This is a genomic window from Pararhizobium capsulatum DSM 1112 (assembly GCF_030814475.1).
Classification (GTDB): Bacteria; Pseudomonadota; Alphaproteobacteria; order Rhizobiales; family Rhizobiaceae; genus Pararhizobium; species Pararhizobium capsulatum.
This window is the reverse complement of the sequence record NZ_JAUSVF010000006.1, coordinates 57672-115019: the sequence shown is the minus strand read 5'-3', so window position 1 is coordinate 115019 and position 57348 is coordinate 57672. Positions and strand designations below refer to the sequence as shown.

Below are 57348 nucleotides of genomic sequence, written 5' to 3'. Positions count from 1 at the left end.
CTCCGGCCTCAAATCCCATGGCGATAATTGCGTCGACGCCGTTGACCTCAAGCCACAACGCTTCCTCGACAGTGGTTGCTGACGAAATGACCTTTGCGCCGGTCGCCTTGACTCGATTAACGAGCGAAATCTCAGGGAGGCCGAAGTGGAAGCTCACCACATTCGGTTTGAACTCCTCGACAACCTCGCAAAATAATTCGTCGAACGGCGCGCGCGCCCTTCCAGACGTCGGAGTGGAAGGATCTAGTCCCATTTCGAAGAAGTAAGGGGCGAGTATTGCCCGCCAGCGAAGCTGCACGGCTGCGTCATCGTGGGGGGGTACGTGCGAGAAGAAGTTCACGTTTATCGGTTTATACGTAGCGGTCCTAATCAGATGCAAAGCATCTCGGAGCTGCTCGACGCTTAGCTGGGCGCTGGGCAAAGATCCGAGACCCCCGGCATTCGATGCTGCGACAACCATGTCGACTGTTGTCGCGCCTGCCATCGGTGCCTGGACAATCGGCAATTCGATGCCAAAAAGGTCAAGTATGCGGCGGTCGGTCCAACGCGTCATTGACGTCTCCTGATATCTTGAAGCTTGTCCAAACGTCTTATCGCTGGCCCTCGGAGGGGTCTATTGGACCATGGTGTCCTAGCGTTTCCGGAGTGCGCCTAAAGTATCGGGGACACCATCGTACAATAGCGTGGTCCTGCCAATTGGCGCCAAGTTCCCCTCAGAGCGGTCGGGAAAACATGGCCACCGCTCCCCGGTCGACGATCGGCTTCAAAGAGTTCGCGAACGATAAGGGCGCTGCCTAGGATTCGGTGGCGTGCCTCGGCTTTGCAACGGAGGTTTCTAGGATGAGCGTGCACAAGACAGTAGTGATCACTGGGGCTTCACAGGGTATTGGCGCCGGACTCGTGAAGTCCTTTCTCGATAAAGGGTGGAACGTAGTAGGCACTTCCAGACGCATCACTGAAACCAGCCTGTTCAACCGTGCGCGTAGAATTGAGTTGATCGACGGAGACGTCGCAGATCCGGATACGGCAGAACGTGTCACCCAGCGGGCCCTCGAACAGTTTGGATCGGTCGACGCGCTCGTAAACAACGCCGGAATTTTCGTCACGAAGCCTTTCCTCGAGTACACAGTGGACGACTTCCGGCGGCTGTCCGCAACGAACGTGGAAGGATTCATCCACTTTACCAAGCACGCCATCCAGCAAATGCTTCGACAGAGGTCCGGCGGCAGTATAGTGACAATTACATCCTCCCTGACGGATCACCCGATCAAGCAAGTTACTGCATCCGTCCCAATGATCACAAAGGGCGGCCTCAACGCCATCACAAAGAGCTTGGCGCTAGAGTTCGCCGCGGACAACATCAGGGTGAACGCGGTCTCGCCTGGCGTCGTCGACACTCCTCTCCATGCGAAGAACCCGAAGGATTTTCTGAAGACATTGTCACCGATGGGCACGATCACCGCCGTGCAAGAGATTGTGGACGGCGTCGTGTATCTGACCGAGTCCTCCAATATTACTGGGGAGGTGCTCCATGTTGACAACGGGGCGCATCTGGGAAAATGGTAGCCCTGAACGCGGAGACACGCCTAGCGGAGCTGGCGATCACCCTTCCGTCGCCGCCGACGCCATTCGGCGCGTACGTCGAGGCCGTGCAGAGCGGAACGCTGCTATTCCTAAGTGGCATGTTACCGGTGGTCGACCATGTACCTCTTTGCACTGGACTGGTTGGTCGCGACCTCTCCGTGGCCGAAGGGTACGACGCCGCCCGTGCAGCATGCTTGAGCGGCTTGGCTGCAGCACGTTCACACTTGGGCTCGCTGAATAGCATTCGGACGATCGTAAAGCTCGGCGTCTATATCGCCGCACCAGTTGACTTCCTTGAGCACCCCAAGGTCGCAGATGGTGCGTCTGAATTGCTGCTGTCGATTTTTGGCCCTGACCGTCTCGCCCCCCGAATCGTTCTTGGCGTTTCCAGTATTCCGCTTGGAATGCCTGTCGAAATCGAACTCGTCCTCGAGATCGAACCCTAGTGAATCCTTTCAATTGCGAACTCAATATGGAGGCAGTTATGAACTTCAGACTCCCGAATTTGGCCGACACCGTCGGCAAGTCTGTAAAGTTGCTCACCGCTGTGGTTTTACTCTTGGTGCCGGCACTCGCCGTTTCCACTGAAATAAAGGCTGCCGGAAAGGTAGGTGGCTCGCGGGCGGCAGAAGCCCAGCCTGGCCACGAGCAGACCCTGATCAAAGTGGAGAAGCGGACGCCTTCTTATTGGCGTGTCACCTTCGACAATCCGCCGTTCAACATTTTCGGACCGGAAACGATCCCCCAGATGGAAAAGGTGGTCGCAGCGATCGAAGCCGATCCCGATCTCAGAGTTGTCGTCTTCGATAGCGCTGTACCGGGCTTCTTTCTCACTCACTACAACTTTACGCCGCCACTTGCCGAATCTACCGGGCTTCCCTCGGGTCCGACCGGGCTTCACCCACTCCCCGACATGCTGGTTCGCATCAGCAAATCCCCCGTGGTCTCAATCGCGCTTATCCGCGGGCGGGCGACAGGGGTCGGTAGCGAACTCGCTCTCGCCAGCGACATGCGCTTCGCAAGTCGCCAGCATGCCATTCTGTCCCAGTGGGAAGTAGGCGCCGCGCTTGTCCCAGGCGGCGGACCAATGGCGCGTCTGCCGAGGCTCATGGGGCGCGGCCGCGCGCTCGAAGTCCTTCTCGGCTCGGACGACATCAATGGCGATCTCGCGGAGGAGTACGGTTACGTCAATCGCTCTTTCGACGACGACAAGCTTGATCCGTTCGTAGACGCTCTCGCGACGCGGATCTCCGGCTTCGACCGCCAGGCAATCGCTGACACGAAACGCTTGGTCGACTTCGCGAGCCTTCCGAGCGATCCCGAGATCGCGGCTGGCTGGGATGCCTTCATCACGTCGGTGCAACGTCCGGCCGCGCAGAAGAACATCGGGCGCCTGATGGAGATGGGCCTGCAGAAGGATCCCGACATCGAAGCCAGGCTCGGACACTACACGGAGACTCTGGCCGAGGACTAGGCCGAGATGGTGCCCGCCCAATGACACGGTAGATCGGGCAGGCATCAAACATTCTTCCACGCACCCAACCCACGATGGAGAAATTCCATGCACACTCTCGAAAACCAAATCGTCGATTCCAGCTTTTCGGCCATCATCAACGCGCCGATCGAGAAGATCGATATTCCGACATGGTGCTTTACTCTCTCCGAAAAGGAATACCAGGGATGCTCGCCCGCCCACATAGCCGCGGGCTTTACTACAGCGGCCGATGGCACGCGGATGTCGATCAACGTCGAGACAATCGGCGGCAGCCTGATGGTCCAGCATTACCACGAGACCCTCGGCGAAAAGAATCACCTCATCCTCGACTCCGATTCCGACGTCTTCACGCCGAACGGCCGGATCACTATCCACGTCACTTGGGAACTGAGCGTGAAAAAGCTCGATACGAACCGCTGCGAATTCACGAACCGCGTCCAATCCTACGCGACGGACGAGATGATGGCCTTTCTCGATCGCCAGGGCATCCCGTTTGAACTCTTCCGCACGCAGCGACAGCCGATGTCCATCGCCCACAACAAGGGCGAGACGCCGCTGTTCGCGGCGAGCATCGAGCGCGCAGCGCTCAGGAACTCCGCCACGAAGGCGGCCTGAACCGTCGAAGGAGAGCATCATGACAGAACTATCCTTCGATCGGAGCAACACCGGCCTGCTGGTAGTCGACCCCTACAACGACTTCATCTCAGAGGGCGGCAAGATCTGGCCCCGGATCAAGGAGGTTGCCGAGGCCAACAACTGCGTTCCTCACATGCTCGAAGTGCTGACCGCCGCACGCAAAGCCAAGCTCCGGGTCTTCTTTGCGATGCACCACCGCTATCGTGCGGGCGACTACGAAAACTGGAAGTTCGTGGCGCCGATCCAGCGCGCGGCCTGGCACCGCAAGAGCTTCGAATTCGGGACATGGGGCGGCGAGTTCCGCGCCGAATTCGTGCCCGTGGCTGGCGAGGTTGTCGCATCGGAGCACTGGTGCTCGAGCGGCTTCGCCAACACCGATCTCGATCTCGAGCTCAAGCGGCACGGCATCCAGCGTGTGATCGTGATCGGGCTAGTGGCCCACACCTGCATAGAAGCCACCGTCCGGTACGCCGCCGAACTCGGTTACGATGTCACAGTCGTGAAGGATGCGGTCGCCGACTACTCCCCGGAAATGATGCATGCGGCGCTGGAGGTCAATCTGCCAAGCTATGCCAGCGCTATCGTAGATACCAGGGAAACCGTGGAGGCGATCGCCCTCACTCAGGCGGCGTAAGCTTCCATCTTGCGGGCCACGTACATCCGGCGGGCATTAAGCTCGCCGGATGTACCCCATTTCAAAAGTAATACTATTTGCATGCCGAGGGTTGGCATGCGCCTCGCCCGCACCTATTTGAGTTCAACAGCCAACGCCGACGGTTCGCCTCGCGCCTCCCCCACGACTGAAGGACGGTATCGGCTCTTCGTTTCGAAAGGATTCATGATGACACTCTCCGGCGACCTCCTTATCGGCGGCTCGAACGTGCGCGGCGCGGCCGCAACATTTTCTGCGATCAATCCCGCCAACGGCAGTCCCATGAAACCGAGCTTCGCGGGCGCCACCAGGGAGCAGGTTGAAAAAGCCACGATATTGGCTTGGCACGCCTTCCTGGTCTTCAAGGAAACCTCGCTCGAGGATAGAGCCCAGTTCCTAGAAGCTATCGCGGAAGGAATACTGGCTCTTGGCGACGAACTCGTCCTGCGAGCGATCGACGAGACGGGGTTACCCCGCGGTCGCATCGAAGGAGAGCGTGCCAGAACCGTCGGGCAGCTTAGACTCTTCGCGAAGGAAGTCCGCGACGGGAATTTCCGGGAACTTCGTTTCGACCCGGCCGACCCAGACCGCAAGCCCGCCGCGAAGCCTGACCTTCGGCTCCGAAACGTAGCTCTCGGCCCTGTTGCGGTATTCGGAGCGTCAAACTTTCCATTGGCCTTCTCCGTCGCTGGCGGCGACACTGCCTCCGCCCTTGCCGCCGGCTGCCCGGTCATCGTCAAGGCGCACTCGGCCCATCCCGGAACCTCTGCACTGGTTGGCAGGGCCGTCGTCGACGCGGTCGCCGCATGCGGGCTCCCGCCAGGGATTTTTGCGCTTTTGTTCGACGCAGGGTTCGAGGTCGGCCAGACTCTGGTGGCCGACCACCGGGTACGCGCGGTCGGCTTCACCGGCTCGCGCCGTGGCGGCACGGCGTTGATGAAGATCGCATCCGAGCGGAAGCAGCCGATACCCGTCTATGCCGAAATGAGCAGCATCAACCCCGTCATCCTCTACCCAAATGCACTGCTGGACCGGGGAGCGGAGATCGGGAAATCTTTCGCGGCTTCGCTGACCCTCGGGGCTGGCCAGTTCTGCACCAATCCGGGTCTGATCATCGCTATCGACGATGCGGGCCTCGACGCCTTCATCGAGGGCGCGGCAACAGCGTTAGCGGAAGCGCCCGCCCAGACCATGCTGACTGGCGGCATCTGCGAGGCCTATCGCAAGGGCGTGGCAAGGTTGTCGGCGGCATCGGCGGTCTCGCAGGTCTCTGCGGGCAAGGGAGGAACGCCCCATCAGGCCGCGGCAGCGCTTTTCGAAACAACGGCGGCTGCATTCCTTGCGAACCCCGAGCTTCAGGAAGAGGTCTTCGGCGCGGCTGGGCTGATCGTTCGCTGCGAAAACAGCGAGGAGTTGCGCAGGGTCGTCGAATCCTTGGAAGGTCAGTTGACTATCGGGCTGCACGCGGACGCCAAGGACTTCGTTGCCGCCTCGCAGATGATCCCGCAGTTGGAGCTTCTCGCCGGCCGGCTTCTAGTCAACGGTTTCGGAACGGGCGTGGAGGTCTCCCCGGCGATGGTCCATGGCGGCCCCTATCCGGCCACATCGGACGGAAGGTCGACGTCTGTCGGCACATTGGCGATCTATCGCTTCCTCCGTCCCGTATCTTACCAGGACTTCCCGGCAGATCTACTGCCGGAGGCGCTTAGAAGGTCATAACGTTGAGGCATCGTGGCGGCGAAAGCCGCCACGACGCCGTCTTATTGTCGGCTCACACTTCGGCGGCCTTGGCGGCCATCGTCGCCTTCGCCCACCAGACGAGTTCGTCGAGCGCGGTCTTTGCCGACGGGAGCAATCCCGCTTCGATGTCCTCGATCGGCTTGTTGCCGCCCATCGAAAACACAGTGAAGAAATCGCTGCCGCCGATATGGACGGCCGCGTGCGTCGAAACCATCTGTAGTTCGACGCCGATTCCGCGGAGGTGTTCCAGTGCGCGCGATCCTCCGGCGCTTCCGTAGGCGATCGCCGTGAATGGCTTGCGGCCCCATTCGGTGTAGGCTTGGTCGAGCGCGTTCTTCAGGACGCCCGTGATCGAGCGATTGTATTCCGCGACGACGAAAATGTAGCCGTCATACTTGCCAACGGTCGTCTGCCACCGCACGGCTTCGGCGCTCTGGCTGGGTGCGTACGCATTGGAGGCCACTTCGTCGAAGAACGGCAGGGGATGGTCACGAAGATCTACCACCTCGACCTCGATGTCGGTGCGCGCCTGTGCCTGCTTAAGTATCCACTGTGCTGGCTTGTCGGCAAAGCGAGTGGGTCGGGTCGAGCCTATGATAATAGCGATTTTCGGTTTCGAAGCCATGATTGTCCTCATTGGGTTGGTGACTGTTGGCGGCCCCCTTGCCGGGGGTCAGTTACTGTTCAGGGCGTCCGCGTACGCATAGAGCCCAGGTGAACCTCCGGTCATCAGAAACAGGACATTTGATCCTGGCGTGATGACTTCGCTTTCGATGTCGGAAAGCAGACCGGCGAATGCCTTTCCTCCGTAGACCGGATCGAGAAGAAGGCCCTCCGATCGGCCGACGATCTTGACCGCCTCGACCATCTCCGGAGTCGGGATTCCGTAACCGCCACCGAGCTGGCCACCGCTGATCGTTAAGTCCTTCGGCTCGACCCGTTCGCCGCTCGACAGGAGATGGAGCACGGAGTTGACCTTGTCGACAGTGGCGACGACGCATGCGTCAGCCGGCGACAGAACGGTGTGCGCTCTAATCCCGGACAGGTCCCTACCGCCGACAACCATGCCAGCCACGAGACCGGCGTGCATTCCGCCGCTTCCGTTGGGAAGGACCAGGTGGTCGAACTCCAAACCCATTTCGGTCGACTGCGCCGAGATCTCGAAGGCGCAGTCGACGTAGCCTAAACATCCGACAGGGGTCGACCCGCCGAGAACCGCGACGAACGCCTTTCCCCCGGACATCGCGATCTCGGACGCCCGGCGGGCCGCGAACCCGGCCGCATCGTCACCCTTCGAGAGCACGTGGAGATGTGCGCCGAACAACTGATCAAGGAGAACGTTGCCGTTTCCCTGGTAGATCTCGCTTTCCCGCGGGACCATTTGCGCAAGAACCAGTTCGCAGGCAAGCCCGGTCCTGGCGCAGGCAGCGGCTGCGAGGCGAGCGAAGTTGGACTGAACTCCGCCTATCGCTATGACAGTATCGCACCCTTCGGATTTGGCATACCCGATCAGGAACTCGAGCTTGCGGAGCTTATTGCCGCCGCCGCCTAGTTCCATGAGATCGTCTCGTTTCGCCCAGATCGAGACGCTCTTTAGTCTAGGCCCGAACACTTCCTCCAGGCGGCTCAACCGCTGGATCGGTGTCGGCCCATTCATCAGGCGGACGCGCGGAAACCGGGTCAGTAGATCACTGTCGAGCACCCTTGACCTCTCTTTCGAAAATCTGGCCATGACGACCATCAAGATGCCAGCGCCGCGGTTCGATACCTAGGCGCTGGGGCATTGCGTGATAGATTCGGCATCAGCTTCTGCCGTGCCGCTTCGTAAGCGTTCCAGTCATCAATGTCGGGTACGGAAGGAAGTGTAATTAGCTCGCCCATGTCGAGACCGGCGAGCGCCGCCTCGACCGCATCCTCCGCCTTCATGACGATCTGATCCGGCAAGCGAGCGAGAGACCCGCCGGACGCTTCCCAGAACGGGGTCTCAACGGCCCCTGGAAGCACGGCTTGGATGCGAATGTTCTTTTCTGCCAGCTCTTTCTGTAGAGAGAACGTCAAGGCGATGACGAACGCCTTTGTAGCGCCGTAGACGCCGTTCAGGATCTCGGGCGCGATGCCCAGTGCCGACGCCATGTTGACGATCGTGCCGTGCTCGCGTGCTACGAACGAGGGCGCGACGGCATATACGAGACGGGTCAGGGCCGTGACGTTCAACTTGATCATTCGCTCCATCGCCTCGACGTCGGACATCAAAAGAGGCTCGACCGCTCCGACGCCGGCATTGTTAACCAGCATCGTGATCGACGAGTCGCTGCGAAGGATTCCCTCGACCTTCAACAGGTCGTCTCTTTCGCCGAGATCCGCCCGAACGGTTTTCACGATGCGACCCGTCGCTTGCGCGATGTCCTTCGCCACCCTTGTTAGCGAATCCTGGCTTCTCGCAACGAGTATGAGGTCGTAGCCGCGTCGCGCCAGCTTGTCTGCGTAGAGTGCTCCGATGCCGGACGAAGCGCCGGTGATGAGGGCCGTGCCCTTAGGAAAGTTCGTCATGGAAGTTGTCCTTGCTGGAGTGAAAAAGAGCGGGTCGTTAGCGTAGCGTCCTGAATGCCGCCCGCAGTTCGGATGTGAAGAGGTCCGGCTGTTCCCACGCGGCGAAGTGGCCGCCCTTGTCGACTTTGTTGTAGTAGACGAGGTTGTGGTAGGCCTTCTCGGCCCAGCTCCTGGGCGCCTGATAGATCTCGCCGGGGAACACGGTGATCGCCGCGGGAATCTTGATGTCGACGGCGTTGAAGTTGTTGGCGTTGTTTTCCCAGTAGAGGCGTGCCCCGGAAGTGGCTGTTCCCGTGAACCAGTACAGGGAGATGTCGTCGAGCATCTCGTCCTTGGTCAGGGACATCTCCGGATCGCCTCCGCTGTATGTCCAGTCAGCGAATTTGTCGTAGTACCAAGCGGCAAGACCCACGGGCGAGTCCGTCAACGCATACCCAAGAGTCTGAGGCCTTGTGACCATCATCAACGCATAGCCAGCGCCCTTGGTATAGAGTGCGTTCATCTGCTCGTAGGCGGCCCTCTCGTCCGCAGAAAGTCCCGCCGGAGCAGGTTCGCCGTCGGCAAGCGCCCTCGCGATCTCCGGAGGAACAGTCGCCGGCATGTTCGTATGAATGCCAAGCAGACCATCGGGCGCCTGAGCCGCCATCTTGTCGGATACGACGGCGCCCCAGTCACCGCCCTGCGCGACATAGCGGCCGTAGCCGAGCCGTTTCATCGGGGCGTGCCAGGCCCGGCCGATGCGGTCCGGCCCCCACCCCACCTCGCTTGGAACTTCAGAAAACCCGTAGCCCGGCATTGACGGGATGACGACGTGAAACGCGTCATCGGCGGAACCGCCATGTGCGGTCGGATCAGTGAGCGGTCCGATCGTTTTGACGAGCTCAAGCACCGACCCCGGCCAACCATGAGTCATGATCAGCGGTAGGGCGCCTTCATGCTTGGATTTCACATGAATGAAATGGATGTCGAGACCATCGATCCGGGTCAGAAACTGCGCGTGCGCATTCAGCTTCTTCTCTCCCCTCCTCCAGTCATATTCCCTGCCCCAGTACTCGACGAGCGGTTTCAGCTTTTGAAGCTGAGCGCCTTGCGAGCGGTCGGCAACCGTCTCCTTGCCGGGCCACCGGGTGGCTCGAACGCGTCGTCGAAGCTCATCGACCTCCTTCTGCGGGATCGCGCACTTGAACGGACGGATTGCATCGCCTCCCGTCGCCGCTCTGACGAGCTTGGGGAGAATGCTGAGGGCGGCGGTTGCCACGGTGGCTGCAACCAACTCGCGCCTTGTTGGCGAAAGTGCTGGTCTCGTTTCAACTTCTGCTGACATGACATCCTCCGTTAAATGAGGTGGTTGGGATGTCGAAGGGTCGTCCGGCAACGGCCGCGACGCTATTGTCCGAAGGTATTGGCGATACCTATGGATTGGTGAGCCGCTTGCTGACGATGCGATACTTCGTACGATGCACGGCAACGTACACAACGGATGATCGTCCGAACGTGGCGGGTTGCCCGGGCTCATACAAAAAAAGATATCGGAAACGACTACCCACGACTGCAAAACGCCGACGCCTGCATACCGCAGTCATTTCGACATGAAGCCTGAGATCGTAGTCACGTCCGACGCCTATCTCCGAAGCGCCTGTCCCTTTGGTTAGACGTCTTCGGCAGAAGTGAGAATTGTCATTTTTCGGCATTCACTCAACCGCACTTCGGGATAGTCAGATTAGAGTACCCGCCTCCGCAGCTATGCGACCAAGTTCGGATCGAAGACGCGGAACTGCAAAGTCTATGAATGCCCGGACCTTCGGAACGGATGCACGACCGTGAGGTGTGAGAATATGGACGGGCAGAGCAGGTGGCTCCGCGTGCGAAAGGACGATCTTCAAGCGACCATCGCGAACATAATTAGCCACGTGATAGGAATACAATCTGGTCACGCCCATCCCCTCTGCGGCCGAAGCCGCGGCAGCGCGCACGCTATTGACGAGATACCTAGGCGAAAAATGGACGGTTCGAGGAATGGAGGCATCTTTGACAGGTGCAAAGCTCCAAGATTCCAAACCGAAATTCGAGAAGGCGATGAGATCGTGTCGAGAAAGATCCGAAGGCTCGTTAATTGCAGAGTGATGTTCGAGATACTGCGGCGCAGCTACCACGACGCGGCGCACATCGCCGCCTATACGCATGGAGATGTGCGTCGAGTCCGTAAGATTGCCAATGCGAAGGGCGACGTCGACGCCCTCGTCCACCAGATTAACGAAGCGATCTAGCATCAGTAGCCGCACGGAGACGTTGGCATGCTCGCGGAGGAAGCTGTCGAGGATCGGCCGCAGCACCTCTTCGCCCAAAATGGGTGGTGCTGAGATCGTCAGCGTCCCTTTAGGAGACGATTGTTCGGAACCGGCGATCATGTCGGCCTCCTCCAGATCGATGAGCACTCTCCGGCATGCTCCGACATACCGCTGCCCTGCTTCACTTAGCTTCAGACTCCGGGTTGTCCGGTGGAGCAGTTCGACGCCAACATGCTGCTCAAGCAGGCCGAGGGCTCGGCTGATCGCCGTGGGTGACCGTTTCAGCCTGCGCGCTGCGCCGGCGAGGCTACCTTCCTCGACGGCTGTGACGAAGACTTTCATTGCATCGATACGATCCATCATCCACTCCTTATGCTGCGCGAATATCTTCACAGCATTGGACATGGCGCAATAGAACATTGAGGTTGCGACCGAGACCAATATGCAGGGAGGCAGACGACCGCGACGCCACCGCCCCGCAGCGTCTCCAACGGGCGCGGCGGAACAGACCGCTCACTCTGTAGGGTGCAATTGCATAATCGTATCCCCAAAAGCGAAGCGATACCTTTGCACAATGGACACTTGTCTGACCACAGGGCACCGTTGCCTTGCCGCAGTGACAGCCGGACGAATTTGAGCGAAGGAGAGCCCGATGACCTTTCAAGAGCCAGTAAGACGAACCGCCAATTCGTTGCACGAAATCGACACGAAGCTTGAAGTCGTGGTCATTCCCGTATCCGATGTGGATCGCGCCAAGTCCTTCTACACAGGGTTGGGATGGCGGTTGGACGCGGACGTTCCCGGACAGGACGGCTTTCGAGTCGTGCAGGTGACCCCGCCAGGATCCCACTGCTCGGTGATTTTTGGTTCAAAGGTCACTGTCGCGGAACCCGGTTCGGCACAGGGACTTCATCTCATCGTGTCCGATATCGACCTGGCTCATGCGGCGCTTGGCTCGCGAGGCGCCGAAATTAGCGGGGTTTTCCATGACTCAGGTGGTCTCTTTCACCGTGGAGGCACCGAAGGCAGGCTGGCCGGTCCCCATCCATCGCGCACGAGCTATGGGTCGTTCGCTTCGTTCAGCGATCCGGACGGAAATGGGTGGCTCCTTCAGGAAGTGACGACTAGACTGCCGGGACGGATCGATCAGAACGGTGTGACATTCGCTTCAATGCGAGATCTCGCCAGCGCACTTCGACGCGTCGCCGCAGCTCATGGAGAGCATGAAAAACGAACCGGCGGAAACCATGATGAGAATTGGCCAGACTGGTATGCGGAGTACCTTACTGCGGAACAGTCAGGCGGAAGACTTCCAACCTGACGGTCAGTTGACGCGTTTGCCCCTCCCTTCACATTGGTGACAAGACCCACCCAATACCATTGGATAATATACGGGAAGTTCCTTAAATCTCAGGATGCCCCTTGGGGAGTCTGCGAAAGGGAAACTATGGACGTGGAACTCGTTCGGGTTCTGGAAACAATACCGGGAATGGTGTTTACTGCCGTCCCCAGCGGCAGCATCGCTTTCATGAACAAGGGCATGGTCGAGTTTCTTGGCCTTTCCGAACCGGCCACGAGTTGGCCGATTGCCGCCTCGTCGGCAGACACGCGAGCCCTGATACAACGCTGGAACTCGCTTGTGTCTGGAAGCGAGCCGTTCGAACTCACCTTGCCGATCATGCACTCTGAGTCTGGATCTCAGGGCCTGCGTCTTCAATGCAATCCGCTGGTTGAGAATGATCGGGTTGTGAAGTGGTATGGCGTCGCTTCTGAATGTGCGGGCAACGCGTGGCAAGCTCCTCATAGAGACACACTACCACCGATAAACCGCGAAACCCACGCAATCCTGGAAAGCATCCCCGCAGGCATCGGCGTCCTCGATGCCAACGGCAACGTAGACACGATCAACGGCCACCTCCTCCAATACTACGGTAGGACGCTCGATGAACTGCGCCAGTGGGGCAGCAGCGACGTGGTCCATCCTGATGACCTCCCGCGGTTGATGGAAGCAGTGAAATTGGCGGTCGGCACGGGAACAGCCTACGAAGCCGAGGTGCGGCTTCGGCGTTCAGACGGCAGGTTCCGCTGGTTCCAAATTATCGGTTACCCCCTGGAAAACGAAAAGGGCGGCGTCGCACGATGGTACGCCCTTCACATTGATGTCGAGGATCGGCGGCGAGCTGAGGATGCACTAAAATCCAATGAATTGGAGCTCCGAAAAATCATCGATGGAATGCCGCTCGCCGTTTGGACTAGCCGACCTGACGGGTACTGCGACTTCGTGAACGAGCGATGGCTTGAGTATGCAGGTTTCACTGCTGAACAGGCCGAGGGCTCCGCCTGGACAGCCATCCTTCACCCACAGGATGCCGGTCGTCTGGAGAAAGCTTGGAACACCAGTCTCGTATCAGGCGACCCTGCGGATTTCGAGGCAAGGATGCGTGGATCGGATGGCGAATATAGGTGGTTCTTATTTCGTGCGACCCCCCTACTCGGCGATGATGGGAAGATCACCAAATGGTATGGAACTAATATCGACATTGAAGACCGGAAGCGCGCCGAACAAGCGCTGGCGGAGCGTGAGCGCGAATCGCGCTTGATCGTTGATGGCATTGCAGGAATGATTGCGATCTTTTCGCCCGATGCACAGTTGATCGACGGAAATCGCCAAATCCTCGATTATTTCGAGCGTCCACTGTCCGAACTAAACGACTGGTCGAGCAACGGAATTACCCATCCAGATGATCTGCAGACGTGCATCGACAGCTTTATGGGATCAATGGTCACGGGAGAACCGTATGACTACGAGACCCGCTTTTTACGCCATGACGGCACTTGGAGATGGTTCCAGCTCAGAGGACTTCCCCTGCGCACTTCCGAGGGCGAGATTGTCCGCTGGTACGGACTTTTGACAGATATCGACGACCGAAAGCGAGCGGAAGAAAAGCTTCGCCGCAACGAGGCGTTTTTAACGGACGCCCAGCGCCTCAGCAAGACCGGAAGCTTTTTGCTGAACCTCGGCACCAATGAAGTCACATGGTCGGCGGAGACCTATCGCATTTTCGAAGTTGATCCGGCCACTCCGGTGACACTCGGCACGGTCTTATCACGGCTCCTCCCCGAAAGCTTGTCGACAGTGCAGCAAGTGATCGATAGGGCCAATGAAGGGCGCGGCGACTTTGACTACGAAATCTTACTGAACACCCCCGACCAGTCGCTAAAATATGTTCGAGTGCTCGCGCACAGTGAGAGGAACAAGGACGGCGATCCGGAACTGATCGGCGCCGTGCAGGACATCACCGAAAGCCGGAAGGCGGAAGAGGCGCTAAATCAGGCGCGGTCCGATCTATCCTATGTCACACGCGTCACAAGCCTGGGCGTACTGACGGCATCCATCGCTCACGAAGTGAACCAACCGCTCGCAGGATTGGTCACCAACGCAAGCACATGCCTGCGCGTTCTAACCTCGGATCCTCCAAACATCGACGTCGCAAAGGACACGGCGCGGCGCATGATCCGCGACGCGAACCGCGCCGCCGATGTAATATCGCGGCTTTGGGATCTCTTCAGCCGGAAACCGCCGAGCGTCGAAGACGTGGATCTAAACGAGATCTCCGGCGAAGTAATCGCCCTGATGTCCAGCGACCTGCAGAGTTCAAAAGTGATCTTGACGACCGACTTCGCTACCGATCTGCCTCGCATGACGGGCGCTCGCGTGCAGCTACAACAGGTCGTAATGAACCTCCTCCGCAACTCTATTGAGGCGCTTTTGGCTGTCGGAGACCGCCCCAGACGAATTGTGCTGAAGACCGATTCAAACAATGGCGAGATCAAGCTATCCATCGAAGATTCGGGCGTGGGGTTTGGCCCGCAGGGGAGTGACCGGATTTTTGATGCATTCTATACGACGAAGCCCGAGGGCATGGGCATCGGACTCTCGGTAAGTGAGTCCATCATAAAAAACCACAACGGCCGGCTGTGGGCCGAGCGAAACAAGCATCACGGTGTCACAATAGGATTTTCGGTCCCGATCTCCCTAGGGTCGGACTTGGAAAGTGGAGGAATGTCGGGCTTAGAAAAGACCGACGACACAATGAGGAAATGATGGCAATCCGCATAAAACACGTCTCTGTTGTCGATGACGACGAATCCGTACGCGAGGCTCTCCCAGACCTTCTGCGGACTTTCGGTCTATCCGTGGAAGCATTCGCTTCTGCGGAGGCGTTTTTGAATTCAAGCGCGTTAGGTTCCAGCGATGGGATGATCCTCGACGTCGCAATGCCCGGCATGACGGGACCTGAGCTGCAGAAGGAAATAGCGCGAAGAGGACGGCGGATTCCAATCGTTTTTATCACGGCGATTCGGGACCAAAAGGTTAGAACGGGGTTGATGCGGGACGGAGCAGCGGAGTGCCTATTTAAGCCCTTCAGTGACGACGAACTTCAGGATGCATTGCGACTCGCGTCGTTGATAGACTGAGCAATAGAAAGCCTTCCTTTGCGCGCCGCATCTCAAGAATGTTCAAGGAGCGGTTCGGGAACCGGGCAGATCCGACCATTCAAAAGATGATTACGAACCAGTAGCGCTGTGCGACGCAATATCCTACAGTCTTTCGCGAAAATATAAACTTCGGGGTGGCGATGGAGATTGATGTCGACCAGTTCTTCGGCTCGCTGCCGAGCATAGTTTTGACTGTGCGAGCGGACGACCAAGTAGAGTTCGTCAATCGTAGCTGGGAAGAATACACTGGATTTCACCTCACGTCGCGCCAAACTTGGAACTGGCTCGATGCAGTGCACCCAGCCGACCTAGGTGCGCTCACCGTGCATCTGCAAAGCGTTCGCGCCGCAGAGACGACCGAGCCCATCGAGGTGCGCCTTAGAAACAACGTCGGCGACTTTCGACATTTTGTCGTCCAGTGGACCCCGTTGCGAAGCGTGTCGGGCACCATTGAGAAGTGGTGCGGCATCGCGACCGATATTGAATTTGTCGTTCGGGAGCGGGAGCAGCCACGTGCCGCACTAGACTTCCAGCTCGTCGTCGACAGCATTCCCCTGCCCGTTGCCGTGACGACTCCGACCGGTGAGGTGGAGGGACTGAACCAACTCACACTATCTTATTTTGGACTCAGCCTCTCGGAACTGAAGCAGTGGAAGGCGTCAGAGGTGGTCCATCCAGACGATCTGAAGGAGACTGTCGAGGCTCAGCTCGCCGCTCACATGGCCGGCAACTCGTACAACGTCGAAAGCCGGCATCTGCGCGCGGATGGCGTGTATCGGTGGCACAATGTCCTAGGTCTTCCCCTGCGAGATGCAGCTGGCAACATACAGCGCTGGCTCCATCTGCTGATCGACATCCATGACCGGAAGCGTACCGAGGTTGCGCTGGCGGACAGCGAACGGGAAGCTCGCTTGATCGTCGGCACCATAGCGGGGATGGTCGCGCTCTTCACGCCCGACGGCAAGTTGAACGGCGGCAACCAACGGCTTCTCGACTACTTCCAGCAGCCCCTTGAGGAAGTCGCGAACTGGACTACTAACGGGATGACCCACCCTGAGGATCTGCAACATTGTGTCGAGACCTTCACAAGCTCGCTTCAAACAGGTGATCCTTACGAATTTGAAACCCGATTCCGTCGCCACGATGGTGTTTACCGCTGGTTCCAAATCCGCGGCCATCCGGTACGGGGTAGTGACGGGGAAATTGCTCGCTGGTACGGCCTCTTGACCGATATCGACGACCAGCGGGGGGCCGTCGCGGCGCTGCGCGCAAGTCAAGCCGAGCTTCAGTTGATCGTCAATTCAATCCCCGGCCTGATCATTGTGCTCCGACCTGACGGGTCTGTGGAGAGCGTGAACGACCAGTCCTTGCGATATTTCGGCTACGATTTTCATGAACACCAAAAATGGCAAACCAACAACATAATACATCCGGAAGATCGCGACCGGGGCGTGGCCAGGTTCGCCGAGGCGGCCGCCTCTGGCCAATCTTACGAGATAGTAGAAAGGCTTCGCCGCAATGACGGCGCGTATCGTTGGTTCCAGCTTCGGGGAAGTCCCCTGTTGAACCACGATGGAGTGGCGGTGCGATGGTACTTCCTTTTAAACGATATCGAGGATCGCAAGCAGGCCGAGGTGGCGTTGGCAAACAGCGAGAGGGAATTCCGCCATATAGTCAATATGGTACCGGGCATGATAATTCTCGCGCAACCTGATGGAACGCTTGACGGCAGCAATCAACAACTTCTGGACTACTTCGGGACTTCGCTGGAGGAGGTGCAAGACTGGTCGACGAATGGAATAACCCATCCTGACGACGTTCAAATCAACGTTGACAAATTCATGGGGTCGCTCAAAAGCGGCGAGCCCTACGACTACCAAAGCCGCTACCGCCGCCACGACGGAGTTTTTCGCTGGTTCCAGGTTCGCGGGCAGCCACTTCGTGATGCCGAAGACAACATTGTTCGCTGGTACGGGCTACTGACTGACATTGACGATCGCAAGAAGGCCGAAGATGAACTTCGACGAAGCCAGGCCCTGCTGGTCGCGGGTCAGCGGCTAATCAGTACGGGAACCTTCTCCTGGCACATCAATACAGATGAACTTGTACTGTCCGATGAATGGCTACGAATACTCGAATTTGAAAAGGATGACGTCGTAACATTCGAGCAAATAGGTGAGCGGATCCACCCGGACGACGCCGCTCTATTTGCCGAGAAAATCGGTGCGGTACGCGACGGCGATGGGGAGTCCGAGTATGAGGTCCGCGTCGTGGGTCGAAAAGGCAATATAAAGCACGTTCGCGTCATCGGCGAAGTAATTCATCACCAGAACGGACAACGGGAGTGCCTCGGGGCAATCCAGGATGTGACACAAAGACGCTTGACGGAGGAAGCGCGCGATCAGTTGCGCACGGAACTTGCACGGTTGACCGGTATCCTAAGTCTAGGGCAAATGTCGGCGGCGATCGCGCATGAGGTCAACCAGCCCCTTTCAGGTATCATTACAAATGCAAGCACGTGTCTGCGAATGCTCTCAGCGGACCCACCTGATATTGAAACAGCCCTTGAGACAGCGCGGCGAACGATAAGGGATGGCAACCGGGCTGCTGAAGTCATCACAAGGCTAAGGGCGTTGTTCAGTAAGCGCATCATAGCGTTTGAAGACATTGACATCAACGATGCGGTGAGTGAGGTGGTCGCACTATCGGAGGGAGATCAGAGGCGCAACGGCGTTTCTGTACGAACCTCCTTCACCCATGCCCTACCTCCAATCAACGGCGACCGAGTCCAACTTCAGCAAGTGATCATTAACTTGCTCCGGAATGCCATAGATGCTGTCTCCGGGGTAAAAGATCGCCTGAGATTTGTCGAGATTCGAACTAGCATTGACGACGGTGGTCAAGTGAGTGTCGCAGTCAGCGACAACGGGGTCGGTTTCGACTTAGATGAAGGTTCGCGAATTTTCGAGGCGTTCTACACCACGAAGAACGATGGCATGGGAATCGGGCTGTCAGTTTGTCGTTCCATTATCGAAAGTCATGGTGGAAGGATGTGGGCTCGGCCCAATGACGGTCCGGGCGTCACCATGAGCTTCTCCGTGCCGAGGGCTTCGACCGAGGAAAGAGGATTTGCAGCAGCTACAGCTTGATGGTTCACACCCCGCATGCCGGCTGCCGTCTCGAGATGACGTGCGAGACCGCCGCGATCGATTATGGCTGCGATAAAACGCTGTCCAATACAAAGGTATCGACCATACCTTGGTGCAATAGTTGCGGGTCTCCTTCGGTGCGACCTTTCTTCTCATAGAAGTAAGGCAAACACGCAAGGAGATTGCTATGTCCCTCATACCACCATCGGTAACTCGTCGAACACTGCTTGCGGTCGCCGCGTCCGCCAGCGCTATCAGCATGATCCCGGGGGCCTTCGCGGCCACGGGCTCTAGTTCGGACCTGAAGCCTTTCAAATTCGCGGCCACCAAAGACCAGCTTTCGGATCTTCATCGTCGCGTCGCTTCGACCCGCTGGCCCGACGAAGAGAACGTTTCAGATGACAGCCAAGGCGTCCGGCTTAACACGATCAAGAAGTTGGCCAAGCACTGGAAGAGCCACGATTGGCGGAAGGTGGAGGCCCGGTTGAACTCCTTTTCACAGTTCATTACAGAGATCGACGGCCTTGACATCCATTTCATTCACGTCAAATCAAAGCACGAACATGCGCTCCCGATCATCATCACCCACGGCTGGCCAGGCTCTGTCATCGAGCAGTTGAAAATTATCGAGCCTTTGACGGATCCTACTGCCTATGGCGGCGCTGAAGCGGACGCCTTCCATGTCGTTATCCCTTCACTTCCCGGCTACGGCTTCTCCGCCAAACCACGGGACCCCGATTGGACCCCACTTCGCATCGCTAAAGCGTGGGCCATCCTGATGGAACGACTTGGTTATACAAAGTATGTTGCTCAAGGAGGAGATTGGGGCAACGCAGTCACAGAACTGATGGCAGTACAGCAGCCCGCGGGACTGCTTGGCATCCATACCAACATGGCTGCCACAGTCCCTGCCGAGATTTCCAAGGCGCTTGCGGCTGGCACCCCGCCTGCAAACTTATCCGCGGACGAGCAGTTGGCCTACGAGCAGCTCGACGACTTCAACAAGAATGGCTTGGGCTACGCCATCGAAATGAATAACAGGCCACAGACCCTTTATGGTATCGCCGATTCTCCGATCGGTCTTGCTGCTTGGATGCTTGATCACGACATCCGCAGCTACCGAATGATCGCTAGATCATTCGATGGCGAGAGTGAGGGGTTAACGCCAGACGACGTGCTGGACAACATCACACTCTATTGGTTGACCAACACCGCTATTTCGTCGGCTCGCCTCTATTGGAGCAATGCGCATTTTCCGACCGGCGGCTTCTTCGATCCCCGCGGCATTAAAATTCCGGTTGCAGTAAGTGCCTTTCCGGATGAAATCTACCAGGCTCCGCAGAGCTGGGCAGAGCGGGCTTATCCGAATCTGGTCCACTACAACCGACTACCAAAGGGTGGGCATTTTGCCGCGTGGGAGCAGCCAGAACTCTTCACCGCCGAACTAAGGGCGTCTTTCAGGTCCCTGCGCGATCAGATTAAGCCAATTTGATCCCATCGCGATGCCAAACGCATTGCTGATGCAGCCTCATGTCAGGCGCCTGACCGGCTCGGGGAACGGGTCGGTCAGGTTGTTCCGATCGGGTAGTGGTGGTTTGCCAAGTCGTTCCCGCGTCTTGGATTGACCTACCGACGGCCCATAATGAGAGTGCCGGCGCCGGCGCTCCGCTAATGAGGGAGCTCATCATGACGGAATACGATGCTATTTTCATAGGTGCAGGTCAGGCAGGACCGTTTCTCGCTGCACGTATGGCTGCAGATGGCCAAAAAGTTGCTCTGATCGAGCGCAAATTCCTCGGCGGGACGTGCGTCAATGCTGGGTGCATGCCGACAAAGACCCTTGTCGCCAGCGCCCATGCTGCGGCCGCCGCGAGAAGAGCTGCCAGTTTCGGCGTGATTTTTCGGGGACCGATCGATGTAGACATGACGGTCGTGAAGGCTCGTGCTGAGAAGGTCACCCTCGACGCCCGCAAGGCTCTGACGGAATGGCTGGGTTCGTTTGATTCAATGTCCGTCATTTATGGACATGCCCTGCTTGAAGACCAAAGAACCGTTGTCGTGAATAGCGAAAAGCTGACAGCTCCGAGGATCTTCATCAACGTCGGTGCGCGTCCAACCATTCCAGCATTTCCGGGAATCAACGAGGTCGATTACTTCACGAGCACAAGTATCCTCCAGCTATGCTCCGTTCCAGAGCACCTTGTGGTGATCGGCGGCAGCTACATAGGGCTGGAGTTTGCTCAAATGTATCGCCGTTTCGGCGCCAAGGTCACAGTGATCGAACGCGGCCCTCGTCTGTTATCCCGAGAAGATGACGATGTTTCGTGCGCTGTTGAGGAAATTCTCCGCTCAGAAGGAGTGGCAACACATACGAGCGCGAGCGGTTTCTCGTTCAGAAGAGATGGAGATGGCGTCGAAGTTCGATTTTCGAAGGATACATTGGTTCACGGTAGCCATCTCCTGCTCGCCGTCGGACGGACGCCGAATACCGATGATCTCGGTCTGGCGTCGGCAGGTGTCAGGATCGATGACCGTGGATTCATCGAGGTAAATGATCGTCTGGAAACCAGTGTCGCAGGGATATGGGCGTTGGGTGACTGTAACGGACGCGGTGCCTTCACGCATACTTCATACAACGACTACGAGATCTCCGCTGCCAATCTTCTCGATGGTGATAACCGAAAGCTTTCGGACCGCATTCCCGCATACGCGCTCTACATCGACCCTCCCTTGGGCCGCGTCGGGATGACAGAGGACGAGGCGCGGCGATCTGGTAAGTCGATACTGGTATCAGCCCGCCCCATGAGCCGTGTCGGTCGCGCCGTCGAAAAGGGGGAGACTGCCGGCTTTATGAAGCTCATCGCCGACGCCGACACGAAACAGATTCTTGGCGCTTCCGTTTTGGGGGTCGGGGGCGATGAGGTCATCCACGGGATCATCGACGCCAAAACCGCGGGTATACCGTTTTCAGACTTGAAGTGGGCCGTACCTATTCATCCGACGGTATCGGAGCTCTTCCCCACGCTGATCCGTGACCTGAGACCGATGTGAATAGTAGCTTTTTCCAAGTTGTTAGCGAGCCGCTAAGACTTGGTCGCGGAGGCTGCACGGAAGGTAGAAGCAAAATGGGACGGCGGCATAGTACGTCTACACGTAAGTCCAAGCGCGACGTAATACCCTGATCTCCCACGGGGCACCCAAAGCCCGGCAACGCAGATCAACCGGCACCGATTTGTAAGGAGTACCTTCATCCGATGAGAAGTCAGTAGCGAAACACTATGAAAATGGAGTTATAAAATGAGAGCTTTAGCTTATTTTGCGCCCGCTATCCTTTTCCTCGCGGCCCCTGCCGCCGCGGTGGATATGGTGGATTCATTGAACGAGTCCTGCATTTTCATCCAGCAACGCATCAAGACAGAAGGCGAACTCGTCATCCGCTTTCCGTCGACGATGCCGCCAGGGCTAACCCTATATGACCGTTATGTTGAAAACGTCGGCCAGTGTGGTTCTGACGAGGAGCTCGAAGCAACGAACGTTCCTACACGTGACGGAATTTGTCACCTTAAAATCTGCCAACTGGACGAACGCTGAAATCTACAATTCTCGGCACTTGGACTCTAGCTGATCCACGGAAAGCAGACATCATGGATCCCCTGCGGATAGTCCATGATCGCGTCCCATGCGAGCGGCTATCGTTGGAATGTGACGTGGATGGTGCCGCTCTCAGCCGTTTCGGCTTTAACTGAGTAGCCAGCTTCGAGGCCGCCCAGATCGTCCCACAGGCGGATGCCGCGCCCGAGCAAAATCGGCGTGATAGCAACATGAAGGCGATCGACAAGGCCGGCCTTGAGATAGTCGCGGACGACGGTAGGACCGCCGCCTATCCTCACATCCTTGCCATTTGCGACCCTTACCGCCTGCTGGAGCGCATCCACCGGTGTGCTATTGAGGAAGTGGAAAGTGGTGCCACCGGCCATCTCTATGGAGGGTCGTGGGTTGCGGGTGAGGACAAAGACCGGAACCTGGAAGGGCGGCTCGTCGCCCCACCAGCCACGCCAGTTCGGATCGTCGGGAAAGTTGTGGAGCCCGAACATTCCAGCGCCCATAATCTCGGCACCCACATTCTCGAAATATTCCGTCGCGTATTCGTCGTCCACACCTGTGGTCCCTGCTCCCGTGGTGTCCTTGAACACGCGCTCACGAAACGTTCGTGTTGCAACATATGCGCCGACGAGACGCGGCCAGTCCTCGCCGAACGGGGCTTCGGGCGTCTGGTCCGTCGTTGTCGCGAAACCATCTAGCGAGATCATGAGATCGACACGAACTACCACCGGGGTCCTCCTTGCGTGCGATTGCACCATAACCGCCCCAATGCCCGGGGCTAACCCTAAGCTCGACTTTGTACATTATGCGGCGAAGCAAAGAGCCTGGGCCATGCGCTGAAGCCGTCCGGGAGGTATTTTATGCATTTCCGGGTTTGACGGTGAGTGTCGATAAAGATCGTCACTCCACAAAACCAGGCGAACTGCAGCCATTGCATCTGTGAATGTCAGATCGGTTTTCTTGTACCATGCGGCCGCGTAGGGGCGCGTTTTTTGGCTGAGAACATCACCGGCCCATACCGTGACGAGACTGTAGAGGGCAAGAAGCGAAGGTGTCGTGCGCAGGATAGCGTTGCCGCTCCATTGGCGCTGGGTTTCGATACCCAGATGCGCGCGTGTTTCCGCGAACGTTACCTCGATTTGCCAGCGCCGAACGAAGTAGGCAATGATCTGAGCTGGTTCGAGATCGGTATTGGTGCTCATGAACGCCTGCGGTTCGCGGCGGCCTGAGGGGTCTCGGACCAACACCCAGCGAATTAGCTTTGGCGGCGTTCCTCGCCGGTACCATAACCCGGTGGAAGAGGTAATATCGAGGCTCTTGTTCGTTTCTCGTCCGTACCAGCTTGAGGCGGTAATGCGCTGCCACACGGTTTTGGGATGGTGCAGGATCGTCTTCAGTTTGGGCTGTGGCATGCCCTTTTGTGCAGGCCTCCCAAGCGTGTGTTCGTGCCGTTGGTCTGGTGGAGCAAACAGACTTGCATCCAGGCGCAAGCGTGTGATGAGGATGGCTTTGTGGGGAAGAGCCGCAGCCAGGGTGTGAACCGCAAAACTGCTGTCTCCGACAAAGATGATGTCGCGACCAGGTAGCCATCGGCAGAGCTGCAGCACGCCCTGCCTTGCCCAATCCGTCAGCAGTTTATGCTTTCGTCCCCTTTTCTTATCGTAGCGCTCCGAGGGGCATAACAGCGTCAAGACTGGCAGGGCCTTGATGCATTTGGCCCATGGGACTGGGGCAAGAACCATGAAGCTCAGCCAGCGCAAGCCGCTGGCTTTGACGAAGTGACCGTGACTGGAGCGCACCGGATCGCGATAGATGCCGCGGGCGGCAATCTTTGGTCCCCATCGGCGTTCGATGGTGTCGTCCATGCCGATAATGACAGGGCCAGCAGGTACGAGGCGGGCGACAACAACCGATAGCAGCCGCGAAGCCAGTGTGCGCGGGTTCCAACGCGCGCGATTAAGCAGCTGATGGTAGAGGGAAAAATTGCCGGCCTCGGCGCGGCCGGTGATCCGCAAACACGACGATACTGTTCGTTTGCCTGGAGACAGGATCGCGCCCATCACCAGGACCAGCAGATGCTCCCAGCTGGGTGCCGTGAACCAGGGACGAAACGACGACAGCCACTGGCGAAGGATGTGCGGAACAGGATCACTCGACCCGACGCAGTTCTCATTATGATCGGTCATCCATCGGTTCGAATCCGCTCAGACGAAACAGGCAAGGCAAAGAGACTGCGGCAAATTGATTCACCCAATTCAGATGATAGAAAATGCGTGCGCTGGTATGCACCATAAGCCGGCCGGACGCAGCCTGTCAGCGCCGCCAACCAACTCAAATTCCCAAAGAATTTTGTACAAAGTCGAGCTAAGGTAGGTGCCTTTATATTCGTAGCCCCATACTAAGGCAAGTGCCTTTTTTAGTCTTGACGGTCGCACCCGCCCACTTTACGGACGCACATGCCTTACCATTCAAATCCGCTCGACCTCGCCTTTCACGCTCTCAGCGACCCGACCCGCCGCGCTGTGGTGTCGCGGCTGGTCGAGGGCGAGTTGCCCGTCAGCACCCTCGCCGAGCCTTTCGACATGGCCCTGCCCTCCTTCGCCCAGCATCTCAAGGTACTGGAAGATTGCGGGTTGATCGCAAGCGAGAAGCGCGGGCGCAGCCGATGGTGCCGGTTGGTGCAGGCGCGCTTCGATGAGGCGGCGGACTGGATGGAAGAGCGCCGGCGCTGGGCCGAGCGGTTGGGTCGACTGGAAACCTACCTGGACAAAACCGAAGAGGATGACGAAGGATATGGCAAACCTGTTTGAGACATGGTCGCTTGACCGCGAAATCGTGCTGGTGAAGCTGCTCAACCATCGACGCGAGAAGGTCTTTGCCGCGTGGATGGACCCCAAGGCACTTTCCGAATGGTACGGCCCGGCCGGCCTCAGTATCGAGACCCACGAAGCCGATATTCGCGAGGGCGGGGTCTGGCGGTTCGATATGGTGGGCATATTCGAGGGCCAGCAGCAGCGCTTTCCAAACCTCATGCGCTTTCTGCAGATCGTGCCGAACGAGAGGATCGTCATGGACTATGGCACGCGTGATCCTGACGATCCCGACCGTTTCCGCGTCACGGTGACCTTTGATGAACAGGCCGACGGCAAGACTGTGCTGACCATGCGCCAGCTCCACCCCAGCGCTAAGCGGCGTCAAGAGGTCATCGGCTTCGGTGCGGTCGAATACGGGCTGCAGACGCTGGACGGCCTCGCCGTGTGGCTGGCCGGCAACGCGGAATCGTAGGTCAGTTGCAAGCGAAAACCCATTGTCCAATGGTGTCGGTTTTCGCGTCGCAGAGCGATTGTCGAGGTCCAAGCGATACCATTGTTCGATAGTGAAATCATGGCCGAACATTCAAGTTGGAGTTCTACTGTTTGCGATAACAAGGACAATCACAGTGAGCGCGACGATCAAAACTCCGCAACTCCGCACAACCAAGCTATCCCCGGCTTACTGGCGCGTGACAATCGACAATCCGCCCATCAACGTCATGGGCGCCGCGATGGTGCAGCAGTTTCAAGAGGTCATCGCTGCTCTGGAAACGGACAAGGACGTCAAGGTCGTGGTCTTCGACAGCGCGGTCGATCATTTTTTCCTCAACCATTCGGATTTTCTGACACCGATCGAAGAGATCACTTCCTTGCCGGCTGGTCCCACCGGACTGCCGCCATGGCCTGATTTTCTAGTTCGCCTCCCTCGCGCTCCCGTTGTATCGATCGCATTGATCCGCGGTCGCGCCACAGGGAACGGTAGCGAGATCACACTGGCCTGCGACATGGCCTTCGCCAGTTTTGAAAGAGCGATTATCTCGCAGTGGGAGGTCGGTGTCGGGATGGTCGCGGGAGGCGGTCCAATGGCTCGTCTGCCCCAGCTTATCGGCAGGAACCGCGCTCTGGAGGTGCTCCTGGGTTCGGAAGACCTCACCGCAGAGCGGGCAGAAGCCATGGGATACGTGAATCGCGCCATACCCGATGCGGAACTTGACGCTTATGTCAACGCGTTTGCGCTCCGCATCGCCAAATTCGACAAGTGGGCGATCGCGAACACTAAGCGACTCGTCAACACAAGTTTGGCGCCGGAGGTCGAACTTGGAGCCGGGTGGGACGCGTGCATCGCGTCTCTCGGCCGGCCTGCGGCGCAAGAGGGCATCAAGGCCTTAATGGACCAGGGGTTTCACAAACCCGGCGATATCGAAAATCGTCTCGGGTACCACCTAGGTCAGCTCTCAAGGTAGCGAACAAACCTAGCGGCGCCGATGGCAAACATCCGCCCAGGATGTTGAACATGATTTCCCGATTCTACTTTCTGAGCGTCGTAGGCATAGTAAGCGCGGTTCAAGGCACCCGTCAGGCGACGCGATAACCATTGCCGATGAGCGACCAGTCCTGCGACAAATGACCGTCTTTATCGGTGGACTGCGGACACTCCAAAGCCAACGACGAGTCGGTATGGACGCCGGGGGGAAATATTGGCAAGCCTATCGAGTTTTCATCGACTTGCTACCTCATTCGCCATGGCTCTGATATTCTCCTCTGGGACACTGGGGTACCCGACGACACCGTGAATAATCTGGCAGACTGGTCCACGTTGCCGAAACTCATCGTCTATCATCTCGAGAGGACCATCACCTCGCAACTCGCCGAGATCGGACTGAAGCCTGAAGACGTGAACTTCGTCCTTGTATCGCATACTCATGGCGACCATATTGGAAACGTCAGGCTTTTCCCCGACGCCACTGTCGTCATGCAGAAGGCGGAACAGGTTGCGCGCCCAGCTGAACCTCGCCCAATCGGCAAATCAGCTGTTCCGTGCGAGCCTCCGTCAAGGCGCAGGAAAAGCCACGATCGGCGGCCAATACGCTCGGCCGACGCGACATCGGCCGGCTTGTGGTAGGTGCCTAGGCGGACATTGGCTCGATCGATCTCACCGACCCAACATGTGCCCACTAAACGATCCGTTGAAGAGCCTAATAGTCCGAGGCAGAAATACAATGCTGCGGCCACTAAGCGTATCACTTCTGTGCAGTTAGGACCATCAATAGTGGTTTAAACGCACCGCCCGTCTCCACCACATAACGACCGATAATGTTGGCTTATCGCTCGTTTCTCTCATTAGAGAGCAACGGGCGTTTTTGAGCGGGCAGAGGCCCGAAAAACCGGGCTGGCAGCCGTCACATCCGGCAGCCACATCGGCAGGCGCCACCGCAGAACTTTCGCGCCTGATCTGTTGTCACACGCAATTGCATAACAAACCGTCAACGCCCCCTTGCTGGCGCGATTGCCATGGAGATCAAGGCACCGCGTGGTATCGCGGATCCTCCTTCCATCCAGGTGGCGTTGCCCCGATGCTTCCTCGACATAACCCTCTTCACCGGTCTTGCCTTTGGCGACCGCCTGCGCGAACCTTTCACGTCGTGCGTTTTTGAGGACTGGCACGGGTCAACCTTGGGAGTGGGTGAAATGGCGTTTCCTGATAGGCCGTTGGCATCGATATCGAAGGAAAAGCTTGGCGACGGATGGCAGATCAGCAGGCGGTTTGCTATGGTGCAATCGCAGTTGGAATGTGCCGACATTGATCGGCTGCTCCACAATTTCGCGACCAGCTTGGAACACCACCAGATCGCCAAAAGGCTGTCGTCGTTGAAAGCTGCGTTGGCGGCGCTTCAACCATCCTCCCCAGAACGAACGTTCCTTCGTCGAATTTTCGGTTTTTAGGGCATAGGCGGGATTGGCGCGCACGCAGAACCCCGCGCCTATCGCGTCCTGTCTCACGGGATTGGACAAGAAACCGACGATGCACATGAGTCGACACCCAAACCCTGAACCAACTCGCATCGATCCTGTGGCACTATCGACAATGTCACCCATTGCGCAGATGCTGTGCCGGGTTGAGATCATGCAAAGGTCAAAGGGTTGGAAGTATGAAAAAGCTTATCATTGCGGTTGGAATGATTGGGATTCTCTCGTCATGCACGCAAACAGAACGAGGCACCGCAATCGGTGCAGGCTCCGGCGCAATCATTGGCGGCGCTGTCAGCAATAGCTGGGAAGGCGCGGCTATTGGCGCGGTGGCTGGTGGTGTTGTCGGCGCACTTGTTGGCCACTCCCAGGAACACCGGGGCTATTGCATTTACCGCGATCGCTATGGTCGCCGGTTCGAGGCACCTTGCCGATAGTTGCGGCCGATAGCCGGACCCCTTCGAGCGCCTGTTGTTGGTTGACCCCGACGGGTACAGCGCGTCGTCAGCCATACCGACAATCTGGAGCCAACAGTTCGCTACCCTATCGCGACTGGCGGCCGGTCAGCGGCGAAGAAAGGAGGGGATTACCCTCTTTAGTGCCAACGCCTCGCTTTCTTGCCGGAAGTATCGGAGCAGGAGACGGTCGCGGTACTGTTCGTGCCGTTGAAATGGGCCGATGCATCTCGCCGATGCATCTCGAATGCGAGCGTGAGGCCTGTACGTCACCGAGTGGAGATGCAAGGGGCATTCAGTGGCCAACTATGGCGAGGAGAAACAATAGGGCCCCCGCTTCGTAGCGAGGGCCTCGCACCATGCAGTGAAGAACACGGGGCGTTTCGATGAGACTTTTCATGGAACTGAAGCGGAGAACATGATGAGTACGGATCGTCGCCGCGCGTTTGTACTGCACCTGATAAAGTGGATCACCCACGGGCTAAGTAGAGCGACTGCCAGGGCACGGTCCCGCAGGCCCAGGGTCGTGTGGGCATCGCATTGCCATCGGCGTCGCAGCGAGGCGACACCATCAATTCGCCTGCGCGTTTATCATTCCGTGTGTGGATGGCGGCATCCCCGCACCGTCTCCATTTCCCCAAACAATAACAACCACTAGCCCGATTGTTATGGCAATCGATCCGGCTAGGACAACGTGAAATGCGCTCTAGCATGGGAGAATTTACATTTCCGTTCGTAAACGTGGGGCCGCTTAAAACCAGAATTTGAGAATATAGATACAGAGAATTAAAATTGAAAATACGCTGACCATAAGCAAGCGGTTTTCAATCTGGCTTTGCGCCTTCTTTCCTGTCCAATCATACCTCATTATTGCACCTCGTCCGATCGGTGTTGCGAGGCACCATGGGAAATTTGTGCCTATCGTGCGGCAACAAGTTTCGATTTGGCTGATTACCTCATCGAGGAAGGCCCTTTCACGAAGTCGCGAGAGGGATTGGGGGCATTCAAGCCACTTGGGGGCGTCGACAGCCAAGCTCGGGGAAATTGTGGGTTGGTATGGTTAATATTTTGTTATCACATTGCTCCACGATCATCCGTGTTCGATGTCCGCGGCATACGCCCTTCTTGCCGTCCTCGATGAAACGGCCGAGGGCTCACTTGGTCCGATATATCCAGACAGCAAGAGCCAATTAGAGAAAGAACATCACGACCACGATGGAAAGCAAAATTCTCGTAAAGGGTTTATTGGGCATAATTCGCCCATAAACATCCCAACTCAAATTTGCCAACCATTTGACAACGACGAAGCTCATGTCGGGCGCCTGCATCTGTCTCTGTAAAGGCCTTCGATCCGCTGAAAGGTATCCGCGCCGGGGGCTGAGCATTCGCCGACCGCCGGTCGCCAGACGGTTGTGCGGCTAAGGCGCGCCGCGTGGGCGATCTCGCTCGGGCTCATTCCGGCATCATGACGCAAAGCGCCCAGCATGCTTTCCAGCTTTTCGGCGGATGAAAGATTGTGGGGGGATATCCGGGGCATGTGCTGATCATAGCACGGCCTAAAGATAGCCCAAGACCCGGCAATTATGTGCCAAGCCTTTTGCGACCTCGTTGTCCTTAAGATCGCCTTTGATCCCTTCCTCCATGGTCTCGCAAAATGCCTTTACGGCGGGCTCGCCCACAGCGCCGGGCTGCGCTCCGGCCATTTTGTAAAGCTCAGCCCGCGCGCCTTCTATTCTGTCGGCCTGTTCCTGCTCGGCGGCATGCTGGCGATATTCGCCGATGCCATAATAAGCGATGGCCGCAAGGATCGCGATGCAGGTGGTTGCGAATAGTGCTTTCATTGAAACCCACCACTTCCTTTCAGCGGCGAAGGGCGCGATAGCAACGAAAGACCCCTAAGCACGCCGGTTCGAGAAGCGGACAAAGGGGCCTTTCGCCTGACGTGTCGCGGTGGGGCGTTCCCGAGAGATTGGGGCAATCGGGACTTTTCCGAGAGGATGGTCAAATCGGAACCGCGACAAAAGAGATTAATCTTGTAAAGAGCGAAACTTTCAAGATGGCCTACTGCTGATTTAGCGAAAATCTGGTCCTTTGCCGGGGCCAAGCGAGCCTCATTTCGCCCGCAAGCACCGATGTCGATAAATGGCCTCAACGGCCCGATAGGTATCGGCCCTCGTTACGAGACGGGAGCATTCTTTTTGCCCGGCCGCTGATTAGACACGGCGCGGTGCAGGGCCGCTGATGATGGTTCCACCAAGCCGACCGCATTCGCCGCATCGAAAGGCGACGCCGATCGCCTTGCCGTCAGGCGGCTGTTTATTCATGTCCACCTCGACCATGAGATTGCACGGCCCACAGCTTACGTGAACCTGAAGGTTCATCGCGATCATACCGGCCCAGGTGCCGTTGGAAACCATCTCGATCCTCGTGGGGTCAAGTGTGTCCGTCTCCAACTCGTCGAGCTTTGGACAAATCATTCTGTTTGCCCTGCTGCGCCTCTCACAACTTCATCCATCGCCAATTGCTTTTCGATAAGCTCTCTGGCTGCGACGAATACTCCACTCTCATCGTCGGCCTGGCCTTCCTCGAGCATCAGCAACGCGTCCTCATAGATTTCATGCTCAGCTTGCTTGCTGACGGCGCCTATCCGACCAAGATGGGCCATCAGAGCGGCAACGGTTGCCGAGGTCGAAAGAGCAACGGCTCCGGTGGAAAGCAAGGCAGGGTTATGCTGCATGTTGGGTGCTCCTTGATATGCTCATCATCTGGGTTCAATTCGATCCTGAGCATGCGGATCACGTCGCCAGCGTCGAGAAGAGCCAAGAGCTGCGACTGATTTAAGCCGGTTGCAATTCCTCCGGATTTACAAAATTCGACTGAGAGCGGGCCTGTAAACTAGCGAACTGTCAGCCACAGCACGTCACCCCAAAATAAAATTCCTACTACGACCACAATCGAGAAGTAAAAACGCTTCATGTTTGGCAAGGTCCACATTTGCTGCAGTGCGGTATGACACCCACACTCCTTCATGAGCAATGGTCAGGTCAAGGCCAACCACCTGAATTTCTTATAATTTTGCTGAGTTTTGGCAGAATCCCCCTATGTTTTTAGAGGATCTCAGTGCGCGTCCGGATACTGATCACCGCTCTTCTCATCGCTGGCGCCATGTGGGTAGGGTCATTTTTCGTTACCCGCCACGCCTACCGGGGCGCTCAGGATATAGGCGTGATGCCCAACCTCCACATTAAAGAAAGGCTCGGCATCGGGGATAAGAGGCCGTCTTAATAACCCACGCCGTCCATGGGTAGCCATTCCCTTCAAATCACGTATATTCCCGCTGTCCAGAGCAAAGGATACTTGGCCCCCGTTACGAGACGAGGGCTTTTTTTGGGGCGGTCGCTGATGGGCACGGAGGTTCATTGCGATCGTGCCGGCCGGGCCGATTCCGGGTCGAAAACATCTAGATGCTTCGCGGATCAAGTGTGATGTCTCGACTGTAAATATGAGGATACCCTTGGCCCTCGGTTTCGAGGGCCATTTTTACACCCCTAGTCTCCCGACGTTAGTCCACCTAAGCGACCACTCGTCATCACCGCCAAGGCCGCACCCTACTCCCGGTCTTTAAATGTGCCGGAGGGGCACATTTTAAAAACGGAGCGCGTAAGAGAGGTCGCCCGCAGCCAGCGCGGGTTCCTGACTATCAGGACATCATCATAAACCGAGAATCTGTGGTAGCATCAATGCAGTTCAGTGCCGATGTTATCAATGCTATTTTGGAGGATTTAAAATGGTGGTGAAGCTTTTTATGTCGAGTTACTCGACGACTGGGGCCTTAGCTACGCTCGCCGAGGGGGATGACGTTTATATCGCCGATGGTGTTAATGTTGGCAGTACAAACGACAGGGGCGTCGTTGCCAATTTTTCTAACCATACTATCAACGTTTTTGGCAATCTAATCAATGCCGGTATCTCGATTGATATGGAGGGAATTGCCTCCACTTCGAACAACCAGATAACTATTGCCGAGCATTCCAAGGTTTGGAGCTACGACTCGGTTCCCGTTGTTATTCATTCGGCGAACTCTTCCCTCGACAATGAGGGATATATCAAAGGGTATTGGGGTTTAGCCGTTGGCTCGGCAGCAGCTGTCTCGACAACAATCGTAAACAACGATGGGACGATTGAAGCAACCGATGGTTCAGTTGCAACGATCTATCGTTACTTCGGTAGCGCGGACACCATTAACATAACAAGCACGGGAACGATAAAAGGCCCCGGTTTGGCCTACACCTCTCAAGGCTTCGGCGGAAAGGAAAACTTCCTCAATTCTGGCGTGATCGTTGGGGGTATAAAGCTGGATGGTGGTGACGACAAATACGATGGCCGACTAGGATCGGTGAAGGGCATCGTCGCAGGCGGTGACGGTGCGGACACATTGTACGGTGGCAAGGAAGGAAACGAACTCCACGGCGATGGCGGCAAAGACCGCATTTACGGCGCGGGTGGCGCGGACAAGCTTTATGGTGGCATCGAAGCCGACACGTTCGTGTTTAACAAAACCAGTGAATCCACGATGGCGGTTCGGGACATCATTTATGACTTCAACCACGTCGACACTATCGATCTGCACACTATAGACGCTAAGTCGTCTTCATCGGTCAACGATGCATTCACATTCATAGGCTCGGCTGCCTTCGGCGGACATGCCGGGGAACTCCGGTATACGAAAAGCGGCGGTAACACCTATGTATATGGTGACACCAACGGCGACGGGGCCACTGATTTCAGCATCAAGATTGTCGGCCTTTTCACCATGGAAAAAGGCGATTTCCTGGTGTGACGCCAGTCGCGGAGCTTCCCTTGCCCCGCACTTTGTTTAGCGAGGGGTGCCGAGAACTGCAGTATCCCGTACATTCCATTTCGTTCATAGGCAGTCTGGCCTAGCCCCCGTTACGAGACGGGTTTTGTGGGTGGTCGCTGAGGGGCACAGGCGCGCGAAACTCCTCCGAGTTGCAACTGCCAACGCAAATGCGGACAATGTATCTTGCAATTTCCGCGCGATCATTCACAACTAGCGTCAATTGCTGACGGGGCTTAGTCAGGGATCTCTCTCTCTCATTCTCGTTCGGGACTTTATGTCGCGAGGACGGCTCTCTAGCTGTGTGAGCGGTCACGCCCAAAGGTGGTGAACGGCCAAGCGAACCGAGTTCACTGGTCGAAGTAGCATGACAGCATACTAATTCAGACGAGACATGCCGGCTGGCAGTCCGCTCCAGGGAAAGTCCAGATGGCAATAAACAATGCGAACGGCACTGCATCCGCCGACACCATCTACCTTACACTGCCAGGAAACGATATTAATGGCTTGGGTGGAAACGACACAATTCTTCCGTCCGTGTCCGCCGGATATACACTCATCGACGGTGGAGACGGCATCGATCTCTTGTCGTTTGAGCTTTACACTTCCGGGGTGAGGTTCTTTTTCGATGCGGTCGGTTTTGCGAGCACTGTTGAGGCCAATGACGACACTTCTCATCTCCTGAGCCAATTCTTCAACATCGAGAATGCAAGGGGAACCAAGTTTGCCGATGAAATTTGGGGCAACGAGGCCGACAACGTGTTCTGGGGCGGAGACGGCAACGACTCGCTTATCGGTGGCGAAGGCAACGACACCCTAGACGGTGGCACGGGTGGGGACGACATGTACGGGGGTATGGGTGATGACACCTATTTCGTCGATAACTCCTCCGATTTGGTCGACGAAGATAATTTCGAGGCTTATGGGATAGACACCGTGCGGGCGTCGATCAGTTTCAGCCTGGCCAACACCGAGGTCGTCTTTGGGGAAGTCGAGAACCTGACGCTGCTCGGGTCCGGCAACATCAACGGCACGGGCAATGACTGGGATAACGTCATCATCGGCAATGCTGGCGCCAACAAGATCAATGGCAAGGAAGGCGTCGATACGATGAGCGGCGGCGCCGGCAACGACACCTACGTGGTCGACGGCGAATTGGATATCGTGGACGAGAAGAATAATGGCGGCGGTGGAACCGACACAGTACAGTCATCTGTCAGCTTCAGCTTGGCTAATTCTGCCACTGTATTGGGAACATTCGAGAACCTGACCCTGATCGGCACTGACAACACCGATGGCACGGGAAATTCGCTAAACAATGCAATCACCGGAAATGCCGGCGCCAATAAGCTCAACGGCAAGGGCGGCGTCGACACGATGACCGGCGGCGCGGGCAATGACACCTATTATGTCGACAAAGCCGGCGATGTCGTCGTAGAGACATCGACCGGCGGCACGTCCGACTGGGTCGCGACGAGCGTCAGTTATGCGCTTTCATCGTCGGCCTATGTCGAGAAGTTGTCGACGACATCGAGTTCAGGCACGGCAGCGATCAACCTGACCGGGAACGGGATTACCCAGACCATTACCGGTAACGCCGGCGCCAACAAAATCGATGGTAAGGGCGGCGCTGATACGATGCGCGGTGGCGGCGGCAACGACACCTACATCGTCGACAATGCCGGTGATGTCATTGTTGAAAGCTCGACAGGTGGTACGTCCGACTGGGTCGCCACGAGCGTCAGTTACGCGCTTTCTTCTTCGGCTTATGTCGAGAAGCTGTCGACGACGTCGAGTGCCAGCACGACGGCGATCAACCTCACCGGCAACAGCATCGCCCAAGCGATTACTGGCAACGCGGGCGCCAACATCATCAACGGCAGCGGTGGCAATGACACACTAATTGGCGGCGGCGGCAACGACAAACTGACGGGCGGTGCAGGCAATGACACCTTCCTGTTCAACAGTGCCGTGAGTGCGACCACGAATGTCGACAAGATCAGTGATTTCAATGTCGCCGCCGACACGATCCGCCTGGAGAACGCCATTTTCATCGCTCTGACCGCTCTGGGTACGCTCGCTTCCGGTGCCTTTGCGTCCAATTCGACCGGTCTTGCCGGCGACAGCAGCGACCGCATCATCTACGAGAAGGACACTGGCGAACTCTACTATGATGCCAATGGGAGCGGCGCTGGCGGGGGCATCCATTTCGCCACCCTGACCGGCAACCTATCACTCACCAACGCGGATTTCTTCGTGATCTGAAGGTAGTCCTCAGATCGTCCATCAAAGTGATTGTCGGCCGTATCCAGCGCTCGACCACCCCACCAAAGAGATCGCCGTGCCCAGATCGGCGGAAACGAACCGGAGCCAGTTTTCGCTGGCCGTCGCTCAATGCGTCGACCCCTTGAGGAGTTTGACAGCGTCTGCCAGTTCATCGATAAGCGAAGCTGCCCCCGGATCGCCTTTTGCGACTATTCCCGCCGACGTACGGCGTAAAAGTTCTTCGTATCGCCCAACTTTGAGCATGCCTGAATCCTCCAAGGCTTTGACAAGGCAAACGATGGCAGCGTTGTGAGCGAGGTTCATGTGAACCACGACCTGCATCATTTCTGCGGCCGTCATCTTGGGTTCTGCCATCACTCGCTCCTTAAAACCTCATCATTCGCCATTTGAATCCGTCACCAATTGCTTTTCGATAAGCTCTTTGGCGGCGGCGAGCCTAGCCTTCCTCAAGCATCAGCAACGCGTCCTCATAGATTTCATGCTCAGCTTGCTTGCTGACGGCGCCTATTCGTCCAAGATGGGCCATCAGAGCGGCAACGGTTGCCGAGGTCGAAAGAGCAACGGCTCCGGTGGAAAGCAAGGCAGGGTCATGCTGCATGTTTGGTTCTCCTTGATATGCTCATCATCTGGGTTCAATCCGATCCTGAGCCTGCGGCTCACCTCGACAGCGTCGAGAAGAGCCAAGACCTGTGACTGATTTAAGCCCGTTGTAATTCCTTCCGTTCAATGCCCTCAACTAGCGAAGCATCAACCACAGCACGTCGCCGCAAAATAATATTCCTATGACCACCACAATCGAAAGGTAAAAACGCTTCATACTTAAGCCTCTGATTGGAAAGCGATAAATTACATTTTGGCTGCAATACATCCCAGTCATCACCGGTGGACATTCAGGTCAAGTGCAAGCATCTGTATTTCTTGCGCTAACCCTGATTTATGAGACAATCCCCTATGTTCTTAGGGGAGCGAAGTGCGCGTCAAGGTACTTATTATCGCTGTTCTCATTGCTGTCTCGGGCTGGGTAGGGTCATTTTTCGCGACTCGCTACGTCTACCGAGGCGCTCAGGAGTTGGGCGTGATACCCAACCTCAAAATAAAAGACAGACTTGGCATTCCCAGTGATAAATCGGATCCGTAGCGGGACATCTCCATCCGGCACAGTCCTCCAGCGTATCGAGGCAGCGCAGAAGCGCGGACCGTAGCCGATGGCGTACGGAACAAATTCCGCGTTCAATGCTTACCCATGCGCCGCTCATGTAACGCGCGCGGTTTTTCCAAGGACGTAAACTTTTAGCCCGCTGTTAAGCAGCGGCGGGCCGCACCCCAACTTCCGGCCTTGGGACAATCACCGAGAAGTTTCTGCCTCAGGGTCATCGAACCTTCGTCCAAGTCAGCGACTACTCGTCCGCACCACCCTCGTTGTGGGTGTAGCTGCGTGGTCAGCATTTCCTGCTTCCAGTGTGAGGCGGCGCTACGCCCGGCAGTTCCAGCACGCGCAACACGTCGTGCATATCCTCGATCGTGGTGACCTTCTGAATGGTCTGTCGGCCCTTTGCTTCGATAGTCCAGGCGTAGTGGGTCATGTTCGGTCCTCCCGTTCCCCCAAAATGGGGTACGCGGGAATCAGTTCCTTGTGGTATTGATTCGATCGTCGATGCGACGGACCTGAACCGTCTCACTGCGTTCAAGCTCAGTGGGGTGGTTTCCCTATTCCAAGCCTTGCGGCAATGCTCGCGGCTTCCCTTTGTTCCGGCGTCTCGTGCTTATGGGGATAATGCTCCCAGCACCACCAGCGGGCCTCAACGTGCTTGCTCGCCGCAAACCCGGCCAATCCCCACTTATCGCATTCTCCGACGCAGCATTTCGGCGCGTAGTGCACGCCTGCGGTCGCTACAGCGCCGCCTTTCTCGTCCGACATAGTATTCCCCTGCAACTAAAATAAGCTTGGCTGAGTGATCGGTTCACCGCCATTGGTGACGATTGAGGAGCCATAGGGCTCCCGAGACGCCACGATCAATGCATCCTCATGAAGTGGTCGGGCGAGGTGCATGGCCTCATCCCAGGGCGCGTTCATCCAAACGTCCGTTTCTGCCTTCGTGAGCAGCAGCACCGGCATGGCCTTCTCGTGGATTGGCGCAACGACCGCATTTGGCTCAGTCGTCAGAAACCCGTAAAGGTCATCAGTCGTGAGCCCGTCCTTGACCTTGCGAACGCTCTTCCAGCCCTGCACATGGACGCCGGCAAAGAACATCAGCGGTTTGCTTTCGTCTCGTGCGAACCATGCGTTCGGGGTGCTGCCACCATCCTGCTTGCTGGCCGGATCTGGCTCGGCAAAGCTTGTGACCGGTACGATGCAACGATGCTCAATTCCGAACCATTGCTTCCAGTGAGGTAGATTGAGTTTGCGGACGTTCGTCACGCCTCTGTCTGGCTCGGCTTTCAGCAACGCGTCAAAATCGACTTCCTTGCCCTTGGCGCGTAGCTTCCCGGCCCGCGCCTCGGCCGCTTTCTTCTGAACAAAGATCGGTGTTGGCAGTCCCCATCGAGCATGCACGAGCTGCTTCCTGCCGTCGAGTGTGTTGCGAACGATTGGTCCCATCTGATCGGGGTTCATCTGGTAGGCCGGCATCAGGTTGATCATGCTCTCGACATCCTGAGCCCACTTGTTCACCCAGTCTTTGTCTTCCATGCGATACAGATTGCACATGCCTCGACCTCCCAGCCTAAAGCTTCTCATCCCGCCAAACAGGACGCCTCACGGTCTTCACCTCAACGAGCCTGCGAACGACCAAGCCATTGCGTTCCTTCGCGCTCGGCGTTTCAAGTTTCGCCTTCATGTAAAGTCCCTCATCGCACGTCACGCAATGAAAATACTGCTCGATATTCAGGAAAGGCACGTTTCCAAGCAAGGCCTGGATATCGCGGGGATAGTACCGATGAGATTTTCGGCACAAGCCGCAGGTCACGACGACAAATTGACCGTGTTCTTCGATATCCGCCATTTTGGGGATACGCGCCTCGATCGCCGGATTGATCCGTGTTCTAAATTTCATCGCGGCAGCACTCCCAGGCGTAGGATGTTGTTGCCCTTGTTGCCGCATCGGCAGCGGAGTTTCCTGGCAATTTCGGGAAGGCGAATATGCTCGCCAAAACGCCTGGTGATCTGCCGACGCCCAATCAACTCGACGTGGCCGCATTTCCCGCACACACCTTCCAGCACATACCATTCCGGAAGCAAGGCGATAGTCTCCGTGTCAAATTGAGTGCCGGAGTCCTGCACCAGATCTATGCTTCTTGGGTGTCGCACGGTTCTTCCACCTGCTCAGATGGTTTCCAGCCTCGGGTAAACCCTCTGCCCATGCACCCTTCGGCAAATGAGAGTCGCTCCAGTAGAGTTCTTTCCCTAAGCAAAAGGGAGCGAACAGTCTCCCTGAAGTCTCCGTTATGCTCGGCAATGGCGGCAGATACCTCGTCGACCGGTCCGCTGTAGATAACCTCGTGGGTTTCTACACTCATGGTTTTTGGGCGCACGTCTTCGCTCTCCTGCGATGGCATGAGTTTTCAGGCTCAAATTTTCAGATAGGCGCGCCGCCTCTGCGCCATGGATGTTCTAATTATGTTCTGGCTTGGGGGAGAGTCAAGACGCTACTCTGCAGTACGATTTTTCAAGGCGGAAAGAAGAGCGTTTACCTGATCGTTTTCATCCGCTCCGAGCATGAGATTGTCGGCCACCTCGATCACCGCTGCCAATACCTCTTGAGCCGACCAGCCCGCGCGACAGGCCTCCGATACGAGATCGATGATCCGTGTGTCTATCTCTCGCTGACAGTCGAGAAATCGATCTTCGTATTTGCCTGGGTAAGCGGGCGGTTGGATGGTGGGCATGGCGGGGTCTCCGTTCGCCGGGAACTGCGCGCTGAAAGGTTTGTTCCGCGGGCATGGCAGGCGGCATCGCGGCGGTTCCACCAATCCCGCATATCATTTCTGAGAGTACTACGGCTTCTGCTTCCTTCTTGTTGGAGGTCTTGGTAGATCCGTGAAAGCGACAACCCCGGACGAAGAAATCGAACTTGTAGATCGGACTTTTGGGGCTTTTGTAGACGGACATAGACGGAGCCTGCGGCGCTCTATGAATTCGAGGATGTCTTTGGGGTCGAAGCCCTTTCGCATCCTCTTCTTGCCCCTGCCAATCAGGATGAAGGCCATTTCGCCAGCTTTCGCGTGCTCTTGCAATGTTTTTTTGGAGACAGTGAGCATGGCGGCTACCTGGTCGGCCGTCAGTAGATCGTGGTCGCTCGTCCTGCACCTCCGTCGTCGGGCCTGAGCTGCTTCAAGATAAGGGCGCGAGCCCCTTCGAAGACCGGGCTTTCGTCACCGCCCTGGCTTTCCTCGAGCATCTTCAGGGCATCAGAATATATTTCCTGCTCGGCCGGATCGCTTACCGCACCGATGCGATGGAGATGTTTCATCAAGGCGGTAAAGGTAGCAGAGACCGAGAGCGCTACCGCGCTGGCCGAAAGCAACGCTGGATCACTCGGGATTGTCAGTTTCCTCCTGTAGCTTCATCCTTCGCATCCAGCTCAATCTTGAGCGTGCGGATTGTCGTAGCTGCGTCGAGCAGAGCATCTTTCGCCTGATCGACCGGTAACCACCGCGCTCTTGCTGATGCCGTTCGTAGGTAGATCACTACATCTCGCCCGAGTGCTGTTTCCTCTGGTCCGATATGGCCCCGCATGTCTCGGATTGTGTCGATCGACCGATCGAGAAGCCGGCTCACTTCGCGTGCGGTCAGCCGATCAACTTCATTCACGGCCCTAATCAGTTCCGCGATGAACTCGGTTGTGTGAGTCATGGTTTGAGAACCTCGATAGCTGGTTCGGGGAGGCTGTTCAGGGGCGGCGGCGCGAAAGATAAGACGAAATCTTGTCCAGCGTCCCAGTTTGCTTTGCGGCCTCGTGACGTAACGCTTTAAGTTCTCCTAGCATCCGGCCGAAGGCTGCAAGGACCACGCCTCCCACAATAGTTGGGAGCGCCCAGGTAGCCACTCCCAGTAGACCCGGACCGGGCGCATGTCCTGCGCTCATAAACACCGCCACTGCGGCACCAAACGTCACGATGACAATGCCAATCCCTGTGAATTCCAGAAACCTATCCATAGTTCCCCCCGTCCTTTAGGGAAAACTGACAGGATGCACACAGGTGTCAAGTTGGCTCAATTGTCTCGCCGGATCGAAAGAAAAACCCGAGAACTTGGCCCAAAGACAGAATTGACATGCACTCGCACGGGTTGGTGGCCGCAGCCTTCACTACCTTAAGAACGCCGTGGAACCGTTTGTGTCGTGCCACTGTAATTGTAGGGTTACGCAATTTGAAAATTTCAGCGACCTTGTGAGGCGCTTATTGGTGCCCCCAAGTAGTCCTCGATCATTGCATGCGTGGACCACATCGCCGAGCGCCCGGTTCCCCCAACCGGACTCGAGCCATCCTGCAAGCACTCACGCAGGGTGGCTCAATCGTTCCGTACTGCCGAGGCCGCCACGCTACAAGCGGAAACCGCGTCGGAGATGGGTCGACAGCTAGAGACAAGCCATTGGCGTGTGAAAGCAAAAAGTAGTCGTCTGGGGCGATTGGACGCTTTGCAAGGGACGCGTATTCTCCAGCTGCTTCAACGAAGGGGATGGAAATTTGATCAGGATTTTACTGGCGTCAATGGTTTTGGTTTCGGCTCTGCAGGCTCCGGCCTTTGCCGGAAACTGTAGCTACTCGTGGCAGAGTGCGAGTGATGGCTCAAGCTGCGGCGATCGAGCAGCGGACAGAAGGCCCGGCGGAGATTAACCATCGGAATGAAGAGCCCGGGTCACCCCGGGCTTTCTCGTTCAGAGATCCGCGACGAGTTCGTTCCCGTCTTCGTCTTGATATGGCTGAGGAGGCAACCACCTCCCATGGGGGTCCAAAGTGGCCCCCCATACTGTCGAAATCGCCACTGTTAGAAAAGAAAGTGACTTGGGCCCACGGGAAATGCGGGGGCAATAGGCAACAAAAAGGCCGGGTAATAAACCCAGCCTTTCGTATCCATCCGCAGCCAGTCCATCCGTGGTCTGCATCTGTCGGAAATCATAGGGGAGATTTGACGGAGGGCAAGTCAGGCCGGCTGCTTAAGTTAACGGGCTGAAAATTCGCCCGGTTTTATCCGGTAACCGCAATGATAAATCCGGCAGCCAAAAAGAGTGCGGATGCTGGAATAGCGGAGAAAGTTTTGTGAACTACAATCCAAGTTACTGGGGTTAGTAACCACTCATTATCGCTGAACAGCCGAGCCAGTTCGATTACCGAGAATGGTATCCAGTGCCCGGAAGTCAGATAACCAAGAATTTGCAGACCGACGATAATCGCAGCGAACAGGAAAAACGTTGCTGCAATAATGCGAAAGTTTGTTTCGACTGCGTCGGACAAAGGTCTTTTTGGTAGCGGTGTGTCTGGCCCTTGGTCGGTCATGCTCATCCGTCGATCTGCCTTACTTCTTGGAGGTGTTTAGGCGTGAAACGTGGCAGGACGTAGGCACGAGCCAAGTCGCAGATACGGGAGATTGGTTGGCAACCGGACAGAAAGCGGAGGCGTCGTTTTTCTTCCTGTCGCGGCGATGGCCCGGTCAATGGCTCGAAGGCTGGCCCAAAACTCATATACACGCTTATGCGTTCAATGCAGCTTCCCGCGTTTCAGTGCATCAGCCATCTGCACAATAGTGTCATCCAGTGCATCGACGGCTTCCAGTACCTCACGGCCGGCGGGCGACAGCCTTGCCCAGAAGCGCTTGTCCCAGCCTTCATGCCACTCTACCCAGCCACGCAACATCATGCGCCGGCAACCATCATACATGGAACCCGGCAAGTCGTGGATCGCCGCGCCGACGCTATCTTCATTTTCGGTATCGTTGAGGCTGCGAAGCAACTCGATTTGCGCGGCAGTGATGCGAACTATGATGCGTTCGGTCTGGTAATTATTGGCCTGAAGCGCCTTGCCCTTTTCCGTCATCACTGCTTCCAGCTTCGTTCGGCCCTTTGGCCTGATGTCGGCAAAGTCGAGTTTCCGCAACTCTTCGAAGGCAACCAGATCGCGGTATTCCAGTTTATCGTACGGCAGCGACCCTCCGCCCGTGGCCAGCTTTTCCATCATGTCGATTTGTGCCGGTGTCAGCTTCCGCCATGGAAAGGCTTTCCGTGTCATTGCCCTTTACCTCCAGAAGCGCGTGGCAATCATCGACGGCACGGTGACGATACGGCGAGACTCAAGCTTGCTGAGAATGCGATAGCGACCGGTTGCCTGGAGATAGCGAGCCATATCGTCTTCCGACATGCCTACCGGCCGGCGGGGTCCGGGACGATTTTCCGTTGGCGCCGGGCGCTGCTCAATCTCAAACATATCGTACTGTGAGCTCATTCTGTTCGTCCTCAACGGAAACTATTGAAGTCTGCGTCCGCCGTCCTTAGCCGGTTTTCTGCTGCACCGTCCCGTTGAGCCGCAGCAACGCCATCAGCATCGGTCCAATGGAAAACTCCCCTCGCCGCGCGCGCGCCGTGAGATCCCGCAGATAGCCGCCGGCCGAGTTGATGTGCCCGGCCCGCTCGAGAATGCAAGCAATCGCGACCGCGGCATTCTCGGCCCCGAGCGCTTCGCAGGCCTCCTCGTAGGCCGACGGGCTGACGCCGAGCATCGATCGCACCACCACGGCAGCCGTTCGCATGTCGCGCCAGTTCTCGATCTTGCCCCCCTGCCCGTAAGCGGACATCTCCGGGCAAGCCCGCAACACCAGTCCCAACGGAAACACCTGCGGCGTCTCCCGCTTCGGCTGGTTGTGTGGCACGGCCGGTTCGCCCTGCTCGTTTTCAGAGCGAGGTTCAAGTTCATAGCTGGATTCGGTTTTTGAATTCTGTATGTGCTGACGGTATTCGCCATCAATGGTGACGGTTTTTTCTGAAATCAGCTGAAGTTCCAGCAGGTTGATCACTTCTTCATGCAGAAGGTCGAGTTCCTCGGCACATCCGGACAGTTCCTCGCCGGATTTTGCCTTCGAAAGACGCCCGACAGCAGCGATGTAGTGGTCTTCAACCATGCCCCAGTCACCGGAAGCCCCCTCCTCCATGGCGGCAGAGATCAGTTTGCGGATATCTCTACGGCGCAGCGAGATCCGTTCTTTCAGGATTTTGAGGCGCCGTCGCTCTTCGGCGACATCCTGCGCCATCAGCGCCAGCTCTTCGGCGCGCGCGAGAAGCGGAGCCAGGCTGAAGCCATAAGCGGTTTCGATCGCCCCGTCCCTGCCCTTGCGGGCATAACGCTTGCCGTTCGGGCTGTCGTTTCGGTGGATCAGGCCAGCATCGACCAGCAGTGCCAGGTTCTCGCGAAGTGTCGTGCCGGCAATACCGTTGGCGCGTGCTGTCAGCTGCGAATTCGACGGAAACACCACGAGGTTTTCGTCGTCGCTCAGTTCGGTCTCCGGATAAAACGTCAGCAAGGCGTTGAGAACCGCCAGGGCACGGTCCCGCAGGCCCAGAATGGTGCGGGCGTCGCAGGCGTCACGGTAGATTTTCCATTTGTCGACCGACCTGCCCTGCTTGGCGCCGGCTGTTTCCAGCTGCCCCCTGATCAAGGCAAGCGTCATCGGCCGCCGCCCGAAGGGCGTCGTCACACTTCCACTCTGCATGTCCTTCACCTTTCAAAAGGCAAAAGAAACCTGCTCACCAAAACGATGCCAAAGACTCTTGACTGTGATTCGGGGAAATGCGATTCTCGATCTTGCTAGAGAATACGAGAAGGGCTTCCACGACGGCAACGTTTGGGGGCCTTTTTCTTTTGCGGGTTGTTCCTCTTATATCTGATCCATGTGAAGTGAACCGAACTCACCTCTCCTGAAATTTCTTGAACTCTTGATGAAGCTGCTCCAGTTTGCCGATGATAAAATCGCCAAACGCCGGCGATGTCTTTTCATCAAAACTCAGATTAAGCACCTTCGTCGAACGCTGAACCATCGCAAGTTTTTGACCATCGCCCGATTTAATCGTCTCGGCCTTCGCTGCCTTTCGCTTAGCAGTGAGCGCTTCCATTACCATTGCAAAACGGGCATCTGTGTCGGAGTTTCGAAAGTCCTTGCGCTGGAGAATGTCTTCCAGAACCTTTGGCTTGCTGACTGCGAGCTTCTCGGCGAGCCCCATCCAACGAGGCCTTCCAGCCTTAGGCGCAGGCCCTATTGCTTCGATGATCTCACGCGGCACGGAATGAGCAACTGCCATTAGCTTCGAGAGCTGGGTTTTCTCCATTCCCAACGAACGCATTATGACGTGGCGATCAAAGCCACGTTCCTCAAGCGCCAAGGCAAATAGTCCGCGCTCAATATAACTCAGATCGGTTCGAGTCGCATTTTCCTGACCTTGCGCGACTACCATTTCTTCGTCAGACAGATTCTGAACGACGGCCTTGACTGCCTGCTTCAGTGTTGAGGCGACTCTGACGCGCCGATGGCCGAATACGATTTGATATCGATCCGCGTTTTCCGGATGGGGTCGAAGAAGCACTGGGCTATTCTGGCCGGAAACTCGAATAGCTTCTAAAAGCTGCTGGAAGGTTTCGCCGTCATCGGGCAGTCGATCTGAAACAAAAGAGCTGTCAATCTTATCAGGCTGTATCTCGACGACGGCAGAACCTTCGGCAATGAGCGCACGAGCCTGGTCCGCGGCGCTAACTATGTTGCCAAGTGAGCGCCCCATTGCGCCAACCGCGCCTGATCGGATGTGCTGAAGCTTCTTCTCCGGAGGAGGAACCTCCTCAGTTTCAAAGGTATCCTCTTCAAGGTTGCCATGTGGCAACTCGCTTTCTCGCCGAGAGAGCATGGCCTTCAGCGTATCCTTGCGGCTCATGTCGCCCTCCCCCAAGCCTGCCTAATTAGGCTCTCAATCTCGCCATTCACTGCATCAAGCGACTCAATGGCGCGGTCATACGTTGCCTTTGAGAAATTCTCTCGTCCCACCTCATAGAGCGTCTGCTTTGATAGACCCGCATCGGAAACAGCTGTCGATTTCAGCATCGTGTTTGTCAGTACGCGTTCGCGGAAGAGAGACCGCATGAAACCGACCATCTGCGCCTGTGGCGCATCGGACGGTTCAAACCGTGTTACCACGTAACGAATGAAGTCGTAGTCGAGATCGCCGCCCGCTTCCTGAACAACTCCGAGGAGGTCAGATGTCATTAGGAGAAACTGACACATCGACATAACATCAAGCATCTGCGGATGGGCGGTGATTAGAAGCCCCGTCGAAGCACAAAGAGCTCCAAGAGTTAGGAAGCCCAACTGCGGCGGGCAATCGAGAACCATAACATCATAGTTGTCTTCCACCGAACCGAGTGCAGACGCGACACGACCAAAAAACGGTTCAGAGGAGTGCTCCGCAAGAGCACGTGGCGTATCATGCTCATACTCCATGAGCTCGAGGTTACCAGGAACAATATCGAGCCCCGAAAAGTAGGTTGGCTTTATAATCTCTGACATCGGACGCCGTTGATCGTCATACCGGATCGCCGCGTACATAGTCTCATTTGCAGCGATGTCATACTCGGGCTGGTAACCGTGTAGAGCGGTGAGCGAGGCTTGCGGGTCGAGATCGACAGCGAGAACGCGATATCCTTGAAGTGCAAGGTATTGTGCGAGATGCGCAGCGGTGGTCGTCTTCCCGCTGCCACCCTTGAAGTTGACAACCGCCATTACTTGACAATGTTCACTGGGACGCCGTCGGGGTACGTATTTTTTGCCCTTGGAGTTTTCGTCGAGGACTGCGCGTATTAGATTAATTTGATTAAGAGTGTACCAGCGTCGACCGCCAGACCCAATGTCGGGTTGCGGTCCTTTCCCGTTCAATGACAACTGTCGGAGATAAGCATCCGCTATACCGATCAGCTTTGCAGATTCGACTGATGAAAACGAGCGGAGAGTCTTTTGCGAGACTGGTGGAAAGAGCGCCTTCCTCATTGCCAACAACTCTTGAGAGAGCGCAGCTCCATCGCCAGCGATGATGTCGGTCATCAATGGCTTCAAGGTGGCTTGGGCGACCGCCTGACTACGAGGCTTCAACATAACTACGATAATTCTCCACAGTGAGCAAATATCTCGTAGGTGACATTGCCCCGAGTCGCGACCGGTAGCAAGGAAAATTGAGTTAACAAAATCTTAACAAGGACACGGCGCCAGTGTTCTCCACGCTCGGCTTAAAAGTTGCCATGTGGCAACTCTACAGAATCATGGCACACACGATGTCGCGGAAATCACTTGTTCGGGCTACTTACCTAATGGCTCCGCTTCAACGTAAAGCCCCGCCGCTACACGAGTTTCGACAAAAGGGGCTAGGTAGCGTAGCCGCTGCTCTGTACATCTCCTTTCCGGGTGTACCACGGCCCACCGGGGTTGCACCTCGCTGGATCAATCACCAGGGGATGCCACCCTCAGATCTGGCCGGGGAAGCAATTAAACCGTCAGTATCCCGTATTGACCGTCCGGGTGTGATATCTGCCACCGGATCTGATTGCCCTTCATCCAAATGCCGCCGATTTCCACAGAGAGCGCCCTCGGAGTTTTAGTGAGAAGTGGATAAACGGGCAATTTTTCGGGCTCGCGCTGCTGCCGTCTTCGGCGAGCCATGGATGCGATGTTGCCTGAGAGGCCGGTCTCGGTGAACGGATGAAGTTTACGAGGTCGGACATTGCTGTATCTCAATTGTTAACGCTGCCGATGGGCACGACAAAACGACAGCAAGAGGAAGGTCCGCACCCCAAGGGGTGCAGCGCTTGAGAACGGGACGGTTGTACTTCGTGAGGGGATCCTTAGGACCTGGAAAATCATTTCGGTCGAGGGTTGCGGGCGTGACAACCGGCCTTAGTGATCCATCTGAAGGCATCGCACATAAAGAGGATCAGTCAGGTGTCTCCGGCGTCATCGCTCACCCGTTTCACCGTCGATGCCCCGGCCCGCACTCCGGGCGGTAAAAGGTCTGGGGTAGGGTCAAATATGTGGGGCCCTTTCAAGCAGTCAGCTTGATCTCCCTTGGCATCCGCGCCATCGCGCTTTGCACTCGCCCGCACAATTTTTTTGCGTTTCCTCCTGCTCGAAACCCGCTGGTATTCCGGGCACATCACACGCGGTTCCATCATTACGGGGAAGACATTTTTCTAATCAGGACGGTTTCGCAAATCGCGGGCCGCTGACAAAGACCTTCGCGGCAAACTGCCTTTTGCTCGAGCGCCCAGCGAAAGGTTGTAAAAGCTGGACTGGTGCTTTATATATCATGACGGATCTATATCTTTTGGAATTTTACATGGCGGGATGGAAGGTCGAGTTTCACGGTCAATTCCGTGAAGAAATTAACGACCTCCCGAAGGAAGCCCGGATCGAGCTGCTTGCTCACCTTGTGGCACTCAGGGAAAAAGGCTTTCGCCTTGGAAGGCCTGAAGTCGATACGCTTGAAGGCTCACGGCACGCCAACATGAAAGAGCTTCGTGTAAAGGTGTTGAAGGTACACTGGCGCTTTGCGTTTGCGTTCGATCCAGAACGAAAAGCCGTCCTCTTATGCGGTGGCGCGAAAAGTGGTGTGAGCCAAAAGCTCTTTTACAAACGGCTGATCGAATTGGCCGACCGACGATACGACCAACATCTCTCAGATCTGGAGAAAAACCGTGGACGAACTTGATAAGCTGATTTCCGGTCTTCCAGCAGATGAGCGCCAAGCAATTACGGACCGTGCGAACGCGCTTGTGACGGCGGATAACCTGCGGGAGTTACGCGTACTAGCCGGGCGAACGCAAGAACAGGTTTCTGCAAAATCCGGGATCAAGCAGACCAATGTTTCGCGGCTCGAAAAGCGTGCAGATATGAAGCTATCGACCTTGCGAGAGTACGTGGAGTCGCTGGGCGGAACGCTGAAGATCGTCGCCGACGTGGCCGGCAGAAAGGTCGATCTCTCAAGCATCGTTGAGCGAACGCGGACTAACTCCTGAGACAGGGAAGTTCAGATCAGCAAACGAGCTGCTCTTCCGGTGCGTCTGGTTGCGTTATTATAAGATGGATGCCTGCTGGACCAAGCGATGGCGAGATTGTGCTATGGCCTCAGGCAGCGGAATTCCACGATTGGCGCCTTCGGTCTGAACCGACCGCAACCTTATGCGCTGAGAGCTCTGCTGGCTCCAGGCCGGCCATCTCGGCGCGCTGCTAAACGATCGGATTTGACCGCCGCCGGTTCAAGCGCCTTTGCCGAAACATTGCCCCAGCGATTGACCTTCCGAACACCGCGCCACTCTCGATCCTGGCAGCCAAAAGCCACCCATTTAACACCTCGACGGGCCGCCCGTCAGAAAGACCATCTCATCATGTTCTGCGCCCGACGTCTTGGTGCGGCCGAGGATGCAGACAGCGGGGAGGGGGGGGGTGCCCTCGCAGATGATCGGCGCCTCGGCAGCTAGCTGCTCTAGTCGCAGTCCGGCGATCTCGCTGCGCCTCGCCCACCTGCGGCAAAGGCCCCCATCAGGATGGCCCGATCGCGCACGTCGCGAAGAGTGTCGGTGCTGCAGGCAGTCTTGCCAGCACATCGCCGGTGAAGCGGGGTGGTGCCTGCGTCACACCGGATCGCCGATTTCAGGGCAGGGGAGGAAAAGGCGCCGGTCGGCGCGCGCCATTTGGTAGGCGTCGACCCGGTCGCGAGCCGGCGTCTGACGGCATCGGGTGCATGCGGCCTGGTCCATCGCAGAAAACGCTGGTCGCGCAGACGTTGGGCATGCCGTGAAGAGGATCGACGTCGCGGAGGAGGGAGGCACCGGTTGCCGCCAGTGACCGAGCTTGCAGATATGCATGTCAGACGTGGGTGCGCGTTACACTGTTTCCGCCTACGCCTTCGTTGACGAGGTGAAGCAGGGTTTCGAGGCATGGTTTGTGAGGAACTCGGCCAGATCGTCGCGCCGGATCGATCGGAAGTCGCTGCGGACTTCCGGCCCTCGAGCGTCGACTCGAGGTTTGACCTGTGCAGCGTTCGCAGAACACGATCGCTCGGCCGACGATAGCCATTGTACCTCCAGCAGCGTTAAACCAGAAAATTCGCCATCGGCGCGCCTCGCGGGCCATGCTCTTGCCCGCTTCGGAATGATTTGCGGCTCGAAATCAATCACCATCGATAGGCGATACTTATCGGCGGTTATGGATCCCGGCGTCATGAATAATCAGTGTTTGGAATGTAATGTCGGCTACTTTGATCGAGAGCAAATGATCCGCAGCGGTCGCGGGCGTGGCGACCAATAGTTAACGCCGTTCAGGCCGCGATCTGCCCTTTGATCTGAGCCCGGAGAAACTCCTGCGTCTCGTTCATCTGCGGCGAACCGAAGATCTGCTCAGGCGTTCCCTGTTCGACGAGGATGCCTTGATGCAAAAAACAGACTCGGCTCGATACCTCGCGCGCAAACGCCATCTCATGGGTGGCCATGAGAATGGTCATTCCGGAGCGGGCGAGTTCGCGGACGAGGTCGAGGACCTCGCGCACGAGCGCTGGATCGAGCGCCGAAGTGATTTCGTCCATGAGCAGCACGGAGGGGTGCATCAGCATGGCGCGGACGATGGCCACGCGCTGCTGCTGCCCTCCGGAGAGCTGATCGGGTCTGTAATGCGCTCTTGCATCAAGCCCGACGCGCTTGAGCATCGCCATCGCCTCCTCGCTCGCTGCAGCCCGCGACATCTTGTTCGAAGTCACAGGCGCGAGCGTCACGTTCTCGAGCACGGTAAGATGGGGGAACAGGTTGAAGCTCTGGAAAATCATTCCGACGCGCCGACGAAGATGCACCAGGTCGACGCCATCGCCGGTGACGATATCGCCATCCAACACGATCTGACCTTCGTTTATCGTCTCAAGTCCGTTCATGCACCGCAACAGTGTCGACTTCCCGGAGCCGGACGCCCCGATAAGGCAGATCACTTCATGGGCCGCGACGGACAGGTTGATGCCTTTCAGCACCGGCATCGTACCGTACGACTTCCTCACATCCTTGATTTCGATGAATGCGCTCATTGGGAAGATACTCTTGCTCTGGCCGCGCGCCGCGCAAGCATGTAGTCGACAAGGCGCGTTTGCGGGATTGTGATGATCACGAAGAGAATGCAGACAGTGGTCACGGCAGAAAGATTATAATAATTCGCCGCGTAAATTTTCGCTTGGGCGAAGGCGTCGACGATGCCGACGATGTTGACGAGCGCTGTATCCTTCTGAAGCGCGACGAATCCGCTCAAGAGCGGAGGGAATACCCTGAGCACCCCTTGCGGGAGGATGACGTGAAGCATCGCGCGGGCGGGGGTCATGCCCAGCGACAGTGCCGCCGAATATTGGCTTGGATGGACGGATTCGATGCCCGCGCGGAATATCTCGGCATTGTAGGCCGCGTGGGTCATCGACAGCGCGATGACTGCGTAAATGATGGGGCTTGCCTCGCTGATGACCGGGATCTCCGCCAGCGGGAGACCGAAGCAGATCAGGTAGATGACGACGACGGAAGGCAGGCCGCGGAACAGATCGATGTAGCTGATCGCAAGCAGGCGCACCGATCCCATACCTTTTCCAGGAAGCAGCCGGCCGAGAGCGAGCAGCAGGCCGATCGCCAAGGCCAGGGTTTCCGCGCCTATCGCCAATGCGACATTAATGCCAAAAGCCTTGGCGGTCTCGATGGCGCTAGTGCGGATCAGCTCTCCACGAAGGAATGTGTCGCGGATCGCGCCGTCCGTCACTGTGAGGAAGAAGAAAACCGTGACCGCGACGGCGAGAAATACCGATAGGCCGATGGCTGTCGCGGACAGATCCCGCGATTTTTGAGCGAGAGCGCGGGCGGCGACGACGTCGCCACCCCGCCACTTGATATGAGAGGCCGACGCATTTGCGATCGACCTGGCCAGAGGAACCAGCACCACCATCAGCACGATAGCCAGGGCCAAGGTCGCTGGAACTACAATCCCGGACGAGCCAAGCTGCGGCGCGGCGTTGCCGGCAGCCAACGCCGCGCAGACGGCTACCAATCCCCCGATGACGATGGCGGTGCCAATGAGCCGGCCCGTGGTTGGCGGTGGCGTGGCTCCAGGGGAGCGCGGCGTTCCATTTGAGACTGGCAAGGACATTCCCACCTCGGCGGCGACCATGACTACTTTACCTTCCACACCGGAAGGTCTTTTGGATTGCCACCCATGAACGGAGCAAGCTGCTCTTCAAGAAGGCTATCCAGACGACCTTCTCCACGAAGTTCCTCTATGATCTTGTCGACGATCTTCGTATTGGCGGAGCCCTTCGCCAAGAGAACCGCGGCGTCGCCGCCTGCCTCGTACTGGCCGATTACCTTCAGCTTTCCGCCCGTCTGCTTTGCGATGATCATCGTCAAGGTGGTGTCGAGCAGGATGGCATCGATCTGACGCGCCATCAACGCCGTGACCATATCCGAAATGCTCTGGAACTGGGCAGGCGCCTGCGACGGTTTCAGTGTCTCCTTGACGAAAATGTCGTTGATCGATCCTAGAAGGACACCGATCTTTGCGTCCTTGATCGTCGTGTCGTCGATCTTGCTGTTCGAGCGAACGAGAATACCGGTGTTGACCCGCAGATATGGAGTGCTGAAGTCGGCGACCTTCTCGCGTTCCGGCGTTTTGAACAGTTGCAGGATCGCGACGTCGAAATCTTTCGAGCGTCCGCTGACCAAGGCGTCGAAGGAGACGTTCTTTACAGTTATGGCGGGCACACCGCCGCGGTGGGCGATTTCTGCCGCGAGGCAGTAAGAATAGCCGCTTTTTACCTGCTCCGCGGTATCGCCGTTGTAGTCTCCGGGCGCGGGAAGGGTGGCAAGGATGGTGAGCAGGCCCGACTGAGAAGGCTCGAGCTTGTATTTGCCAAAGGCGCCGGTGACGACGCAGTCGCCATATTTCTGCTCTGACGCATGCGCGAATGGCGCCGTCACCGGATTGACGGCCAGTACCGCTGCGACCATGGCTGGGATCATCGAGGTGTTGAATCTTGTCATGCTTGTTCCCCTTTTATGGTTGTTTAAAGTGTGACGCTGCCGATGACGGTTCCTGAAGCGAGATCGAATTCGCTGTGCTCATAGCGTGCGGCTACGACGCGCAGCGGACCGAGTTCGCTCAGCGAATCCTGTGGTCCGCTCGTAACTTCGATCGTGGCGTCGACCGGGACGCTGGAGTGAAGCACGAAATTCGGCGTCGGCACCTGCAGCACTTCTGCGGTGTGAGGCTGGTGCTCAAACGAATCCGCGAGATGCCTGACCTGAAGATTCGTCGAACCTAGATCCGGCGCGCCATGTGCCGCCTGCCAGTCGACGGTGGGGGCTCCGGGCTTAAAGGTGACGTCTGCCTTGAACAGCGTATGGCCGCGGCGGGCGCATTCCAGATGGATGCCCATATCGCTCTCCTGCCACACGAAGTCGCCGCCCTTCTTCGGCCAGCTCCACATCTCGCGTCCTGCTGTCAGGCCCATGTCCACGTCGATGTACTCGAGAGAGCATGTCTTTCCGTGCTGGTCCTGGTAGCGGCAGGGAAGGTTGATGGAGATGTTGCGGGCGTCGACGTAACCTTCGACCTCGCCAATGGTAATCCAACTGATGACGACGAAATCGCCGGTGGCTTCGAGAGGGGCGGGAAGGAGTGCTTGAACGCGGCCCGGATCGGCGGCGCATAGGATCAACACGCGTTTGCAGTTCCTGAACTTATGCGGCGGCGGATTCATGAGCGATGTCCACATCGGGATCGATACGGCGGGGATATTCATTGCAATCTCCAAAATGGAATGGATTCTATTCTGGTAATTTGCTATCCCTAAAAATAGAAGTCGTCAAGCGGCTCACGATGTGGCAACGAATTGGGCAGGGGCGAGCACCGAGAAACATGATCAAGACGATTTCCCAAATTGATTTGAGCAGTGCCTTGAGGCGCCTGCCGACCCAGCAGCGAAGCCGTGAGAAAGTCCGCAGCATTCTGGAGGCGGCCGACAGGCTTTTGCCCGAGTACGGCTATGAGGCGATCGTGCAATCCCCATGGCCAATCGTCGACGCTTCAGGTGTCACGGCGGGAGTCTTTTACAATTACTTTGAGAACGGCGAGGCCGTCTTGGAAGCCCTCAGTCTTATGTATGCAGAACAGACTCGGGCGGCGATCGATGAGCTTGCAGCCGAAAACTTCCAGAGCTGGGAAGTTGCCATCGACGCCGTGAACGATCGTTTCGCGGAGTTTTACAGCCAACCCACCGTCAGAGAGCTATGGTTGAACAACCGGCTTACACAGACGGCGAAGCTAGCTGGCAACGAAGCGAACAGTCACATTCATCAGACCGTGATCGACCTCATCGAACGTTCGTCCGGCCACGACATCAAGTTCAGTCCCAGCGGAGCCGTCATTCTCGCCAACCTCGGCGATAAGTTGCTTCGGTTCATTTTCGAACAGCCTGAAGATCAACGGCCCGAACTCATGGACGAGTTGAAGAACGCGATGAAAAGCTACGCGGCGACCTTCATTGGGCGTTAGTGCCGTCGTCTGATCGTTCGTGATGTGGATTTCCCGCCGGCGGGGCCGACACGCAGGTCGGGTGGATGAATAGGGTTTTGCCTCTTGAGCGCGAGCACAACTCCGACCGAAGATCCACGGCTGCTCTCTCTTGTCGAATTTTAATGCAGCCAGATCTCCAGTGCGCGGCTATGTGACTGAACCTCCGTAAGAGCCCGGACCTCGTAGAAAAGATTTATCATCGCCTTTGCTGCGCACTGGTGGATTCCAAGAATCCGTGTTTTCGGGGCTGTGCAAATCCCCTGCTGATCGTGCACGCACCGCGTCTGCCGTCGCAGCATTCGCGCCGACGCTCATGTCGTCGACTTGGTATTTTCCAGAATACTCCTTCGCCTCGATAGTAAAACGACCGCCAGTCTTTAGAACCTATTTTGTCCGGCACTTTAGGCGCGATAAAGCTTGAATCTAACTCGTGATATCGTGTGAAACTCCGCGACCAGGTGAAGGGGGTTTTCCCCGCGTGAGTTCCAAGAACCGGCCAGTCCGTAGACGGCCCCAGACCGGTCTTTCCCGAAAGCAAGTAGTTGCCTGTATCGGAAAGTTTTAAGCAAAACATTCCCACCGAACGGCGGGTCGCCGGTTCGAATCCTTTCAAGGCGTCCAATTTGTATCGGAACCTTTCGGACAGGAAGTCACATACAGGCGCAGAGGTTCACTCAAATTCCGGCAAATCCATCTGAAAATCCCGGTGCTCGAGCTTCTGGACCTCGGCCCAAATATCCGGTAGCGCAGCCACGAAATGGGTTTTGCCCGCTAGATGGCAATCCGCGTGATCTTCCTGGAGGAGGGCCAGATCGTCGAACAGAACGCGGCAGGCCAGTTCTTCGACAGTCAGCAGCACGAACGCACCCGCCTGTTCCTGAGCCAGATCCTGCGCTGATGACGGTTCCGGGCGATCGACGACACGCCCTGATCGACCATTTAATCTTGAACATAAATGCTCGGGAGTTAGCTAAGGTGTTCATGTCGGGGAACTTCGCGGGGTGCCCACCCATTTCTTGCCGCCTCGGTTATGATCTTGGCCTTCGGCTCGATGGCCCCGGGCGGGCCGCGAAGCTCGACGCTTCGCCCCTGGGTGCGCGATGAGCCGATCAGCGCTAGCCGTCTCGTCCTGAGAGGGAAAGGGACAAGTCGGCACGCCCGATAATGTGCTTGGGATCGAAAGCAGCGTTGTGGCGCCGTGTTCTGAGTTTCCGGGCCGTCACGTTTGAATTCTCAAGATGACAACGAAGCGTCCGGGGACATCTGTAAGGTGGGCGATGAAGACATCGTCGAGCCAGAGGTCCACGTTATGCAAATCAGTAATTCTTTCCGTCTCGGAAGCCCCGAAGTGTTTCCCCCGTCCGAACGCCACGTCTATCTTGACGCCGCTTCTGTGGGCCTCACTCACAAAGGGGCAGCGCAGGCGATATCAAACTGGCAAAACGCGCTCGCCGAAGAGGGTACGATCGCCTTCGATGAACAAGCTGAAGTCAACTGTCTCGACAATCTCAACAATGCGATGTCGGAGCTTTTCAACGCTACCAGCGATGACATCGCCATCTCGTCGAGCGAAACGATCCTGATGCAATCTTTGGCTTGGGCTGTCATGCCACCCAAAGGCAGCAAGATAATTGCAACAGACGTAACGCATCCCTCCACAATCTACCCCTGGATGCGCGTCGCTCAAAACACCGGCGCTCAGGTGCACTGGATACGAGCGGACGGGCGCCTTACAATCGACCCCGATGAACTCGAAGCCAGCATTGACGACAGCACCTCCGTCGTCTGTTTGAGCCATGTTGAATATGGCACGGGACAGCAATACGATCTCCGCCGGTTTGCAAAGAAGGCCCACGCACATGGAGCCATTCTGGTGGTCGATGCTACCCAATCGGCCGGCCAGGTCGAGATCGATGCCGCCACCGGCGTTGATGCGGTGGCAACATCCACATATAAATGGCTTTGCGGCCCGTTCGGCACCGGCGTCATGTATGTCTCTGCCCAGCTGCAAAAGTTGAATCCTGGTATTGTCGGTTGGCGCAGTCACAAGAACATGTGGGATTTTCAAGCTGACCGGCTGGAACTTCCCGACAATGCCAAGCGATACGAATTTGGCACCATGGCCTATGGCACAGCCTTCGGCGCTACCGAGTCCATCCGCCACATTCTCGATACCGGCATCAGCAAGATTACCGAGCATAACCGTAGGGTGTCGAGGCGCTTGATCGCCGGGTTGGAAGACTTGGGCGCAGAGGTCCTTGGGCCTCAGTCCGACGCGGACCGATCTGCCACTGTTGCGGCGCGATTCCCGGGAAAAGACAGCCGTGACTTCGCCAAGACACTCAAGACGGCCAACGTCATCGCATCCCTGAGGCGCGATTTCATCCGGTTCTCCCCCCACTACTACAACAGCATAGATGACATCGATCGGGGGATAAGCGCGATCAAGGCGTCACTCTGAGTTCAATCTTGCGGGAGTAGCCTATGACAGTGCTAGTTGGGATCGACTTCGCCCTGGACGGCAAGCAATCCGGACATCTTGCAATTCCGCATTCCAGCCATCTTTCGGCGTATGGAAAGATTGTCGTTCCAGTCGTCTATATCAGGAATGGTGACGGACCCAGGGCGCTTGTCAGCGCGGGCGTGCACGGGGACGAATTTGAAGGCCAGATAGCGGCCAGAAAATTATGTATCGATCTAAGTCCTGATCAGATGAGGGGAAGCCTGCTGGTTGTGCCGATGGCAAATGCGCCAGCGGCGTTATCGTCTTCACGCATCTCGCCGATCGATCAGCTGAACTTGAACCGTTCATTTCCAGGCAATCCTTTGGGTTCGCCGACCGCAGTGATAGCGAATGCCATCGAGAACGAGCTTCTGGCCAATTGCGACTATGCTTTTGACATCCACAGCGGTGGCAGTTCACTCTTCTACACAGACATAGGTATTACCACCGCCACCGGTTCAGTGACCGAGGACGAAAAGAGACTTAACCTTCTCAAATCCCTTGGGCTGGATGCCGGCATGCTCTTGCCCGCCGTGGGGAGCATGGGCTTTGAGTCGTCCGCAGATGGGGCGATGTTGCGCAAGAACGTCATAGGTGTAAGCGCGGAATTTGGCGGTGGCGGCCATCTTTCTTCCAACGTTACGCGGCGATGCGAAGAAAGCATAAGA

55 protein-coding genes and 2 pseudogenes (2 of these 57 running past the window's edge) are annotated in these 57348 nt (G+C 57.0%); 27 read left to right on the top strand and 30 right to left on the bottom strand.

Annotated features, from left to right (window positions below; genetic code table 11):
* Positions 1-553, bottom strand: partial view of an NAD(P)H-dependent flavin oxidoreductase gene (locus QO002_RS30200; protein ID WP_307237272.1) — the 5' portion only. The gene continues 536 nt to the left of window position 1, outside the view; 553 of the gene's 1089 nt are visible here — the first part of the coding sequence; its start codon is at positions 551-553; its stop codon lies beyond the left edge, outside the window.
* Between the two features lie 287 nt (positions 554-840).
* Here QO002_RS30200 and QO002_RS30195 point away from each other — a divergent pair, with 287 nt between their 5' ends.
* The 6 genes from QO002_RS30195 (at position 841) to QO002_RS30170 (ending at position 6086) form a co-directional block, all read left to right on the top strand.
* Positions 841-1566 (top strand): SDR family NAD(P)-dependent oxidoreductase, encoded by a 726-nt coding sequence (locus QO002_RS30195; RefSeq protein WP_307237268.1) that lies wholly within the window; start codon positions 841-843, stop codon positions 1564-1566.
* Entirely contained in the window at positions 1560-2030 is a 471-nt protein-coding gene (locus tag QO002_RS30190; protein ID WP_307237265.1) for a RidA family protein, read from the top strand. The genes QO002_RS30195 and QO002_RS30190 overlap by 7 nt, the downstream gene beginning before the upstream one ends.
* Before the next feature lie 38 nt (positions 2031-2068).
* Complete coding sequence (locus QO002_RS30185) at positions 2069-3058, top strand: enoyl-CoA hydratase/isomerase family protein (protein ID WP_307237262.1); 990 nt, start codon at positions 2069-2071, stop codon at positions 3056-3058.
* A gap of 87 nt (positions 3059-3145) precedes the next feature.
* Positions 3146-3694 (top strand): hypothetical protein, encoded by a 549-nt coding sequence (locus QO002_RS30180; RefSeq protein ID WP_307237258.1) that lies wholly within the window; start codon positions 3146-3148, stop codon positions 3692-3694.
* Positions 3695-3713: 19 nt separating this feature from the next.
* Positions 3714-4349 (top strand): cysteine hydrolase family protein, encoded by a 636-nt coding sequence (locus QO002_RS30175; RefSeq protein ID WP_307237255.1) that lies wholly within the window; start codon positions 3714-3716, stop codon positions 4347-4349.
* A 207-nt stretch (positions 4350-4556) separates the two neighbouring features.
* A complete protein-coding gene (locus tag QO002_RS30170; protein ID WP_307237308.1) occupies positions 4557-6086 on the top strand; it encodes an aldehyde dehydrogenase (NADP(+)) in 1530 nt (509 codons plus the stop codon).
* A 52-nt stretch (positions 6087-6138) separates the two neighbouring features.
* Here the strand turns inward: QO002_RS30170 and QO002_RS30165 are convergent, their stop codons facing one another.
* The 5 genes from QO002_RS30165 to QO002_RS30145 form a co-directional block, all read right to left on the bottom strand.
* Complete coding sequence (locus tag QO002_RS30165) at positions 6139-6732, bottom strand: NADPH-dependent FMN reductase (protein ID WP_307237252.1); 594 nt, start codon at positions 6730-6732, stop codon at positions 6139-6141.
* Positions 6733-6780: 48 nt separating this feature from the next.
* Positions 6781-7848, bottom strand: a complete 1068-nt coding sequence (locus QO002_RS30160) for a D-cysteine desulfhydrase family protein (RefSeq protein ID WP_370878632.1) — start codon at positions 7846-7848, stop codon at positions 6781-6783.
* Positions 7848-8657 carry an SDR family NAD(P)-dependent oxidoreductase gene (locus QO002_RS30155; protein WP_307237247.1) on the bottom strand — a complete coding sequence of 270 codons (810 nt, stop codon included), beginning with the start codon at positions 8655-8657 and terminating at the stop codon, positions 7848-7850. The genes QO002_RS30160 and QO002_RS30155 overlap by 1 nt, the downstream gene beginning before the upstream one ends.
* A gap of 37 nt (positions 8658-8694) precedes the next feature.
* Positions 8695-9981, bottom strand: coding sequence for an epoxide hydrolase family protein (locus tag QO002_RS30150; protein WP_307237244.1), 1287 nt, complete (start codon positions 9979-9981; stop codon positions 8695-8697).
* Positions 9982-10372: 391 nt separating this feature from the next.
* On the bottom strand, positions 10373-11305 hold the full coding sequence (locus tag QO002_RS30145; RefSeq protein WP_307237302.1) for a LysR family transcriptional regulator: 933 nt from the start codon (positions 11303-11305) through the stop codon (positions 10373-10375).
* A gap of 292 nt (positions 11306-11597) precedes the next feature.
* Between QO002_RS30145 and QO002_RS30140 the strand changes: the two genes are divergently transcribed.
* From QO002_RS30140 to QO002_RS30110, 7 genes are all read left to right on the top strand, one after another.
* The gene (locus QO002_RS30140) at positions 11598-12266 is read left to right on the top strand and encodes a VOC family protein (protein ID WP_307237241.1); all 669 of its coding nucleotides are present in this window, start codon (positions 11598-11600) and stop codon (positions 12264-12266) included.
* A gap of 126 nt (positions 12267-12392) precedes the next feature.
* A complete protein-coding gene (locus QO002_RS30135; protein ID WP_307237237.1) occupies positions 12393-15050 on the top strand; it encodes a PAS domain-containing sensor histidine kinase in 2658 nt (885 codons plus the stop codon).
* Complete coding sequence (locus QO002_RS30130) at positions 15050-15424, top strand: response regulator (protein WP_307237299.1); 375 nt, start codon at positions 15050-15052, stop codon at positions 15422-15424. The genes QO002_RS30135 and QO002_RS30130 overlap by 1 nt, the downstream gene beginning before the upstream one ends.
* Positions 15425-15585: 161 nt before the next feature.
* Positions 15586-18594 (top strand): PAS domain-containing protein, encoded by a 3009-nt coding sequence (locus QO002_RS30125; protein WP_307237234.1) that lies wholly within the window; start codon positions 15586-15588, stop codon positions 18592-18594.
* Between the two features lie 187 nt (positions 18595-18781).
* Positions 18782-20086 (top strand): epoxide hydrolase family protein, encoded by a 1305-nt coding sequence (locus QO002_RS30120; protein WP_307237229.1) that lies wholly within the window; start codon positions 18782-18784, stop codon positions 20084-20086.
* Between the two features lie 194 nt (positions 20087-20280).
* Positions 20281-21645, top strand: a complete 1365-nt coding sequence (locus tag QO002_RS30115; protein ID WP_307237225.1) for an FAD-containing oxidoreductase — start codon at positions 20281-20283, stop codon at positions 21643-21645.
* Positions 21646-21891: 246 nt separating this feature from the next.
* Positions 21892-22185, top strand: coding sequence for a hypothetical protein (locus tag QO002_RS30110; RefSeq protein WP_307237222.1), 294 nt, complete (start codon positions 21892-21894; stop codon positions 22183-22185).
* A gap of 98 nt (positions 22186-22283) precedes the next feature.
* On the opposite strand, the gene QO002_RS30105 is transcribed toward QO002_RS30110, so the two are convergent.
* Together QO002_RS30105 and QO002_RS30100 are read right to left on the bottom strand one after the other, a co-directional pair.
* The gene (locus QO002_RS30105; protein WP_307237219.1) at positions 22284-22925 is read right to left on the bottom strand and encodes a dihydrofolate reductase family protein; all 642 of its coding nucleotides are present in this window, start codon (positions 22923-22925) and stop codon (positions 22284-22286) included.
* Positions 22926-23000: 75 nt separating this feature from the next.
* Complete coding sequence (locus QO002_RS30100; RefSeq protein ID WP_307234047.1) at positions 23001-24383, bottom strand: IS701 family transposase; 1383 nt, start codon at positions 24381-24383, stop codon at positions 23001-23003.
* Between the two features lie 270 nt (positions 24384-24653).
* Between QO002_RS30100 and QO002_RS30095 the strand changes: the two genes are divergently transcribed.
* The 6 genes from QO002_RS30095 to QO002_RS30070 all read left to right on the top strand — a co-directional run bounded on the left by QO002_RS30095 (position 24654) and on the right by QO002_RS30070 (position 28414).
* Entirely contained in the window at positions 24654-25007 is a 354-nt protein-coding gene (locus QO002_RS30095) for an ArsR/SmtB family transcription factor (protein WP_307237215.1), read from the top strand.
* The gene (locus QO002_RS30090; RefSeq protein ID WP_307237213.1) at positions 24991-25482 is read left to right on the top strand and encodes an SRPBCC family protein; all 492 of its coding nucleotides are present in this window, start codon (positions 24991-24993) and stop codon (positions 25480-25482) included. The genes QO002_RS30095 and QO002_RS30090 overlap by 17 nt, the downstream gene beginning before the upstream one ends.
* 154 nt (positions 25483-25636) lie before the next feature.
* Positions 25637-26473, top strand: a complete 837-nt coding sequence (locus QO002_RS30085) for an enoyl-CoA hydratase/isomerase family protein (RefSeq protein WP_307237212.1) — start codon at positions 25637-25639, stop codon at positions 26471-26473.
* A gap of 176 nt (positions 26474-26649) precedes the next feature.
* On the top strand, positions 26650-27132 hold the full coding sequence (locus QO002_RS30080) for an MBL fold metallo-hydrolase (protein WP_307237210.1): 483 nt from the start codon (positions 26650-26652) through the stop codon (positions 27130-27132).
* 389 nt (positions 27133-27521) lie between these two features.
* Positions 27522-27953, top strand: coding sequence for a hypothetical protein (locus QO002_RS30075; protein ID WP_307237206.1), 432 nt, complete (start codon positions 27522-27524; stop codon positions 27951-27953).
* Between the two features lie 206 nt (positions 27954-28159).
* A complete protein-coding gene (locus tag QO002_RS30070) occupies positions 28160-28414 on the top strand; it encodes a YMGG-like glycine zipper-containing protein (protein WP_307237203.1) in 255 nt (84 codons plus the stop codon).
* A 1574-nt stretch (positions 28415-29988) separates the two neighbouring features.
* On the opposite strand, the gene QO002_RS30060 is transcribed toward QO002_RS30070, so the two are convergent.
* From QO002_RS30060 to QO002_RS30050, 3 genes are all read right to left on the bottom strand, one after another.
* The gene (locus QO002_RS30060; protein WP_307237200.1) at positions 29989-30273 is read right to left on the bottom strand and encodes a hypothetical protein; all 285 of its coding nucleotides are present in this window, start codon (positions 30271-30273) and stop codon (positions 29989-29991) included.
* Between the two features lie 372 nt (positions 30274-30645).
* Positions 30646-30909 (bottom strand): hypothetical protein, encoded by a 264-nt coding sequence (locus tag QO002_RS30055; protein ID WP_307237196.1) that lies wholly within the window; start codon positions 30907-30909, stop codon positions 30646-30648.
* On the bottom strand, positions 30906-31169 hold the full coding sequence (locus tag QO002_RS30050) for a hypothetical protein (protein WP_307237193.1): 264 nt from the start codon (positions 31167-31169) through the stop codon (positions 30906-30908). The genes QO002_RS30055 and QO002_RS30050 overlap by 4 nt, the downstream gene beginning before the upstream one ends.
* A 1050-nt stretch (positions 31170-32219) precedes the next feature.
* Between QO002_RS30050 and QO002_RS30045 the strand changes: the two genes are divergently transcribed.
* Complete coding sequence (locus QO002_RS30045; protein ID WP_307237190.1) at positions 32220-33272, top strand: calcium-binding protein; 1053 nt, start codon at positions 32220-32222, stop codon at positions 33270-33272.
* A 447-nt stretch (positions 33273-33719) separates the two neighbouring features.
* Entirely contained in the window at positions 33720-35555 is a 1836-nt protein-coding gene (locus QO002_RS30040; protein ID WP_307237187.1) for a calcium-binding protein, read from the top strand.
* A gap of 126 nt (positions 35556-35681) precedes the next feature.
* Here QO002_RS30040 and QO002_RS30035 read toward each other — a convergent pair whose 3' ends face one another.
* From QO002_RS30035 to repA, 14 genes are all read right to left on the bottom strand, one after another.
* Entirely contained in the window at positions 35682-35930 is a 249-nt protein-coding gene (locus QO002_RS30035) for a hypothetical protein (RefSeq protein WP_307237184.1), read from the bottom strand.
* Between the two features lie 82 nt (positions 35931-36012).
* The gene (locus QO002_RS30030) at positions 36013-36174 is read right to left on the bottom strand and encodes a hypothetical protein (RefSeq protein WP_307237181.1); all 162 of its coding nucleotides are present in this window, start codon (positions 36172-36174) and stop codon (positions 36013-36015) included.
* Between the two features lie 841 nt (positions 36175-37015).
* Positions 37016-37159, bottom strand: a complete 144-nt coding sequence (locus QO002_RS30025; protein ID WP_307237178.1) for a hypothetical protein — start codon at positions 37157-37159, stop codon at positions 37016-37018.
* Between the two features lie 350 nt (positions 37160-37509).
* Entirely contained in the window at positions 37510-38283 is a 774-nt protein-coding gene (locus tag QO002_RS30020; protein ID WP_307237175.1) for an SOS response-associated peptidase family protein, read from the bottom strand.
* A 16-nt stretch (positions 38284-38299) separates the two neighbouring features.
* Positions 38300-38677 carry a hypothetical protein gene (locus QO002_RS30015; RefSeq protein WP_307237172.1) on the bottom strand — a complete coding sequence of 126 codons (378 nt, stop codon included), beginning with the start codon at positions 38675-38677 and terminating at the stop codon, positions 38300-38302.
* A gap of 544 nt (positions 38678-39221) precedes the next feature.
* The gene (locus QO002_RS30010) at positions 39222-39461 is read right to left on the bottom strand and encodes a hypothetical protein (RefSeq protein ID WP_307237169.1); all 240 of its coding nucleotides are present in this window, start codon (positions 39459-39461) and stop codon (positions 39222-39224) included.
* Positions 39462-39569: 108 nt separating this feature from the next.
* The gene (locus QO002_RS31080) at positions 39570-39833 is read right to left on the bottom strand and encodes a helix-turn-helix domain-containing protein (protein WP_370878631.1); all 264 of its coding nucleotides are present in this window, start codon (positions 39831-39833) and stop codon (positions 39570-39572) included.
* 20 nt (positions 39834-39853) lie between these two features.
* Positions 39854-40099, bottom strand: coding sequence for a hypothetical protein (locus QO002_RS30005; RefSeq protein WP_307237166.1), 246 nt, complete (start codon positions 40097-40099; stop codon positions 39854-39856).
* 20 nt (positions 40100-40119) lie between these two features.
* Positions 40120-40428 (bottom strand): hypothetical protein, encoded by a 309-nt coding sequence (locus tag QO002_RS30000; protein ID WP_307237163.1) that lies wholly within the window; start codon positions 40426-40428, stop codon positions 40120-40122.
* A gap of 1334 nt (positions 40429-41762) precedes the next feature.
* Positions 41763-42077, bottom strand: coding sequence for a hypothetical protein (locus QO002_RS29995; protein ID WP_307237160.1), 315 nt, complete (start codon positions 42075-42077; stop codon positions 41763-41765).
* A 195-nt stretch (positions 42078-42272) separates the two neighbouring features.
* Positions 42273-42800, bottom strand: coding sequence for a hypothetical protein (locus QO002_RS29990; RefSeq protein WP_307237156.1), 528 nt, complete (start codon positions 42798-42800; stop codon positions 42273-42275).
* Between the two features lie 259 nt (positions 42801-43059).
* Positions 43060-44274 (bottom strand): plasmid replication protein RepC, encoded by a 1215-nt coding sequence (repC, locus tag QO002_RS29985; RefSeq protein WP_307237153.1) that lies wholly within the window; start codon positions 44272-44274, stop codon positions 43060-43062.
* 196 nt (positions 44275-44470) lie between these two features.
* Complete coding sequence (repB, locus tag QO002_RS29980; protein WP_307237150.1) at positions 44471-45484, bottom strand: plasmid partitioning protein RepB; 1014 nt, start codon at positions 45482-45484, stop codon at positions 44471-44473.
* The gene (repA, locus tag QO002_RS29975; protein ID WP_307237147.1) at positions 45481-46644 is read right to left on the bottom strand and encodes a plasmid partitioning protein RepA; all 1164 of its coding nucleotides are present in this window, start codon (positions 46642-46644) and stop codon (positions 45481-45483) included. Before repA ends, repB begins: the two co-directional genes overlap by 4 nt.
* A 1285-nt stretch (positions 46645-47929) precedes the next feature.
* On the opposite strand from repA, the gene QO002_RS29970 reads away from it, so the two are divergent.
* Together QO002_RS29970 and QO002_RS29965 are read left to right on the top strand one after the other, a co-directional pair.
* Positions 47930-48301 carry a type II toxin-antitoxin system RelE/ParE family toxin gene (locus tag QO002_RS29970; RefSeq protein ID WP_307237144.1) on the top strand — a complete coding sequence of 124 codons (372 nt, stop codon included), beginning with the start codon at positions 47930-47932 and terminating at the stop codon, positions 48299-48301.
* A complete protein-coding gene (locus tag QO002_RS29965) occupies positions 48288-48608 on the top strand; it encodes a helix-turn-helix domain-containing protein (RefSeq protein WP_307237142.1) in 321 nt (106 codons plus the stop codon). The genes QO002_RS29970 and QO002_RS29965 overlap by 14 nt, the downstream gene beginning before the upstream one ends.
* 11 nt (positions 48609-48619) lie before the next feature.
* Here QO002_RS29965 and QO002_RS29960 read toward each other — a convergent pair.
* From QO002_RS29960 to QO002_RS29940, 5 genes and pseudogenes are all read right to left on the bottom strand, one after another.
* A pseudogene (locus QO002_RS29960) lies at positions 48620-49772 on the bottom strand (site-specific integrase).
* A 137-nt stretch (positions 49773-49909) separates the two neighbouring features.
* Positions 49910-50659 carry an amino acid ABC transporter ATP-binding protein gene (locus QO002_RS29955; RefSeq protein WP_307237139.1) on the bottom strand — a complete coding sequence of 250 codons (750 nt, stop codon included), beginning with the start codon at positions 50657-50659 and terminating at the stop codon, positions 49910-49912.
* A complete protein-coding gene (locus QO002_RS29950; protein WP_307237136.1) occupies positions 50656-51753 on the bottom strand; it encodes an amino acid ABC transporter permease in 1098 nt (365 codons plus the stop codon). Before QO002_RS29950 ends, QO002_RS29955 begins: the two co-directional genes overlap by 4 nt.
* Positions 51754-51776: 23 nt before the next feature.
* Complete coding sequence (locus QO002_RS29945; protein ID WP_307237133.1) at positions 51777-52643, bottom strand: ABC transporter substrate-binding protein; 867 nt, start codon at positions 52641-52643, stop codon at positions 51777-51779.
* 23 nt (positions 52644-52666) lie between these two features.
* Positions 52667-53404, bottom strand: coding sequence for an acetoacetate decarboxylase family protein (locus QO002_RS29940; RefSeq protein ID WP_307237130.1), 738 nt, complete (start codon positions 53402-53404; stop codon positions 52667-52669).
* Between the two features lie 116 nt (positions 53405-53520).
* Between QO002_RS29940 and QO002_RS29935 the strand changes: the two genes are divergently transcribed.
* The 4 genes and pseudogenes from QO002_RS29935 to QO002_RS29920 form a co-directional block, all read left to right on the top strand.
* Positions 53521-54156 (top strand): TetR/AcrR family transcriptional regulator, encoded by a 636-nt coding sequence (locus QO002_RS29935; protein WP_307237126.1) that lies wholly within the window; start codon positions 53521-53523, stop codon positions 54154-54156.
* Between the two features lie 769 nt (positions 54157-54925).
* A pseudogene (locus QO002_RS29930) lies at positions 54926-55075 on the top strand (amino acid ABC transporter ATP-binding protein); the annotation flags it as partial.
* A gap of 372 nt (positions 55076-55447) precedes the next feature.
* Positions 55448-56638, top strand: a complete 1191-nt coding sequence (locus QO002_RS29925; RefSeq protein ID WP_307237123.1) for an aminotransferase class V-fold PLP-dependent enzyme — start codon at positions 55448-55450, stop codon at positions 56636-56638.
* Between the two features lie 23 nt (positions 56639-56661).
* A protein-coding gene (locus QO002_RS29920) for a M14 family metallopeptidase (protein ID WP_307237120.1) crosses the window boundary here: on the top strand, positions 56662-57348 show its 5' portion. Its footprint extends 315 nt past the window's final position; the window shows 687 of its 1002 coding nt (coding positions 1-687); its start codon is at positions 56662-56664; its stop codon lies beyond the right edge, outside the window.

Excerpts from the sequence above, each read along its gene's own strand:
- QO002_RS29935 (WP_307237126.1), top strand. The coding sequence starts at position 53,521 with ATGATCAAGACGATTTCCCAAATTGATTTGAGCAGTGCCTTGAGGCGC.
- QO002_RS31080 (WP_370878631.1), bottom strand. The coding sequence starts at position 39,833 with ATGCTCACTGTCTCCAAAAAAACATTGCAAGAGCACGCGAAAGCTGGC.
- repB (WP_307237150.1), bottom strand. The coding sequence starts at position 45,484 with ATGAGCCGCAAGGATACGCTGAAGGCCATGCTCTCTCGGCGAGAAAGC.
- QO002_RS30010 (WP_307237169.1), bottom strand. The coding sequence starts at position 39,461 with ATGCCCACCATCCAACCGCCCGCTTACCCAGGCAAATACGAAGATCGA.
- QO002_RS30015 (WP_307237172.1), bottom strand. The coding sequence starts at position 38,677 with ATGCGGCAACAAGGGCAACAACATCCTACGCCTGGGAGTGCTGCCGCG.
- QO002_RS29950 (WP_307237136.1), bottom strand. The coding sequence starts at position 51,753 with ATGTCCTTGCCAGTCTCAAATGGAACGCCGCGCTCCCCTGGAGCCACG.
- QO002_RS30170 (WP_307237308.1), top strand. The coding sequence starts at position 4,557 with ATGACACTCTCCGGCGACCTCCTTATCGGCGGCTCGAACGTGCGCGGC.
- QO002_RS30130 (WP_307237299.1), top strand. The coding sequence starts at position 15,050 with ATGGCAATCCGCATAAAACACGTCTCTGTTGTCGATGACGACGAATCC.
- QO002_RS30000 (WP_307237163.1), bottom strand. The coding sequence starts at position 40,428 with ATGACTCACACAACCGAGTTCATCGCGGAACTGATTAGGGCCGTGAAT.
- repC (WP_307237153.1), bottom strand. The coding sequence starts at position 44,274 with ATGCAGAGTGGAAGTGTGACGACGCCCTTCGGGCGGCGGCCGATGACG.
- QO002_RS30095 (WP_307237215.1), top strand. The coding sequence starts at position 24,654 with ATGCCTTACCATTCAAATCCGCTCGACCTCGCCTTTCACGCTCTCAGC.
- QO002_RS30020 (WP_307237175.1), bottom strand. The coding sequence starts at position 38,283 with ATGTGCAATCTGTATCGCATGGAAGACAAAGACTGGGTGAACAAGTGG.
- QO002_RS30040 (WP_307237187.1), top strand. The coding sequence starts at position 33,720 with ATGGCAATAAACAATGCGAACGGCACTGCATCCGCCGACACCATCTAC.
- QO002_RS29990 (WP_307237156.1), bottom strand. The coding sequence starts at position 42,800 with ATGACACGGAAAGCCTTTCCATGGCGGAAGCTGACACCGGCACAAATC.
- QO002_RS29970 (WP_307237144.1), top strand. The coding sequence starts at position 47,930 with ATGGCGGGATGGAAGGTCGAGTTTCACGGTCAATTCCGTGAAGAAATT.
- QO002_RS30180 (WP_307237258.1), top strand. The coding sequence starts at position 3,146 with ATGCACACTCTCGAAAACCAAATCGTCGATTCCAGCTTTTCGGCCATC.
- QO002_RS29940 (WP_307237130.1), bottom strand. The coding sequence starts at position 53,404 with ATGAATATCCCCGCCGTATCGATCCCGATGTGGACATCGCTCATGAAT.
- QO002_RS30185 (WP_307237262.1), top strand. The coding sequence starts at position 2,069 with ATGAACTTCAGACTCCCGAATTTGGCCGACACCGTCGGCAAGTCTGTA.
- QO002_RS30145 (WP_307237302.1), bottom strand. The coding sequence starts at position 11,305 with ATGGATCGTATCGATGCAATGAAAGTCTTCGTCACAGCCGTCGAGGAA.
- QO002_RS30150 (WP_307237244.1), bottom strand. The coding sequence starts at position 9,981 with ATGTCAGCAGAAGTTGAAACGAGACCAGCACTTTCGCCAACAAGGCGC.
- QO002_RS30090 (WP_307237213.1), top strand. The coding sequence starts at position 24,991 with ATGGCAAACCTGTTTGAGACATGGTCGCTTGACCGCGAAATCGTGCTG.
- QO002_RS30050 (WP_307237193.1), bottom strand. The coding sequence starts at position 31,169 with ATGCAGCATAACCCTGCCTTGCTTTCCACCGGAGCCGTTGCTCTTTCG.
- QO002_RS29945 (WP_307237133.1), bottom strand. The coding sequence starts at position 52,643 with ATGACAAGATTCAACACCTCGATGATCCCAGCCATGGTCGCAGCGGTA.
- QO002_RS30070 (WP_307237203.1), top strand. The coding sequence starts at position 28,160 with ATGAAAAAGCTTATCATTGCGGTTGGAATGATTGGGATTCTCTCGTCA.
- QO002_RS30115 (WP_307237225.1), top strand. The coding sequence starts at position 20,281 with ATGACGGAATACGATGCTATTTTCATAGGTGCAGGTCAGGCAGGACCG.
- QO002_RS30110 (WP_307237222.1), top strand. The coding sequence starts at position 21,892 with ATGAGAGCTTTAGCTTATTTTGCGCCCGCTATCCTTTTCCTCGCGGCC.
- QO002_RS30140 (WP_307237241.1), top strand. The coding sequence starts at position 11,598 with ATGACCTTTCAAGAGCCAGTAAGACGAACCGCCAATTCGTTGCACGAA.
- QO002_RS30075 (WP_307237206.1), top strand. The coding sequence starts at position 27,522 with ATGGAGATCAAGGCACCGCGTGGTATCGCGGATCCTCCTTCCATCCAG.
- QO002_RS30135 (WP_307237237.1), top strand. The coding sequence starts at position 12,393 with ATGGACGTGGAACTCGTTCGGGTTCTGGAAACAATACCGGGAATGGTG.
- QO002_RS30175 (WP_307237255.1), top strand. The coding sequence starts at position 3,714 with ATGACAGAACTATCCTTCGATCGGAGCAACACCGGCCTGCTGGTAGTC.
- QO002_RS30100 (WP_307234047.1), bottom strand. The coding sequence starts at position 24,383 with ATGACCGATCATAATGAGAACTGCGTCGGGTCGAGTGATCCTGTTCCG.
- QO002_RS30030 (WP_307237181.1), bottom strand. The coding sequence starts at position 36,174 with ATGCAGCATGACCCTGCCTTGCTTTCCACCGGAGCCGTTGCTCTTTCG.
- QO002_RS29995 (WP_307237160.1), bottom strand. The coding sequence starts at position 42,077 with ATGAGCATGACCGACCAAGGGCCAGACACACCGCTACCAAAAAGACCT.
- QO002_RS30055 (WP_307237196.1), bottom strand. The coding sequence starts at position 30,909 with ATGATTTGTCCAAAGCTCGACGAGTTGGAGACGGACACACTTGACCCC.
- QO002_RS30190 (WP_307237265.1), top strand. The coding sequence starts at position 1,560 with ATGGTAGCCCTGAACGCGGAGACACGCCTAGCGGAGCTGGCGATCACC.
- QO002_RS30155 (WP_307237247.1), bottom strand. The coding sequence starts at position 8,657 with ATGACGAACTTTCCTAAGGGCACGGCCCTCATCACCGGCGCTTCGTCC.
- QO002_RS30060 (WP_307237200.1), bottom strand. The coding sequence starts at position 30,273 with ATGAAAGCACTATTCGCAACCACCTGCATCGCGATCCTTGCGGCCATC.
- QO002_RS30195 (WP_307237268.1), top strand. The coding sequence starts at position 841 with ATGAGCGTGCACAAGACAGTAGTGATCACTGGGGCTTCACAGGGTATT.
- QO002_RS30035 (WP_307237184.1), bottom strand. The coding sequence starts at position 35,930 with ATGGCAGAACCCAAGATGACGGCCGCAGAAATGATGCAGGTCGTGGTT.
- QO002_RS30160 (WP_370878632.1), bottom strand. The coding sequence starts at position 7,848 with ATGGTCGTCATGGCCAGATTTTCGAAAGAGAGGTCAAGGGTGCTCGAC.
- QO002_RS30120 (WP_307237229.1), top strand. The coding sequence starts at position 18,782 with ATGTCCCTCATACCACCATCGGTAACTCGTCGAACACTGCTTGCGGTC.
- QO002_RS30025 (WP_307237178.1), bottom strand. The coding sequence starts at position 37,159 with ATGACCCACTACGCCTGGACTATCGAAGCAAAGGGCCGACAGACCATT.
- QO002_RS30165 (WP_307237252.1), bottom strand. The coding sequence starts at position 6,732 with ATGGCTTCGAAACCGAAAATCGCTATTATCATAGGCTCGACCCGACCC.
- repA (WP_307237147.1), bottom strand. The coding sequence starts at position 46,644 with ATGACCGACATCATCGCTGGCGATGGAGCTGCGCTCTCTCAAGAGTTG.
- QO002_RS29955 (WP_307237139.1), bottom strand. The coding sequence starts at position 50,659 with ATGAGCGCATTCATCGAAATCAAGGATGTGAGGAAGTCGTACGGTACG.
- QO002_RS30045 (WP_307237190.1), top strand. The coding sequence starts at position 32,220 with ATGGTGGTGAAGCTTTTTATGTCGAGTTACTCGACGACTGGGGCCTTA.
- QO002_RS30125 (WP_307237234.1), top strand. The coding sequence starts at position 15,586 with ATGGAGATTGATGTCGACCAGTTCTTCGGCTCGCTGCCGAGCATAGTT.